Below are 56,763 nucleotides of genomic sequence, written 5' to 3'. Positions count from 1 at the left end.
CACCGAGCCGTTGCCGGGCGTCTGGGAGCTGAGCGACCGGCTAGAGCTGACGCTGCGCGAGATGGGCGAGCGCGGCGACATCGTGCGTACCATGCAGAAGGCGATGCGTGCCGAGGGGCATGATCGTGATCCGATGAGTTTCCAGATACACGCCACCGCGCCCACAACGCCAGTCGTCGGGCGCTTGGTGGACAAACATCTCTCTGATGAACTGGGCGAGAAGCTGACGCTGGTGATCGACGGTATCGACGGCCGTACGCACCACATCTCCGACGTCGATCAGGCGAGGGTCGCAGACGGCCGGATCGGCAGCATCATCGAGATCGGCGCGACCGACACCGGACTGCGCCCGGCCGACCGCGCCATATTCAGGACGGCCGAGGACGGCATCTACCGCCCGAGCCGACATCGGGAGCAGGCGCGTTTCGATGGCCGCGTACCCGGCGGCGACCTTGACGGTTTCGTCGATGCCCATGTGCGCCGGTTGGAGGCACTGCGCCGCGCCGGTATTGTCGAGCGGATCGACGCTGATCAATGGCGCATCCCGCGGGACTTCGAGGCACGTTCTGCAGCTTATGATGCGGGCCGTGGTCGCCAAGCCAGCATCCGTGTTCTTTCGATCTTTGCTCTGGAGAAGCAGATCGCTACGGACGGGGCGACCTGGCTCGACCGCAAGCTTGTTGGGGGAGGCTTTGCGGACATCGCGCCGGCGGGGTTCGGGCAGGAGGTAGGCAACGCGTTGGACCGCCGCCGCGAGCGGCTGATCGAACAGGGCGACGCCACACGTCAACAGAACGGGCGCATTCTCTATCGCCAAGGCCTTTTATCGACATTAGAAGCGCGCGAGGTCGCCCGCGTCGGGGCGGAACTGGCGGCAAGTAAGCCGATACCGTTCCGGGCGGTTGGCGACGGCGAGACCGTTAGCGGCACCTTCACTGGGACGGTCCAACTCACCAGTGGCAAGTTCGCGATCGTCGAGAAGAGCCACGAGTTCACGCTGCTGCCGTGGCGGCCCGTCATCGACGATCAGCTCGGCAAAGAGGTGAATGGGATCGTCCAGGGTAGATCGGTGTCGTGGCAGATGGGGCGACAGAGAGGCCTGGGCCTGTAACCTGTCTAGTCTTCAACATTGAGAATTGACCTTCCCAAAGCGAAATCATGCCTTGCGGTTCGATGTATCGGCGAAGACCCGCCACACGCGCGGGACAATAGGAGGTTTTGGCCCGTGGCTTGCGATCATGGCAAGGGAAAGAGTTGGCATCGTCGCACCCACAATTGAGTTGGAGGGCGACGAAACTGCGGCTAAACGCGAGCTTCCGAATTTCAGGTTTCCACCAGGACCGACCGCCGACACCATTGAAAATGGTGAATGGCCGCCAGATATTCGATGCCTCTTTCATCCGCGCCCATGTGTTAACCCTTCGCTCGGCGAATGATTTCTGATCGCGCCCAATCGACGGGCAAACCCTGCTGGCACACCTGACCAATGCGGCGTCGGTCGAATTCACGGAAATCCCGGGTGCCTCACACTACGAGCATCTTCAGTCCGCCCCCGATCGCCAGAAATTCCTCGACCCCGTCCTCGTATTCACGTCCTCGTCCGAGAAGGAACGCTGATCCTGGGCGGACGGATCGTAAATGCTGTGTGCGCTGTTACTGCCGCTCCTGTAGCGGAGCATAAGGCGCTGGCCACATTTCGACAGGAGCCAACCCTTTTACTTTGAGGGCGAATTGGCTTCTCGATCATGGCACAATCCACATCACCATGCGTGCGATATCGTTGATAGTGCCCACTTTGTTACATCGTGTACGGTGGATGATCCACTGTCAGCCGTGCATTTGTCAGACAGTGCTTGCAATGCTGCGGATCATTTCGCGAAGCCACATGTGCGCGGGGTCGTTTTCGTAACGCCCATGCCAGGTTTGCACAACACGGAATGACGGTATGGCAATCGGTGGGCGAACCAGACGTAGTGGTTCCGGTCCGCTCCAGCGTTCGAATAGGCGCCGAGGTTCGGTGGCGACGAGTTCAGAATCTTGAACGAGAAGCGGTGCTATCAGAAAGTGCCCAACCGTTAGTGCAACAGTGCGTCGACGGCCAAGATCGTCCAAGGCGTTGTCGACAATTCCATGAGGATCCCCTCGCATCGAGACGTGGAGATGCCGCAGTGAGAGATAGGTTTCGAGATCCAGGTCTTCCTTGAGCAAGGGATGGCCTGCACGACCGGCACACACAAAATCTTCCACATATAGCAACTCCTCGCGAAGAAATGCTGGAGGGCTAGGGAACACGCCAGCGATGAGCTCCACCTCTCCCTGCTCGAGCATGGACAGCCCAAGGTTGATGTTCGTGTGCTTGACGATAAGCGATGCATCCGGCGCCAGCGAATTCATCCGTTCCATTAATGGCGGCAGCAACACGAAGGCCGAATACCCCGACAGGCCGATTACAAAACGGCGAGTTGTCGTTGCGGGATCGAAAGCACGCTCCATTTGCAGCACGGCTTCCACCTGCTCGAGCACGGCGCGGACGGCAGGTTCAAGCTCCGTCGCCATGGAGGTCGGAACCAGCCCTTTGGGTGATCGCACGAAAAGTGGATCATTGAAGAGATGGCGAAGCCGGCTCAAGGCATGGCTGACGGCCGGTTGGGTCAATCCAAGGCGCCCGGCCGCCTTTGTTGCGTGCCGCTCGGCGGCGATCGCATCAAAAATCACCAGAAGGTTCAGATCGACGTTGCCAAGATGAATTCGCTTCATGACGGCTATATTGACAATTAATTGGACTGATCACAAGCGCCCCTGCATTTTTCAATTGCGGTGGCAAAAGACCGGGGGTGCCGGATAGCTGTCGATCACTACTAAAACCGAGCTGCGTTCCGACGAGAGTTTTGGGTGTTGGAACGCCGCCATGAGTGCTGCGCTGACTGTACGTCGTGGATGCCCGACTACTGCACTTAGCCCAGCAACAAGTGGCAAACATTAGGGAGGAACATCGGCGATCAACCAGGCAAGGAAAGGAAGAAACATGTCTGTATTCGTTGTCGTATCGGACCACTTTAGTGACTTCTCAAAACATTGCGGCGCGCTTTCGTTGTCGGAAGCCTGCGATAAAATGAGAGACGGTGATTTTGAGCTAGACGACCTGCTCGTCGCGGGGCAGGGCCTCTCCGAAGCCGAGAAAGCCGCTGTGGAGACCCTGGCCCATCGAAGTGGTGCCACCCAGTCGCTGGCATTATGGAATCGCCGCGACATGCCTTCTGTGGCATCGCTGGCGATCACCCATAAACATCGTTTGGAAAATATTCTGATCTCGACGCCTGTGCTGGTGGCAAGTGATTGCTATCGGTCCCAGTTGATCTTGTCCGCACAGAACGAACTCTTGCTCGATCATGCCACCGGACAGCACGTGCAGGGGATGGTGTTGATCGAGGCCTGCCGACAGATGTTCATCGCCGTTAGTGAACTCGGTCATATGGGCGACGTTGGCAATCGCAAGTCCTACGTGGTCTTTAACGACATCGCGGCACGGTTTCACGCCTTCACCTTTCCGCTCCCGGCAGAGATCGAATATCAGTTGACGACTCTGGATGAAACGCGGCCGGACCGGGTCGTCATCTCGGCAGCCCTCAGCGTCTGGCAAAACGGCGATAAAACTACGGAGATCATTGCTACCTATTCCCTCTTCGAGTCGGGTTTTCTCCAACCGAAGGAAATGAGCAAGGGAGCAGCAGCGGTCCGCGCCTTTGCCGGTGCCGCTCAAGAGAGCGTTCGACCACAAGCATTGGCTGGGTAAATGCCATGAGCAAAGCAACCATCATTGCGTTCTTCGACGTTGATGAAACTCTGATCCGCACGAAGAGCATGTTCGCCTTCATGCGGTTCCTTGATCAACACAACATGATTGCCGACGCTGACGAAGTCATCGAGGGTTTGCGCCGGTTGAGCGATAAAGGGATCGACCGCTCCGAAATCAACCGCATCTATTGGAGGTCTTATAAGGGACTCGAGGCTGAATCCGTCAGAGAGGCCGCCCGGAAATGGTTCGATGAAGCCCGGGAGAAGAGCGATGAGTTCTTCATCGCGTGCGCCATGGACAGGTTGCGAATACATAAGAGCGCCGGGCATCAGATTGTGCTCGTCTCAGGTTCATCAATCGATATCCTTCAACCTCTCGCAAAGTTGATCGATGCTGATTTCATCCTTGCAACACGTTTGCAGGAGAAGAATGGCTACTACACTGGCGAAATTATTCCCCCAGTGATGATAGGAGCCGGCAAGGCTCAGTCGGCCAAACAGTTGGCTTCTCGTCTCAAAGTCCAGACGCACGCTTGCTTCGCCTATGGCGACCATCTATCCGACCTGCCGCTTCTCGAACTCGTCGGCAATCCAACTGTTTTGGGAGATGAGGGGGCTCTTGTCGATCACGCGCATCAAGTCGGATGGCCGATCCTCTCACAGCGGTGCGTGTCAAAACCGGGAGTAGCGGCGTGAACTCCGTTCTCCTCTCAAAAAGCGCTTTGATGGTTGGGATTGCAAGTTGGATGACGGTTGCCGTCATCAACAACGCCACTGATCCGATCACCAATCGGTTTTTCCTTGGCGCGATGCTCCAAATGCGCCTTCTTGCAGGAGATCAGGACGCCCTCGGCGCTGGCCTGCTTTGGCGTGCATGGGCGATACCCGGTACGGCGGAGGTATTCCTTTGGGTCATCGTCGTGATCCAAGCGGCGATTGCTGGATATCTCTGGAAGGCAGCCGTTCAACTTACTTTCGCAAGCATCCGAAGAAACGTCTGCGATATCGAAATGGCACGAACCACCGCCATTAGAGCCCTTACCTGTTTCATGATGCTTTGGATCGCGTTCATGGTTGGGGGGTTCTGGTTCGGCTACTGGATCAAACAGGGTGCCATTCAACAGGTCCACATGACGTTGTTGATCATCAGCATAATTTCGACGGCGTACATCGCAAACAGGTCGCTTGAGCGGCATTCGGAAGAGAACAAGGACCGGATCGGCACCAACTAAAATAGGCAGAGATTGGAGATATTTCGACATTCATAAGAGGGCTTGGGGCCATCTCCTAAGGCTCTTGAGGCACTTGATCGGCAGAGCCTGCCAGGACTTAGCCAGACAAAGCAGACTGTAATGTAACCCGAAACATTCACCTGATGTCATAGCGATATGACGTCTGAGCAGTGGGAACCTCCACATGCCGCTTCGCCACCTATGGCTTATGACGTTCCTTATGACCAGCGCCTTTTTGGTCGTCGGGCAGCTCTATGTAACGATTCCGTTGGTCGGTGACATCGCTACACGCTTCGAGGTCGAACCGGGCCGCGCCGCGCTGGCCGGGTCTGCGTTCGGGATTGCCTATGCCACAGGTTTTTTGATTTTCGGGCCACTTTCTGACCGTTATGGCCGAAGGCCTGTTCTTGTCTTAGGCCTCGTTGCAACTGGACTGGCGACGGCTGTTCTTGGTCTGGTGTCAAGTTTCAGCCTTCTGCTGGCGGCCCGTGCGCTTCAAGGGTTGGCGGCCTCTTCGTTCCCTCCCGTGGCCCTCTCACTTGTCACCGAGAGCCTTCCGCCTTCGCAACGGTCGTTTGCAGTTTCTCTGATGAGTTTCGCGTTCCTCGGCGCGGCCCCGTTGGCGCAGTTTTTTGCGGCTTGGGTGGAGGGAGGTCTCCCGGCGATCATGCTTGCCATTGCGCCCCTCTATCTCCTTGGAGCTATCGGGCTCTTCTCCACTTCACGTTCCGGTGCCGCGGAAACGGGCACGCCTAGCAATGCCAGTGGCGGGAGACTCCAGGCGCTCTTGCGCGAACGCAGCATCCTTGGCGCCTGGGCTGCCGCCACGACAGTATTATTCGGTTTCGTTTCCTTCCATGCCGGCGTTCAGGCGCTCGACGCTGATCTCAAAATGGATGTCCAGATGCTGAGGCTGATCGGCCTGCCTCCTTTGCTACTGACCTTCGCGGCCGCGCCTTTAACGCGTCACTTTGGAGCGTTGGCAACTGCCCAGCTCGGCTTGCTTTTGGCCGCATTGTCTCTTGGCCTGGCGGTCGCCGGCACCCCAAAAGTCCTTATGCTGGCGGGCATGTTGCTGTCTGCCGGCGTCGCGGTTGCGATCCCAGGGCTAATTGCGACGATCGCGGGGCGCGCAACCAATACCAATAGGGGCCTCGCTTTGTCGGTTTATACATTCACGCTGTTCCTCGGCGCGAGCATTGCGCCCCCGATCGCGCAAGCGTTGGCGGCGATCGGAACCATTCCGCTCTTCATCTTACCAATCGCCTTGCTTTTGCTTGGCACCTTAAGCCTCGCCGTAGGTCGCTCAAAGCCGTCCGATACATAAGGAGAATGAAAATGACGAGCATCCGCGCATCAATCGCTTGGTTCACGAGTCTAGGGCTTTTGGCAGGGGCTGCCACTGCAGCGCTCGCCGACTCTAACGAAGGAAAAGCTATGACTAACGCAGATACTGCTATCCAACCTTCTGCGATCACCGCAGCGCGCTTTATGCCAACGGCCTATCGTGAAGCGGCTCGTCGCTTCATATCTGTCGATGGCGAGCACGCAGAACTGGTGCGCTACAAACGCAACGACGATCGAAACTCGGTGCTCGGAGGCGAACATTTCAGCACAGTCATTGCCACGGACGGTCGCCTCAAAGGGTTCGTTCGGATGGACCTCGATTTGGTCGGCGGCGAGCTACCGTCCCGCGAGGACAGTCGGGCCATCGCCATCGATTTCCTTCGAGAGTCGGCTCCTGATCTGTTGCCGGTTCTGAAGATCAGTTGGATCGAACCACATAACGAGCCGTTGCGCATTTCCCGCAACGGGCAAGTCGAGAATCTGACGCTCACCGGCATGAAGGTGAAGATGCGCAACAGCGCCGATGGCCGCTGGATGTGGGTCATCGTGGGCGCGGATCGCAAGGTGATGGTCTTCGAGCGGGACATCGTCTGGGTGACGTTTCCCGGGCACCGCAAGACCGAAAAATGGCTGCATGACTCATGGCTCGCTGAGAAGGGGCTGATGGCTCGGGCCTCATAGTCGCTTGCATCAACCGCAAAGGAGTGCATTTTCATGAACAGACGTGATCATCTCAAGCTCGCTGGCCTTGCGGCTTTCGCTACCATGTCGGGAACGTTGCTTCCCACCGGCGTCGCGGAGGCACAAACGGGATGTACAAAGTCGGCGCTCTCAAATCCCGGTATCTATCGCTATCGGGTCGGGGCCTTCACCGTAACCGCAATTCAGGACGGTGGTTTCGCGGGGCCGCCGCTCGAACGAGTTGTCACCAATGCCGAGCTGGCGACGGTACAGGCGGCACTCTCGGACGCTTTCCAACCAACCGACCGTTTCCCGATCAACTTCACGACCCTGATCGTTGAGACCGGACAGCACACGGTCGCCATTGATGCTGGCGCGGCTGATTTTTTCGGCCCGACAGCAGGGCGGATGTCAGAAGGGCTTGCAGCTGCGGGCATCGATCCGGGCACGATTGATGTTGTGCTTCTAACGCATCTTCATCCGGATCATATTTCCGGCCTGCGCTCGGCATCAGGTGATTTGTTGTTTGCAAACGCGACCATCCACGCGCCGCAAGCAGAGTTGGATTACTGGCTCGATGACGCGATCGCCAGCCGTGCGGTGGATGCCGCAAAACCCTTTTTCAGGAACGCGGTGCGCGTCCTCGGACCTGTCGCCAGCGACATCATTCGTATCTCTGGCGAGCGAGAGATCGTGCCGGGTATTACAGCAATTCCGGCTTACGGCCATGCCCCCGGCCATACGGTCTATCAAATCGCCTCGGGGTCCGACGGGCTGCTGGTGCTTGGCGACGTGGCAAACAATCCTGCACTTTTCGTGCGCTATCCTGACTGGCAGCCTGTGTTCGACATGGACCGGGCCTTGGCGGCGCAGACGAGGCGGCGGCTCCTTGACCGAGCTGCTGCTGACCGGCTGCACGTGGCCGGCTATCATTTCCCGTTCCCAGCGCATGGACATGTCCGAAAAGAGGGAGATGGCTTCGTCTATGTTCCGAGCCCCTGGTCGCCGCAGTATGGCTAGACGGTTGGCTCCTACTGAAAATGCGTCACGCCGACCGTCCGTAAGGTCTCTCCAAGCCGCAGAGAAGTCGGTCGAGCTTTTCCGATGACACCGTGACCGGCCCAGAGCTTACCCGAGCACGCAGTCGGCACTCATACGGCACGACACCAATCTCTTGTTCAGAGCATCCCGCAGGAATCCGAAAGGAACACGAATGCCCAACACTGCCCAACCTGGAAATGCCAAACACCCGCAGGTGATCGTTGACGTCACCCCCGCAGGCATCGAGCGCCGACGATTATTGACGATGTTCTCACTTGCGGCGGGCGCAGCATTGGTTGGCCCGGCGATCATGCAGCAAACTATTTCCGCGAAAGCGGCTGATGCAACAGCAAAACGGACGATCCTCATCACCGGATCAACGAGCGGCATGGGGCGCCGACTTGCCGAACGTCTTGCGGCACCGGGAACGACCATCCTTGTCCATGGCCGGAGCCGGGGACGGGGCGAGGAGGTCGTGGCCGCTGTCCGCAATGCCGGCGGCCAGGCTCGCTTCTACGCGGCCGACTTTTCGTCCCTCGCCGAAGTCAAAGCCTTTGCCGAAGCGGTGACGAAGGAAAACGACCGTCTGGATGTGCTAATTAACAACGCCGGCATTTTCAACGGCGAGCCCGGCGAAGGCCGCCAAGTGAGCGGGGATGGTCATGAGCTGCGGTTTGCGGTCAACTATCTTGCGCCTTTCGCTCTGACGAACCGGTTGCTGCCACTCATGAAGGCAAGCCAGCCGGCTCGGATCATCAATGTTGCGTCATCCGGGCAAAACGCCCTCGACTTTGACGATGTCATGTTGGCGCGGAACTACAATGCTCAGCGCGCTTACGGGCAAAGCAAGCTGGCGTTGATCATGTTTACGATCGATCTCGCTCAGGAGCTACAAGGTTCCGGCGTCACCGCGAACTCAGTCCACCCGGCAAACTATATGGACACGCCAATGGTGCGGGATGCCGGGATCCAGCCTTGGAGTACCGTCGACGAAGGTGCGGATGCGGTACTGCATCTCGTCAATTCACCTAAATTAGCAAGCAGCACGGGCCTGTACTTTAGCGGACAGGGAGAATCCCGGGCGAGCTCCCAAGCCTACGATCGGGAGGCGCGCGCACGCTTACGCGATCTGAGTGTCCAGCTTACCAACACCTAATTGCGATTGGCCCAGGCCGCGGATCGCGCTTGTGCAAGTTAAGGCACGAGCTGCTCGCTCCCCGCCGCCCAAAAGGAATCCTCATGTCAATTTTGCAGTCTACCAGCATGCGCCTATTGGGTATCGACAGAAAAGAAGCAGCACCGGTCGTCGCGGGCTTCCTGATGCTATTCTCGCTCTTTGTCTGCTATTTTTCGATGCGGCCAATTCGCGAAACCATGGGGGTCGTCGGCGGCGTCAACAATCTTCAGTGGTTGTTTACCGCAACATTTATTGCCACCCTGGTCGTTTCTCCGCTCTTCGGGTGGCTCGTCTCAAAGGTAAAACGAAGCAACATCACTCGATGGATCTTCGGCTTCCTCGGTCTGAACATATTGTGCTTCGCACTCGCAATTCACCTGTACGGAGAGACGGTCTGGCTGGCACGGCTGTTCTTCGTTTGGCTCTCGGTCTTCAATCTCATGGCAATTTCCCTCGCCTGGAGCGTGCTGGTTGATGTATTTAATTCTGAGCAGGCCAAGCGGCTCTTCGCGATCATGGCGGCGGGTGCCAGCCTTGGCGGGCTCGTCGGCCCTCTGATTGGTGTGCTGTTCGTCACCAGCATCGGCAATGCCGGGCTTCTTGTCGTCGCCGCGCTAATGCTTATCGGTACGGTCGTGTGTTCTGAATTCATTCAAACGGGGCAAACGTCGATCGGGGATAGGACCGCCACAATCTCCCAGGAACAGCCGGCCCGAACGCCGCTCGGAGGCAATCCTTTCGAGGGCGCGTTACATGTCTTAACCTCGCCCATTCTGCTCGGTATCGCAGCCTTCGTGGTCCTCCTCGCCAGCGTTAGCACGTTTCTTTATTTCGAGCAGGCCCGTTTTGTCGCCGAACATTTCACGGACAGAGCTGAGCAAACGCGCTTCTTCTCAGGTGTCGATGCGACCGTTCAATTCTTGACGCTGTTGATCCAGGTCTTTCTGACCGGGCGTATCGCCACTAGCATCGGCATTCGCGCTCTGCTGTTGACCGTCCCGATCGTAATGACCGCTGGCTTCCTGATGCTCAGTGCCTCTTCAGCACTCGGCATGTTCGTGGTGGTGATGGTAATCCGCCGTGTCGGCGAATACGCACTCGTTCGTCCTGGACGCGAGATGCTTTTCACCTCGGTGCCAACGGCCGACAAGTACAAGGCCAAGAACTTCATTGACACGGTCGTCTACCGCGGCGCCGACGCCGTCAGCGGCTGGCTGAAGACAGCAGCCGACTTATTGTTGAGTCCACAGATGGGCGCGCTCGCAGGAGCGGGAATCGCCTTTGCCTGGGTGTTTTCGGCTATGTACACAATTCGCCAGCATCGTCGTTTGGAGGGAGAAATGGTCGCCCGTTGATCGAGCAATAAAGGGGGAGGCCGCTACGACCGACCATCGCGTTCGCGGCTCGGATCGTCAGCAAGAGGAAATTCGATGCTCAAGGTCGCCGCGATTCCCACTGAGCGGCGGCGTCTGCGCTGAGATGCAAATTCCAGCAATAGGTAACGATGAGACTTACAGCGCCATATATGGCAAGCGACGATGAGAATGCGCTAAGCCGCCGTGCCGGGAGAATACCCCTTGTTGCTCTCAAGCAGGCGATCGTTGTCGCCGAATATCTCAATTTCCGGCACGCGGCCAATAGGCTTGGGGTCAGCCAATCCAGCGTAAGCACCCGGATCAAGGCATTGGAAGAAGATCTAGGTATCCTGCTCTTCGAAAGGCGCCATCGCGGCGTTCGGTTAACGGAGGCGGGACGCAGCTTCATTGATGAGGTCTCAGCAGGTATTGAGCATCTCGATCATGCTATCAAGACAGCCGGCGCGCTTTCAAAAAGTGTGGTTGGACGTCTCAACATCGGGCTGCATTCCTCCATTGCAGCCGGCTTCCTCGCTAATCTCCGCCGCCGGTATCGGGAAGAATTCCCGAATGTCGAGCTCGTGATAACCGAAGGACGATCGGCCGACACAATCCGAAAGGTCCGGGAAGGCTCACTCGACATCGCCATTGTTATCGGCGGCGCTATGGAGCCGGACTGCCATTCTCGCCTGATCTGGAGTGAGCCTTTCGTTGTCGCGGTACCAGTCCATCACCCTCTTGCGACGACCGAAAGCTTTGGTTGGCTTGATCTGGCCAAGGAAACTTTTCTTGTTCGGCAAGGTGGCGAAGGTCCGCAATTGCTGAACCACATCACCCGTCGTATCGCCGAGCTTGATCGAACGCCGACCATCCGGCGTTGTGATGTCGGCCGCGATACCTTGATGCACATGATCGCCGATGGCGAAGGAACGACCCTTATTCCCGAGGCAACGACGCATGTGCCGTTTCCCGGAGTGGCGTTTCGACTGATCGCAGACGAAACGGAACAAGCGCGTTTCAGCGCGGTATGGTCGCCACACAATCGGAGCCCGGCGCTGAAGAACCTGCTCGAACTCGCTATTGAGATGAGCAAGTCGGATCGATCGACTTGACTCTTTTAGACGAGCGAACCTTCGACGCGCGCATCCTTCCACGGCCAATGGGTCTAGTCGCTCCAAGACAATCCCGCCCGAATTAACTTCTCCCCAAACTGGAAATCGTATCAATTTGATCGAGAATATCGGTCGGCCGAATTTCGAGTGCGCCGGCGATATCGAGAAACTCGATGACATCGATCCGCCGCTCTCCGTTTTCATATTTGGCAACAAAGGATTGCGGTTTGTCCAACCGCTGGGCCAGCTCAGACTGGGTCAGGTTTCGGTCTTTGCGTGCCGTTGTCAGAAGTATCTGAAGTCGATGTTGGCGCGGCGAGCGCAAGGATTTCTGCATTCGAAGATGCTCTCCGTTGAAAATGGGGAGCAACTCCGGTAATCCTGATTTGGGATTATCCCATTTCAGGATTGCAATTTTGGGTCCCAGGAGGACCAGATGCGAGTTAGGCCGGACCTGGATCCCGACGTCGACGATTTGGCTCCGATTGAGCAGGAGGTGACCCTCTATGACGAGGCGCATTTCGTGACTTATCTGCGTCTGTTGGATGCCGAGGCAGACCGCGCCGACTGGGCAGACGTGGCCCGGATCGTGCTGCATCGCGATCCGCTCGCGGATAGAGACCTATCCAACGCATGCTGGAAAAGCCATTTGGCACGCGCACAGTGGATGGCCAAGATTGGTTATCGCACGCTCTTAGAACAGGCCGTTGAAAATGCACGCTCCCACGGCGCACTGTCCTTCATGATGGAAGCACCGGAGCAGACCGGTTCTGAATGATGTCCCATACCGAAGAGCCGAAGCTGTCGGCGGAGCGCTGCGCAAAGATGGTCGCTGTGTGCCTTTATTCTTCCCCCGCTGGCTGCAACGAAGCCGTTAAGAGCCGCAACAAAACATAATATGAAAAGACACGCCGCAATATTGGTTCGCTCATAATGTCACATATGAGCAGGGAACACGTGTAGCGATCGCCCTCTCTTTTCGCAAAACTAACGATGGGGCATCTTCATGCGTTTAAGACTCTTTACATTCGCCGCGCTGGCGCTTTCAGCTATTCCAGCACTTGCAGCCGATGTTGTTTATGAGCAGCCCGCTCCTCCCGTTGAGCAGCCAACCTCTTCGACTTACGACTGGTCTGGCTTTTACATCGGCGGTCAAGGTGGATATTCCTGGAATCAGGCGACCGTCGGAGAATCCGACCAAAACATCGATAGCGGAACGGCCGGCCTCCATGCCGGGTACAATTTCCAGAATGGAAATGTCGTTTATGGCATCGAAAACGACTTCAACTACAATTTCGAAAAGGGCAATGAAGCCAATCTTGAATGGGACGCGTCGGGCCGCGCCCGAGTAGGCTATGCTTGGGATCGGACCTTGTTTTTCGGAACTGCAGGTGTTGCCGCCGCTGGTGGCAAGGTTGACGTACCGGGTGCGGGCAAGAAGGACGATATCCTGATCGGCTGGACAGCCGGCGCTGGTGTCGAGCACGCCGTAACCGACAACATCCTGGTCCGTGGCGAATATCGATATTCCGATTTCGGCAACAAGGATTTCGGCTCCGACATTGGCGAGTTCGGCGCAACCCAGCAGAAGGTTTTGTTCGGGGCAAGCTACAAGTTCTAATGATTTAAGGTCGCTGCAAGATTTTGAAATCTTTGGCCCAAGTCGAATATCAAAAGAATCGGACATAACGAAGCTTACTCGACCTCACCAAGCGACTATTGGTGAGGTCAATGCGCTCGCGAGGGTGAAATCGTTCAGCCTTCAATCCCGATTGTCGGAGTAATGTTCATTGGTTATGGTGTAGTTCTAATCATAACCAGAGGTTATTGATGGACATCAACATGGCCCTAAGGGCATTCGTCAGAACGGTCGAAAAAGGGTCGGTTACCGGTGCCGCACGCGATCTGGCGATCTCCCAACCTGCCGTTACTAAGCACCTGCGTAATCTTGAACGTCATGTGAACGCGCGCCTTCTCGAAAGATCGTCGAAAAGTGTCCGACCAACAGCTCATGGAATGACGCTGTATGAGGCAAGCCGGAATGCCTTGGCGTCGATCGACGCTGCGATGGAAGGTGTTCGTCGCGATATGGGTGAAATCGAAGGAAGCCTGAGAGTGCATGCGCCATCATGCTTGGGTGCTCACCATCTTCATGGGATGATCATGCAGTTTCAGGATGAACATCCTGCTGTTACCGTCGATTTGGTTCTGAATAATCGCAATGTCGACCTCGTCTATGAGAACTTCGATCTTTCCGTGTGTTTCGGCAAAATCGAGCGTCAAGAAGTCATAGCGAGACGCATTGGATGGATACAAAGGATTCTTGTTGCGTCGTCAGAATATATCGAACGCCTAGGGCCTATTGAATCTCTGCAGCGACTTTCAGAGAGCGATATCGTGGCGACGACGACTATCCTTTCCGCGCGCAACAGCCTGACGATCTGCAAGGACGACAACGTGACCGAAGTCACTGTTAGACCGGTGCTGAAAACAAACAGCGCGCAGGTTTTGACAAATAGTTTGTTAGCAGGCCGTGGAGTCGGACCTGTACAAGTAAACCTAGTTTTCAGTGAGCTTTCCGAAGGATTGCTTGTCCGGGTGCTTCCCGAATATGTGGTAAAGCCAACGGAGGTTTTCCTGACTTACCCGTCCACGAGATTTATGAGACCTGTTGTTCGCGCTTTCACTGATTTTGTCGTTCCGAAACTACGTTCCGTGGAAGGAATTACGGACTGAGTTACGGAGTGTACGCTGTAATCTGCAATGCCTTGAAAGCCTATTTTGAAGCCTCGTCTATCTACGACTCAGAGGTGTCGGATATTGATCCCGAGGCACCGAAGTCTTTCCCGTCGCAACAAGCGCGCTTCGAGAGCAAGTGTTCGTTTGCAAACATGCGGTTTGCTTTGATATCGAGATGATCCCTATCGGGCCCAAGTTTTTTACGCACTAAGTGGAACCTGATGGACGACGATGCGCGCGTGATAAGGAACACGGCCGTATAGATCGATGACGTCTTGGTTAGTCAGTCGCACGCAGCCGGACGAAGTCGCCTTCCCAATGGACCACCACTCTGGCGAGCCGTGAAGGCGATACAGCGTGTCTTGCCGGTTCTGGAAGATGTATAGAGCGCGCGCGCCCAAAGGATTTCTGACCCCAGGATCCATTCCGCCATTGGCAACGGAATATTTTTCCAATTCAGGCTGCCGCGCAATCATTTCGCTTGGGGGCTTCCATCGTGGCCAAGGCTGTCGCCAATGAATCGTACCTTCACCCTCCCAGGCAAAGCCGTCACGACCTATGCCTACACCGTACCGCATTGCCATGCCGTCCGACTCCACCACATAGAGGAAGCGTCCAGGCGTATCGACAACCACGGTGCCGGCAGGCTCGCCGGTTGGGTCGACAACACGCTGCCGCAAATATTGGGGATCCATTTTTTGATAAGGCACCGCCGGGATCAAATGGCCGCCATCTTCAAGGGCGGCGTAACGCGCGTCAAGCTCCGACAATGGCGCAGCCCCGACGACATTTCCTATTGTGACTGGCTGGGGGGTAGGGTCACGGTTCGGCATTGTGGACGTGCATCCAGCGAGCGCTGCGCTTGCGGAAATGGACCCCAGCACAAAGGTTCGCCGAGATAATCGAAGGGTGTTGGTCATACTCAAGCACATTCCATAGCTGGTTATCTGACCAAAAGTAGATTTAAGGATGATGAAATGTCTATTGGTTATGGGTGATTGTAGTCATAACTAGAAGTTATAACGCCGTGCACCTTGTGGCACGCAATTCTCCGTGTCGATTCCGTCCCATTTCTTCTCCATGGCATCCGACATCACGCTGGAAACTCTTTTCGATTGCGTACCCCGAAACGGCATATGTTCTGATCGGCTCCGAGTCATTTGCCGATTGGAGCCTGTATGTCAGGAAGCCGTGTCCTTTGGGGCCAAATCATCATCGTCGTCGTTATCGTCCTGGCGACGATCTGGGGTGCGACGCAGTGGACCGCATGGCGGTTTGGCTTTCAGGCGCAACTCGGCACGCCCTGGTTCGAGTTGGCCGATTGGCCGGTCTACTATCCTCCAGCCTTCTTTGGGTGGTGGTATTCCTACGATGCCTACGCTCCCGCGATCTTCGTCGAGGGGGCGATTATCGCGGCGTCCGGCGGTCTTTTCTCTATTGTTGTTGCCGTTACCCTGTCGATCATCCGGGCACGTGAAGCCAAGAACGTCGCCACATACGGCTCGGCGCGCTGGGCAACCTCTGAGGAAGTGAAGGCTGCCGGACTGCTCAGCCCAGACGGCGTGGTCCTTGGAATGGTCAATCGCGACTATCTGCGCCATGACGGGCCGGAGCATGTCTTGTGTTTTGCGCCGACTCGTTCTGGCAAAGGCGTCGGCCTCGTCGTGCCAACACTGCTGACCTGGCCCGGCAGCGTCATCGTCCATGACATCAAGGGTGAGAACTGGGGCCTGACGGCGGGCTTTCGCGCGCGGCATGGCCGCGTGTTGCTGTTTGATCCGACGGACGCCAAATCCTCGGCTTACAATCCGCTTCTGGAAGTGCGCCGCGGCGACTGGGAAGTGCGCGATGTCCAGAACATCGCCGACATCTTGGTCGATCCCGAAGGCGCGCTTGATCGGCGAAACCATTGGGAGAAGACCAGCCATTCGCTGCTGGTTGGCGTGATCCTGCATGTCCTCTATGCCGAAGCAGACAAGACGCTGGCGGGTGTCGCCAATTTCCTGTCCGACCCGAAGAGGCCAGTGGAAGCGACGCTTCGCGCTATGATGTCGACGCAACATCTGGGCGAAGCAGGTGTCCATCCTGTCATCGCCTCCTCGGCGCGGGAGCTGTTGAACAAGTCCGACAACGAACGGTCGGGCGTTCTATCCACAGCCATGTCGTTCCTCGGCCTCTACCGCGATCCCGTCGTGGCAAAAGTGACGGCGCGCTGCGACTGGCGCATCGCTGATCTCGTCTCAGGAAAGCGACCCGTCAGCCTCTATCTCGTCGTGCCCCCTTCCGACATCGCCCGCACCAAGCCGCTCATCCGCCTGATCCTCAATCAGGTGGGGAGGCGATTGACCGAGGAACTGAACGGTTCTGCTGATCGCCACCGCCTGTTGCTAATGCTTGACGAGTTTCCGGCGCTGGGACGACTGGACTTCTTCGAGTCAGCACTCGCCTTCATGGCCGGCTACGGCATCAAAAGTTTTTTGATCGCGCAGAGCCTCAACCAAATTGAGAAGGCCTATGGTCCGAACAATTCCGTGCTCGACAATTGCCATGTGCGTGTCGCCTTCGCGACCAACGACGAACGGACCGCCAAGCGCGTGTCGGATTCGCTCGGTACCGCGACGGAGATGCGCGATTCCACCAACTATGCCGGCCACCGGCTGTCCCCTTGGCTCGGTCATCTCATGGTATCGCGACAGGAAACGGCTCGTCCGCTGCTCACCCCAGGCGAGGTAATGCAGCTTCCGCCCACCGACGAGTTGCTGTTGGTTGCGGGCGTCCCGCCGATCCGAGCGAGGAAAGCGCGATATTACGAAGACGAGCGCTTTAAGGAGCGATTGCTGCCGCCGCCAGATCTGTTTGGCAATCCCCAGCCGCCGAAAACCCCATCAGGTGACGACTGGTCGGGGATGACGGCACAGAAGCCTATCGCAACATCTGCGCAATCTTTGCCAGATGCCACCCCGACCGATCCCGCCAATGCCGGGATCCGCCGCGAGCCGGAACTGCCAGAGCATGAGGAGATTGTCCCCGACGAACGGCCAATGATTGGCGAGTTCGACGTCCTTGAGGACGAACCCGATGTGGATGCCGGCAAGGCGCGCGCCATGCGCCAGCAGGTCGCAGCCGTCGCCCGCCAGGCGACGATGGATCCAGCCGATGGCATTGAATTGTAAGGAGCTGCCATGCAAACCAAAGCCCGCATGAATGTCTATTTCGAGCCGGATCTTCTGAAGAAAGTGGAAGCGCTGGCGTTGCGCTGCAATGTCTCGAAGTCGGCCGTGATCGAAGCAGCTGTCGCGTCCTTCCTATCGGCTGATGCCTCCGAACGGCTGGAGGCCGTGTTTGCCCGGCGTATGGACAAGCTCAGTCGACAGGTGGACGGGCTGGACGAGGATCTCGCAATTCTTGGCGAGACGCTCTCACTGTTCATCCGTTTCTGGCTGACCGTGACCCCGCCGCTGCCCGAGAGCGCCCAGGCCGCAGCACGGGCGAAGGGCGCCGAGAGGTTCGACGGGTTTCTGCAATCGCTCGGGCGGCGCTTGGCGACCGGCGATCGCTTCCTGAAAGAGCTGTCCCGGGACGTTGATGCCGTACGAACCGGTGGTGAGCAGGATGAGGGCGACCGGTGATCGTCGCGCGGAATGATCTAGGAGCGGTCGATAGGGACATACGTCTTGGCAAACTCCGCTTCTAACGCTTGCAACTCTTCCCATGTCATCGGGTTCTTGTTCGCCTTGGCCCACGCACCGACCACCTTGTCGGCGTGCTTCATAGACCGACTGATCTCCGAAAAACCCGGATACAGTGCATCTGCCTCCGCGCGCGCTTTCCTGCCGACCTCACCGCGAGCGTCGCACCACTCGCGATAGGCTGGATGATGCGCCTGCTTATATGCGTCCAGCGCACGATCACGATCGTCGCGTTCTCGCTTGACCCACGGCGCAGGTTTCCCCTTCGTTCCCGGATTATTGCTCATCGTGTCCCCTTTGCTGATTTCCACTAGCTTACACATAGCTGATTGCGCAATCGTAGGGTTTGCCATTGCGCCGATCACCGCCATTTCTTCGCCATGGCCGCACGCCGCTAGATACTTGTTGAATCAGCCGAACTTCCGGCTCTTTTAATCATCCCCGTCGAGGGGGTGCGAGCCGCATCCCCCGAGAAATGGGGACCATATGGCGGTATCACACCAGAATTCGGAAAGTCTGACGCGCGGTGCGCGGATGCTGCGCACCGCGCTTGGCCCCGCCATCGTTCGGTTTCTGGAGGACCCGACCGTTGCCGAAGTGATGTTGAACCCCGATGGCCGGCTGTGGATCGACCGGCTGTCGGAGGGATTGTCAGACACGGGTGAGAGGCTGGCACCGACCGATGGCGAGCGTATCGTGCGTCTGGTCGCGCATCACGTTGGCGTGGAGGTCCATGCACGGGCTCCGCGCGTCTCCGCGGAACTGCCGGAGACCGGCGAGCGGTTCGAGGGCTTGCTGCCGCCCGTCGTGGCGGCTCCCACATTTGCGATCCGCAAGCCCGCCGTCTCGGTGTTCGTTCTTTCCGACTATGTTGCCGCCGGCATCATGACGGTCGATCAGGCTGACGTTCTGCGGTTGGCCGTCGAGAAGCGCAAGAACATCCTGGTCGCCGGTGGCACGTCCACCGGAAAGACGACGCTGACCAATGCGCTCCTGGCAGAAGTGGCCAAGACCTCTGATCGCGTCGTGCTGATCGAGGATACCAGGGAGCTGCAATGCGCGGCACCCAATCTAGTGGCGCTACGCACGAAAGATGGCGTCGCCTCGCTCTCCGATCTGGTGAAATCGTCGCTGCGCTTGCGGCCGGATCGCATTCCCATCGGCGAGGTGCGGGGCGCCGAAGCCCTCGATCTCCTCAAGGCTTGGGGCACGGGACATCCGGGAGGTATCGGCACCATCCACGCCAATACAGCAATTGGCGCGCTGCGGCGCCTGGAGCAACTCGTACAGGAAGCGGTCATCTCCGTTCCCCGCTCGCTGATCGCCGAAACCATCGACATCATTGCCGTTCTGTCCGGCCGCGGCTCCGTCCGCCGCCTTGCTGAAATTGCCCTTGTCGACGGACTCGATCCGGTCTCCGGCGACTACCGCACCCTCAACGCTCACCTTTCCCCCGATCGTCGTCCACTCCCGAAAGGAGACCAGGAATGAGTAAGTCTGTCTTTCACCTTCTACGCCGTGCCCGCCATCGCCTTGTTCATGCAACAGCGCTTGCCTCGATCGTGCTGTTGATGGCTACACCCTCCCGCGCCTCCGGTTCGTCCATGCCCTGGGAGGAGCCACTGCAGCAGATTCTTGAATCCATCGAAGGACCAGTCGCCAAGATCGTCGCGGTGATCATCATCATCGCCACCGGCCTGGCGCTCGCCTTCGGGGAGACGTCCGGCGGCTTCCGCAAGCTGATCCAGATCGTATTTGGATTAAGCATCGCTTTCGCTGCATCGAGCTTCTTCCTGTCGTTCTTCTCCTTCGGCGGCGGGGCGGTGGTCTGATGGCGGCCGGCTTTCAGCAGGACGACGAGGTGCGTGGGTTCTTTGCCACCGTCCATCGTTCGTTGGCCGAACCCATTCTGCTCGGCGGCGCTCCGCGTGCGGTGGCCATTGCCAACGGCACACTTGCCGCTGCCGTCAGTCTTGGGCTCCGCCTCTGGATCGCGGGACTGGTGATCTGGGCAATCGGTCATTTCGCAGCCGTCTGGGCGGCGAAGCGCGATGCGCAGTTCGTCGATGTCGGACGCAGGCACCTGCGCTATCCGGCACATATGGGCGTATGAGGATTTGCCGATGATGAACCTCTCAGAATACCGTAAACGCTCGTCTCATCTGGCCGACTTTCTGCCTTGGGCCGCTTTGGTCGCTTCAGGGGTTGTCTTGAACAAGGACGGTTCGTTCCAGCGCACAGCCCGGTTTCGCGGTCCGGATCTCGACAGTGCCACACCAGCGGAACTGGTCGGCACCACAGCGCGGCTCAACAATGCGCTGCGCCGCATGGGGTCCGGCTGGGCCATCTTCGTGGAAGCACAACGTAATGTCGCGACCGACTATCCGGAAAGCCTCTTTCCGGATTCGGCATCGGCGCTTCTGGAGATCGAGCGCCGCGAACAGTTCGAGGAATCCGGCCTTCTTTACGAGAGCAGTTATTTCCTGACCTTTGTCTGGTTGCCGCCGGCGGAAGAAGCCTCACGCATCGAAAACTGGCTATACGAGGGCCGCGAGAGAGGTGGCATTGACCCACGGGAACTGCTGAACGGTTTCATCGATCGAACGGATCGTGTTCTCAACCTCGTGGAAGGCTTCGTCCCGGAAGCCGAATGGCTCCCTGACGCCGAAACGCTGACCTTCCTGCACTCCACGATCTCCACGAAACGGCACCACGTCCGCGTTCCCGAGACGCCAATGCACCTCGATGTGCTGCTGGCGGATCAGCCTTTGGTGGGCGGGCTGGAGCCAAGGCTTGGCGACTTCCATCTGCGCACGCTGACAGTGATCGGCTTTCCGACCGCCACCTTTCCCGGCATTCTCGATGATCTCAACCGGCTGGCGTTTCCCTACCGGTGGAGCACCCGGGCAATTCTGCTCGACAAGACAGACGCTACGCGGTTGGTGACAAAGATCAGACGGCAGTGGTTCGCCAAGCGAAAGTCGATCGCTGCGATCCTCAAGGAAGTGCTCACCAACGAGCAATCGGTGCTGGTCGACAGCGACGCCGCCAACAAGGCGGCCGACGCCGACGCCGCACTTCAGGATCTCGGTTCCGATCAGGTTGGTGAGGCCTACGTCACGGCAACGCTGACGGTTTGGGATGCCGATCCGGCGATCGCCGACGAGAAACTGCGGTTGATCGAAAAAGTCATTCAGTCACGCGATTTCACGGCGATTATCGAGAGCGTCAACGCGATCGAGGCTTGGCTCGGCAGCATTCCCGGACAGACCTACGCCAACGTCCGCCAGCCGCCGATTTCGACGCTGAATCTCGCCCATATGATCCCGCTTTCCGCCGTCTGGGCGGGGCCAGCGAAAGACGAGCATCTTGACGCGCCACCGTTGTTTTTCGCCCGGACTGAAGGCTCGACGCCGTTCCGGTTCTCGCTGCACGTCGGCGATGTTGGCCACATGATGGTTGTCGGTCCGACGGGTGCCGGCAAGTCCGTGCTGCTGGCGCTGATAGCCCTGCAATTCCGCCGCTATCTCGATTCGCAGGTTTTTGCCTTCGACTTCGGTGGAAGCATCAGGGCTGCGACGCTCGCCATGAATGGCGACTGGCAGGATCTCGGTGGGTCGCTCTCCGACGGTGCTTCCGCATCGGCCATCTCGCTTCAACCGCTCGGGCAAATCCAAGATACGCCGGAACGGGCGTGGGCGGCGGACTGGCTGGTCGATATCCTCATCCGCGAAGGCGTCACCATCACGCCCGATGTGAAGGAACATCTTTGGACGGCACTGACCTCGCTTGCCAGCGCGCCGGTCGAGGAGCGCACCATCACCGGCCTGACCGTGCTGCTGCAATCCTCATCGTTGAAACAGGCTCTTCGTCCGTACTGCATCGGTGGCGCTTACGGCCGGCTGCTCGACGCGGAAAGCGAATGGCTTGGTGATGCATCGGTGCAGGCTTTTGAAACCGAAGGTCTGATTGGCACGGGCGCCGCACCCGCGGTTCTTGCCTATTTGTTTCACCGCATTGAATCCCGCTTCGACGGCCGGCCGAGCCTGCTGATCATCGACGAAGGCTGGCGCACTCTGGACGACGGCGGTTTCGCCCAGAAAATCAAGGAATGGCTGAAGACCCTGCGCAAGAAGAATGTGAGCGTCGTCTTTTCCTCTCAGTCGCTCGCCGACATCGAGGCCTCGCCGATCGCTCCCGTCATCGTAGAAAGCTGCCCGACGCGCATCTTCCTCGCCAACGAGCGGGCCATCGAACCCCAGATCACCTCCGTCTATGAACGCTTCGGGCTGAATGCTCGGCAGGTCGAAATCATCGCGAGGGCGACCCCGAAACGGGACTATTACTGCCAGAGCCGCAGAGGAAACCGCCTGTTCGAGCTCGGCCTTGGATCTGTTGCGCTGACGCTTTGCGCCGCATCGACCAAAGCAGACCATACCCTGATCGACGAACTGATCCGCGATGGCGCCCGGGCCTACTTCCTTGAAGCCTGGCTTCAGGCCAACGACCTGCACTGGGCTTCCGATCTCGTTCCCGACCTCACCAATGTCATCGACCAGTCGACTGGCAAGACGAGCGCCCCGGACTCCATCCCCACGCTACCCGAAGAGGAGATTGCCCCATGAAGAAGACCGTTGTCCGCATTTGCCTTATAGACCGCGCCCGCGCACTTGCCTGCGCCGCAGCCATTCTGGTCTTGCCATGCGCCGCTGTTCCATTCCTGGCGACGCCAGCTTTCGCATGGCGGATTGTCTACGACCCCACCAACTACAGCCAGAACCTGCTTTCGGCCGCCAGGGCACTGGAGCAGATCAAGAACCAGGTCACATCACTTCAGAACGAAGCGCAGATGCTGATCAATCAGGCGAAGAACCTGACCAGCCTGCCGACCTCGATGCTGTCGCAGATCGAGGGCAATTTTTCCGAGATGAAGAACTTGCTTGGGGAAGCGGACCAACTTGCTTACGACGTCCAGAATATTGATGAGCAGTTCAATGCCACCTATCGCGATTTTGCCGCTGGAGACCGGACAGCAACGCAGCTGGTCTCGGCGGCGCAACAGCGCTGGCAGCGATCGGTTTCCGCCTTCGAGCATTCGCTGAAGGCAGGTGCCGTCGCGGTCGACAATATCGAGGACACACAAGCGCAAACCAGTGAACGGTAACTGCCAGCCAATCCGCGGTCGGGGTGTTGCAGGCAACGCAGGCCGGTAACCAGCTCATGGCAGTTCAGGCCAAACAGATCGCCGACCTGACCGCAATGCTGGCGGCGCAGGGCAGGGCCAGTGCACTGGAACAGGCGAGGGCTGCGGCGGCACAGGAGCAGGCCCGTAAGCAATTCAGCCGCTTCATGACCGGCACGGCATACAGTCCGTCCAGCGTTCGCATGTTCCACGATTGAGGAGTGCGGACACAATGGACCTGAAGATCGCCGCCCGGATGATTGCCGTCTTCGCACTCGGCGCAGGACTGACCGCCGCAATCGCCACCCTGCGAGACGAAGATGCAACCGATGCCGAATCCCCCGGCATCGGGCGTCCGGGCGGCGAGCTAGCCAACCCAGGTCTTGCCCGCTGCCGCGACCTTGGTATCGCCGCTGCCAATGATGCCGCCTGCCGCAAGGCATGGGCGGAGAACCGTCGCCGCTTCTTCGCAACAGATCGTCCAGGTGTGCCGAAGACTGGCGAGGCGTCTTCGCCATGAACAACACGGGCATCATCGACCGTTTCCTCGAAACCTTCACCGCCTATATCGACAGTGGCTTCGGCCTGCTCGGCGGAGAGGTCGCGTTCCTGACCTCGACGCTGATTGTCATCGATATCGTGCTGGCCGGCCTGTTCTGGGCATGGGGCGCGGATGAGGACGTGCTGCAGCGGCTGGTGAAGAAGACCCTCTATATCGGTTTCTTCGCCTTCATTATCGGCAACTTCAACCGGCTCGCGGGCATCGTCTTCGAAAGCTTTTCCGGGCTTGGTCTCAAGGCTGGTGGCTCCGGCCTGTCAGCCTCGGAACTATTGCAGCCCGGCCGCGTCGCGCAGGTTGGTATCGACGCCGGCAATCCCATCCTTGAGGCCGCCGGCGAGTTGATGGGCTATATCTCCTTTTTCGAAAATTTCGTGCAGATCTTCGTATTGATGATTGCCTGGATCATCGTTCTCGTCGCCTTTTTCATCCTCGCCATCCAGATCTTTGTCACGCTGATCGAGTTCAAGCTGACGACGCTCGCAGGCTTCGTGCTGATCCCCTTTGCGCTGTTCAACAAGACATCCTTCCTCGCCGAAAAGGTGCTCGGAAACATCGTCGCGTCCGGCGTCAAGATTCTCGTGCTGGCCGTCATCGTCGGTATCGGCTCCGGCCTGTTCGATGAGTTCACGTCCGGTTTTTCCGAACAGCCGACCATCACCGAAGCACTATCGCTGGTGCTCGGCGCGCTATCTTTGATGGGCCTGTCGATTTTCGGCCCCGGCATCGCCACGGGCCTCGTCTCTGGTGCACCGCAACTCGGTGCTGGTGCCGCCGTCGGAACCGGCCTCGCGGCGGCTGGTCTTGGAGCTGCCGGATACATGGGTGCAAAGGCCGGACTGGGTGCCGCCGCAAGTGCTGCCGGGGGAGCGGCAAGGGGAGGGGCCGCTGTCGCCGGCGGTGCAGGGACGGCCTATGGCCTTGCTGACGCATCCGTGGGATCGACTGGGACCGGCGGCGGCGCGGCCGGTTTTGCCGGTGTCGTAAAGGCTGGTGCGGGATTTGTCATGAACAGGGGCAGGTCCATGGCGTCCGGTGCTTCCGAAACCATGCGTTCCAGCTATCGCTCCGGACAGGCAGGCGCATGGAAGGCAACCGGCGGCAAAAACGAGGTTGGTGCGGGCATGTCAGAAGCCGCCAACGATCCCCCCTTCAGCGGTGCGCAGTCCGGAAGTAGCGCAGCCGGGTCTTCCTCGGCCCCGCCAGAATGGGCGCAGCACATGAAGCGGAGCAGCACCGCCAATCATGGCGTCAGCACCGCCGCCCATACGGTGCGCTCCGGCGATCAAGGCGGCGGCTCCATGTCCGTCTCTCTCAACCAGGATGACCGCTAATGAACGTCTTCAGGCGACCCTCCGTGCGTTACGCACGCACCCCCGAACCGGAAACCCCTTACCAGAAGGCTGCGCAGCTCTGGGACGAACGTATCGGCTCGGCCCGTGTGCAGGCAAAGAACTGGCGGCTGATGGCGTTCGGCTCCCTCTTTCTCGCCAGCGGCTTCGCATCCGCGCTGATTTGGCAATCAACGCGCGGGACCGTGGTGCCTTGGGTGGTACAGATCGACAGATTCGGCGAGGCACAGACTGTTGCCGCTGCCGTTGCCGACTATCGGCCAACCGATCCACAGATCGCATGGCATCTCGCCCGTTTCATCGAACAGGTGCGCAGCATTCCAGCCGATCCGGTCATCGTGCGGCAGAACTGGCTTCGCGCTTACGAATTCACCACCGATCGCGGTGCGATTGCGCTCAATGACTATGCCCGGGCCAACGACCCGTTCACCAAAGTCGGCAGGAACCAGAGCGCCGTCGAGATATCCAGCGTCATTCGCGCCTCGCCCGACAGTTTCCGCATCGCCTGGACGGAACGGCAGTTCGAGAACGGCCAGCTTTCCGCCACCGAACGTTGGACCGCCATCCTGACCGTCGTGATCCAACCACCGCGCACCACTGAAAAGCTGCGCACCAATCCGCTCGGCGTCTACGTCAATGCAATCAACTGGTCTAAGGAGCTTTCGCAATGAAGGAGGCATACAGGAAAAATGCAATACTGCTGCTGACAACGCTATTGTCAGCATCGGCGCTTGCCGGCTGTGCGAAGAAATACATTCCACCCGAGATCGACTACGACGATGCGGCACCCGCCGTGCTGACCGCCGATCCAGTGGGTCCGGTGAAGGTGGTCGAACTACCCAAACCCTTGCCGCTGCCCGGCCAGTTGAAACCGATCGACCGAGAGAAGGCGAAGGCAGAACCTGCCGACCCGAAGGCAAGGATCACCCAGGCCAACGAGGCTGCCCGCATCCAGCCGGTCCGCGACGGGTTCATCAATGCCGTACAGGTCTATCCTTTCTCGGGCGGCGCTCTCTATCAGGTCTATGCCGCTCCCGGTCAGGTTACGGATATCGCCCTTCAGCCAGGCGAGCAGCTTGTCGGCTCAGGCCCTGTCGCAGCCGGCGATACCGTGCGCTGGATTATCGGAGATACCGAAAGCGGCACGGCGTCGTCAAAACAGGTGCATATTCTGGTGAAGCCAACGCGCGCCGATCTGCAGACCAATCTTGTGATCAATACCGATCGACGGACCTATCATCTGGAACTGCGCTCCACGCCCTCGACCTACATGGCGTCTGTCTCGTGGCAATATCCGCAGGACCAGCTGATCGCGCTGCGACGGCAGAATGCGAGAGCAGCAGAAACGCAGGCCGTCGCGACCGGCATCGACATCTCGAAGCTGAATTTCCGCTACCGCATCGAAGGTGATATTGCGCCCTGGAGGCCGCTGCGGGCCTTCGATGACGGCGCAAAGGTCTATATCGAGTTCCCGTCCGGGATCGGACAGGGAGAAATGCCCCCACTATTTGTCATCGGTCCGTCCGGCAATTCCGAGCTTGTCAATTTCCGTGCCCGCCAGAACTATTATGTTGTCGACCGGTTGTTTGCTGCGGCCGAACTTCGGCTCGGCGACAAGGACAGCGAGAGGCGCGTTCGGATCGTCCGCACGGATGGTCGGACTGCAGCGAAGCGTGCGACGCTGGTCTCCTCGGAGCGGGGGCGATGACAGGAACCCGGAAACCTTCGGACATTGGCCTCAAATCAGAAATGCGCCTTCGGCCGGAGCCCCCTCGTGTCACGCGACTTTCGCGCAAGATGCTCATCGGCCTTAGCGGCGTGGCGAGCATCGCCATTGCGGCCGCGCTGCTCTGGGCGCTCGACACCAATCGGCGCGGCGGCCAGTCCGTGACTGAACTTTATAATACCGACAACACAACACCGGCCGATGGCCTGGCAGGTCTACCGAGAGACTACATCAACAACAACATTCCAAAATTGGGGCCGGCCCTACCAGGCGACCTTGGTCGCGCCATCCTGCGTGCTCAGGAGGAGGGCAGGCCGGTTGTAGCACCGGGTGTTCAAACGCCGCGCGTCGATCCGGAAGAGCAACGACGGCTTGCCGAGATTGAAGCCGCCCGTCTGGCAGCACTCTTCACCGACAGCCGCGGTGAGCGGATGGCCGGGGACCGGACAATCGCATCGGCGACAGTCTCCGGAACAGATCCCGCCCCCGAGCTGTCGTTTCCATCCGAGACGTCGCCGCTGGACGCAGGCTCCGCTCAGAACATGCAGGACCGGAAGCTCGCCTTCGTCAATGATGAGGTCGATCGGCGCACGGTCAGCGCCGACCGCGTGCAGGAGAAGGCGACTCCCTACGTTGTGCAGGCGGGTACGGTCATTCCCGCCGCGCTCATTACCGGCATCAATTCCGATCTGCCCGGCCAGATCACTGCGCAGGTAACCGAGCATGTCTACGATAGCCCGACCGGTTCGCATCTCCTTATCCCACAAGGTACACGCCTGGTCGGTCAATACGACAGTCAGGTTGCCTTCGGGCAAAGCCGCGTGCTGCTCGCTTGGAACCGCATCATCATGCCGGACGGCTCCTCCATTGTCTTGGATCGCCTGCAGGGGGCCGATCCCCAAGGTTTCTCCGGACTAGAGGACGACGTCGATTATCACTGGGGGCTGTTGTTCAAGGCTGCGGCCTTATCGACGTTGCTCGGTGTCGGGACGGAACTCTCAGTCGATGACGAAAGCGACATCGCTCGCGCCATCCGCGAGAGCGCCCAGGACAGCGCCTCCGATATCGGTCAGCAGATCGTTCGTCGGCAACTCAACATCCAGCCAACACTGACGATCCGGCCCGGTCTCCCGGTCCGGATCATCGTTAACCGAGACCTGGCGATGAAACCTTATGGAGCGGCGAACCCCTGACGGGCTCAGCGTCCGGTACAAAAATACTTGCGGCCGTCGTAGCCAACGAAGGTACCGGTGCGCGGGTTAAACGAGCGGTAGCGGTTCTCGCAGTAGTTATACCAACGTGATGACCAGGGTTCAGGCGCGTAGCTCCGCACAGCGACCGGCTGCGCTCGGCGATAGACGGGGCGTGGAGCATAATAGTCGGGTGCCGGGTCGATGTAGACACGTTCCCCGTAGCGCGGTTGCGATGCGATAGCGCCACCGACAATCATCCCTGTTGCCAAACCGAAAGCGCCAAGTGCGACGGCGTCACCACGGTCGTAGTCGTAACCGCCGCGATAGTACCAGTCTCGCCGCCAATCATCTGCCTGGGCTGTTGCTGTCATCATGGGGGTAACCGTCGCAATGGCCACTAGGCCGAAAACGGTTACTTTTACGAGTTTGTTCATTGCTTCAATCCTCTGAACTGTCTGAAAATGGGGGCAATTTCAGATTCATAACCCGTAGGTTGAGGGAGTTGTGTTCCAATTTATTCAGTATTGTTGCACGACGAGAATGAACCCAGGCTCATCACCCTGCCTTCCGTGCATACCCACCGCCGTTGAGACACATTCGTCGGACCGGCAGCTGTTTCCAGCTGCCGGAGTGATATCGTAAGCCGGATTAAGCGGCGAACGAGCTGTCAAAGCTGAACGAGCCGGAGGCGTTGCTGAACGAGAACGTCCCAGCCTTCTGCACGACTTCTGCCGGCAGGGTTGCCGAGAAGGTGCCCGAGCGGCTGCCGAAGGTGTAGCTGCCGCTGACGGCGCCATCGGCGCCAATGGTGACCGTCGAAGCGACAGTCGTGGCGCCGCCGCTGACGAGATCGAGCATGTCGGCATTGATTTCAGTGATGTTGCTCATGTTAGTCTCCTATTGGGTTAGGTTTAAGGGATTGACCGGGATGGTTCTCCCCTCTTCTTTTCGTCACCGGCTGCCTATGGCCTTTAGGGGGTCCAATACCCAGTCGGTGAAGTGCCGGCGATCCGTTATGACATCGCCGATGAGGGTCATACCGGGGGTCAGTGGGCGCTCTTCGCCGTAGGCGGCGATGCTGGTGCGCTCCAGACTGACGGTTACGCGGTAGACGGGATCTTTGAATGCGATGGGAGCCAGAAGCTCACCCTCACGATAGGTGGCGCGGGACACCTGCACGACATGGCCCGACACCACACCGAAGCGCTGGTACGGGAAGGCGTCGACCCTGAGCCGCACTTCCTGCCCCGGCTGGATCAGGCCAGCCGCGCGCGGCGGCACCAGCAGGTTGGCCTCCAGATTGCTGCCGGCCGGTACGAGGGCCGCCAGCGGCGATTGCGCCACGGCCGTCTGCCCCGGCTGCGCCTGCAACGCAGCGACCCGGCCGGCCACCGGCGCGACCATGACGTAGGCACGGTTGACCTGCAGTTGCGCGAGGGATTGCTCCAGCTCGCTGCGAAGGCCTTGCAGCTGCGCCAGCTTGTCGTCCCGTTCGGCCGGCAGGCCCGCCAGTTGCGAGCGGGCGTCGTTGAGGTCGCCCTGCCGCTGCTCTTTCTGCCGCTCCAGCTCGTGGATGACGCTTTCCTGCGCGAAGATCTGCTGCTGTCGGCGCGACAGCTCGAAGCGCGTGCCGCTGCCCTTGATCTGGAGCTGTGCGTAGCGTCCGGCGTCGTCGGTTTGCAGCGCTTGCAGGCGGCGTTCCGATTCCAGACGCTGTTCCTGGCTCGCCAGCTCTCCGCCAAGTCCCTCGACGCGAGCCGACAAGCGCCGCCCCTCCTCGTCGAAGCGAGCTTTTGCCGCCGTGATCTGTGTGTCGATCGACTGGATACGGGCTTGGGTCTCGGAGCGCAGCTTTTCGCCGACCTGACCGTCGGCCCCGGTCGTTTCCAGCGACAGTTCCACCATTGGCTGGCCCTGGGTGACAACGTCTCCTTCATGGACGAGCACCTTGGTCACGATACCGCCCTTGGTGGCGTAGAGCTGCGCCAGACCACCGGTCGGGGCGATGTAGCCCTGCACGGTCTCCTTGCGGGCATAGGTGCCGGTCATGAGATAGGTCGCACCGACGACCACGAAGACACCGAGGATCGCCGTCATGACACCGTGGCTCACCGGCTGTGCGATCATCACCTCGCCGCGGAGCCGGCGGCGATGTTCGATGGCTTCGGTGCGGAACAATGCCTCGCTCATGGCACCACCTGCAGAGGCTGCGACGGCACATCGCGCACCAGCTCACGCACATGGCCGTTCTCCACGGCAAAGACGCGCGCCGCGCCGTCGATGGCTCCAGGACGATGGGCGACCATCACCTGGGTAATGCCGAGCCTGCTCAGCGCCTGCATGACGCGACGCTCTGCAAGGACGTCAAGATTGGCCGTCCCCTCGTCCAGGAACAATATGGAGGGGTTTCGGTAGAGCGCCCGCGCCAGCAGCGCACGCTGTTGCTGGCCACCCGACAGGGTCGATCCGAGATCGCCCACCAGGGTCATGTAGCCCATCGGCATGCGCAGGATTTCGTCGTGAAGACCGACAAGCCCGGCAACCGCTTCGACGCGCGCCAGATCCATGTCGGGATCGAAGAAGGCGATATTGTCGGCGATCGTGCCGGCGAAAAGCTGGTCGTCCTGCATCACCACGCCGATCTGCGCGCGGTAAGCCCGCATCCCCAGAGCGCTGAGCGGCAGACCGTCGACCAGCACCTCGCCCTCGCCCGGCGGATAGAGGCCCATCAGCAGTTTCAGGAGCGTGGATTTGCCACCACCCGAAGGGCCGACGAACACCACGGACTCACCCGGCTTAATCGCCAGCGACACATCCTTCAGCACCCAGGCTTCGCGCTCGGCGTAGCGGAAGGAAAGATTGCGCACATCGAGCGCTCCGGCAAGCGGACGATCCTTGCGTGCCTCGGCGTCCAGATCCGGCTCGGGATCCTGGTGCACGGCATCCGCCAGGCGCTCCAGATGCAGGCCCGTCATCCGGAACTTGAAATATTGATCGACGAGCGACAGGGCGGCCGTGCTGAACTGGCCGCGATAGGACAGGAACGCCAGCAGCATGCCGAGCGTCATCTCTCCGCGGATGATAGCGCCGGCGCCCAGATAGAATACCAGCAGCATCTCCGCTCCCGTCAGGAAGGAGAGGCCGGCCGAACCCTTGAGGCTGACTTTCTGGAGCCGCACATTGTTGTTGATGCTATCGGCATAGGCGTTCTGCCAGACACCGTGGCGCTCAAGCTCTCGGCCGAACAGTTTGAAGGCGCGGGCGCCGCGAATGGTTTCGAGGAAGACGCCGTCCACCTTGGCCTGGTACTGGATGCCCTCATTGGTCAGGCTTCGCAGCCAGGGGAAAGTGCCGAGCCGGATGCAGATGATGAGCGTCAGCGAGACCAGTACCACGCTTGCCAGATATGGCGCATAGATCAGCATCACCGCCAGGGTGACGATGGCCATAAGCCCGTCCAGGGCGCCGGAGACAAGGCCGCCTGTCAGAAGGTCCTGCACCGGCTGCAGGGAGTTGAAGCGGGACAGAATATCGCCGAGACGCCGCTTTTCGAACCACGGCACCGGCAGGCGCAGCGCATGGCGCAACAGGTTGCCGCGCATTTGGAAGGTCAAAAGGGTGCTGAAATGCATCTGCACGTAACCGCGCAACAGCGTCGTGGCGCTCTGGATCAGCAGCAGCAATCCGGCACCGATGACGATCACGTTCAGAAGACTGAGATCGCCCTTGGAGATGGCTTCGTCGACGATCATCTGGTTGACGAGCGGGGACAGCAGGGCGAAGAACTGCAACAGGGCGGAGAGCGTCAGGATCTGCAACAGGCTCGGAATGAAGCCGGCGCTCCTCGACCACAGATCGGCCAGACGCACCCGCTCGACCACCTTGCGTTTGCGGAAGGTGGCAGCCGGCGTCAGCTCCAGCGCCACGCCGGTAAAGTGCCTCGATGCTTCGGCATGAGACAAGCGCCGCTGGCCGCTGGCCGGATCATGCACCTCGATCCGGCTTGGCGTTACCCGGCTTAAGACGACATAGTGCGACATGTCCCAGTGCAGGATGCAGGGCATCTTCAGCTTGCCGATGTCCTCCATCTCCAGCTTCAAGGGCCGGCTGGTAAAGCCGAGATCGTCGGCAACCGAGATGAGGCTCTTCAGCGTCGTGCCCTTCGAGGACACGGCATGGCGTCGCCTGAGTTCGGACAGCGTCACGCGATGGCCGTGATAGCCCGCCACCATCGCCAGGCAGGTAAGCCCGCATTCGGCAGCTTCAGACTGCAGAATTGGCTCGATCCGGGAGCGATTGTGAAGAGCTGTCAGAAGCAACGGACGATCCTATCACGCGCTTGAACGAAGCCGTGCGCGCCTTGGAGTTCAGAACCTGTTTGCTATGAGTAGCACCGGCCGCGCGGCGGCGTGCCGGTACTCACCTCGTTGGTCAACGTCAGAAGCGATCAGTCGTCATGCGGCGTGTCTCAAGGATCTCGCCCCGGCGGGAGACAATTACGAGGAGGCGTTCACCACGGCGGGAGGCTCTCACAAGATACTGCCCGCGTTCCGATCTCACTTCACGGACGCGATAGCCGCGGCTCTCAAGCAAGCTGATGACATCGCGCTGGCCGAATTGCTCGCGGCGTTCCTGCCGTCTTTCCTGCCGGTCACGAGCATGCCGATCCCGATCTTGCCCTCGATAACCAGTATCCTCGTCGTCCAGGTAGCGGGCGGGCGGGTTATCTCTGCGATATCCGTCCTGGGCCAGCACAGGAGAAATTCCTGTCAACAACAATGCGGCCGAAGCCAGCACAAGCAGGTTCTTCTTCATTCTTATCTCCTATCGAGCCGGATTTCTGTGAACTTGGGTGGCCACGAGTGGCCACCTTTTGAAGACGCAAATCCGAGATCATGTTTCATTGGGGCCAATGCCGATATTTGCCTCTCCCACTTATCCCGCCAGCCAAACTGGCGGCCTGTTGGTAAAGACCCAGCGAGCCCGCCAGACAAAACTAGCCGCGCCGATATTGCTGTGTATGTTGTTTTGTTACGAAAGTTTCGCGAGTGTGGCCGTTTAGCGGCAAGGTGACCGGACTGGCTAAGCCTGCCGTCTACCCTGCTTTCTTAGGTAGGCGACATCACTTTTGATTGGGTCCACCAATCACATGCCGCTGGTGACGATCAGTATCCGCCCTAGTGTGTCGACGTCGAAGTCAAACTGGCGCAGGCTTGTTACGTCGCCGTCATGACACCGGCGCCAGCTGGACTGGAACAATCCCGAGAGGACGAGAATGACGATCCCTATTGAACAAATTTCAATCGCCTTTCATTGAGGTGAATGGCGCATCTGCCCTGGCGTCGTTCCATAGGTCGTCCTAAATGCCCTGTTGAAATAGCTGATGTCATTGAACCCCCAGCTCAAGGCAATCTCCGTGACGGACCGCTTCTTGTTGACATCGAGCGCAAAGCTGTCTCTTACGCCCTGCAATCTCGTTCTCAGAATGAGGCCGCCGGGTGAAATGCCGTTTTCCGCGCAGAGCCGCCTGAGGGACCGCGGGGACATTCCGGCCAGGGCCGCCATATCGACCTGACTGAACGAAGGATCCCGCACTTTCTCGATGAGACGATCACGCAACCGCTCAAAAAGGACACGCCTTGGTGAAAGGTCTCCGGTCGACGACAGGACGCCGGTGGCAATAAGATCGAAGGCGGTGCGTTCCATCGGCGAAAGGCTGCCTTCGTCGATCTGGCTTCCACGCGCCGCAAGACTCTGGAGGAAATCCAGCGCGACGGCACCAGCACCCTGGCTTGCGTCGAACGTCCTGGCTGTCAGATTGCCGATGCATGGCATCGTCGAGATCATCCGCTCTCGATCGATCCTCAGCACCAACTGCTTGAATGGCCCGTCGAACCCCAGGGAATAGGGGCGGATGCTTTCGTAAAAGACGAATTCGCCTGGGGCTGTCCACGCCTCTCGCTCATCCTGGGTTACACGTCCGCACCCCGATAGCTGAAAGGCAACCAATACCACCTCCTGCTGGTCGGTCCGAATGTGTCGTAGCGTTCTCTCTGTAAGCTGAGCCGTGGAATCCACCAGGCTCAGGCTATGACTGTGCGGAAAAAACTCCTGGACCGAGCCATAAAAGCCGGCCGCCTCGGATTTGCTTTCGAGGCGTACATAGGTTGACCACAACTGTTCTTTCCAAAGCGAAAGAGCTTCGGATTTCGCAGACATCATTTGGCTTGCTTTCGATTACCCCGTTTAACCTGGGCGTTTTCTCCCAGATTATAACGCAAGAATCGTGCCGCGCACGTCGAATGGCCGTTTCTGACAATAATGGAGGCCAGCCTGTCCAAGTGCGAAGACGTACACTGTGGCACGACTGTTCCCTAAGTTAGAACAGAGGGAACCGACATGCTCACCAAATACAAAGTTGCGGCTGTGCAGGCCGCACCGGAATTTCTCGATATCGAAAAGGGCATCGAGAAGGCGATCGGCCTCATTGAACAGGCCGCTTCAGAGGGGGCGTCGCTCATTGCTTTCCCGGAGGTCTGGCTGCCGGGCTATCCCTGGTGGATCTGGCTCGATTCACCGGCCTGGGGAATGCAGTTTGTCGGCAAATATTTTGCCAATGCCATGGAGATCGGCGATGTCCACTACGAACGGCTGAGGGCTGCGGCGGCAAGACATTCGATCCATGTCGTCATGGGCTTTACGGAGCGGGCAGGTGGCAGTCTTTATCTTGCGCAGGCGCTTTTCAGCGACAGCGGCGAGGTCATCGCCAATCGCCGCAAGCTCAAACCAACCCACGCCGAGCGTACGGTCTTCGGCGAAGGTGATGGCTCGCATATCGCTGTGCATTCGACAAAGCTGGGCCGGCTGGGGGCGCTGTGCTGCGCCGAACACATTCAGCCGCTGTCAAAATATGCAATGTACTCACAAAACGAGCAGATCCATGTGGCAAGCTGGCCAAGCTTCTCCGTCTACCGCGGCGCAGCGTTTCAACTGAGCGCCGAGGCCAACCTCGCCGCCAGCCAGGTCTATGCGCTCGAGGGCCAGTGCTATGTGCTTGCGCCCTGTGCCTTGGTTTCAAAGCCGATGATTGAGATGTTGGTGGACACGCCGGCAAAACAGAACTTGCTGCTTGAAGGTGGTGGCTTCACGATGATTTTCGGGCCGGACGGCTCACCTTTGGCAGACGCTATCCCGGAAACCGATGAGGGGATAATGTATGCGGACATTGACCTCGGCTTCATTGGCGTCGCCAAGGCGGCCTATGATCCCACCGGCCACTATTCCCGTCCCGATGTCCTGCGTCTTCTGTTCAACAAGCGCGAGCAGCCGCGGGTCCAGCCGTTTGATCCGGATCTTGCTGAAATCGAATGACGGTGCCGGTCGGAGCTGGTTCGGAGACGACACTGGCGTTCACGCCTCAAAAGGAGAAAACCATGACGGACAAACCAACTATCATTCTGGTGCACGGCTTCTGGGGCGGGGCCGCGCATTGGGGGAAGGTCATACTCGATCTATCGCGCAAGGGCTATCAATCCATTCACGCCGTCGAGCTGCCATTGACGTCTCTGGCGGAGGATACTGAGCGTACACGCAAGATGGTGACCCAACAGAAAGGCCCCGTCTTGCTGGTGGGCCATTCATACGGCGGTGCGGTCATAACGGAAGTCGGGGATCAGCAAAATGTGGTGGGGCTCGTCTATATCGCTGCCTTCGCGCCCGACGCCGGCGAAAGTCCGGGCGGCATCACCCGGCAGCATCCCCCAGCGGCGATGGCCAATATCGAGCCCGACAGCGACGGCTACCTCTGGCTCAAGGCCGATAAACTCCATGAAAGCTTCTGCCAGGATATGACGCCCGAAGAGGGCCTCGTCATGACGGCCACCCAGAAGGCGCCGCTGGCCGGTACCTTTGGAGACATCGTCACCGCCCCGGCCTGGAAGAAGAAGCCGTCCTGGTATCAAATATCCAGCGATGACCGGATGATTGCGCCCGAAAATCAGGCGGCGATGTCGGCGCGCCTGAATGCCCGGAAGGTCATTACCTTAAAGGCAAGTCACGCGTCGCTTATGTCGAAGTCTGTCGAGGTCGCGGGCCTTATCGATGAGGCGGCGGTTGAGTTGGCTCAATAAGAGCAACGAGTTTTCGCGAGAACCATGACCCTACGTCGAAGCCAATTGCTTACACCGTCGTCGTGCGGGGTATGTCAGGACTGGCCATTATTTTCGCTCGGATGTTGTCCGTGTGCCGTTCAACCGGCGTGAACAACAAGACGTCCGTCCCTTCGAGCCGGGCAACTTAGAAATCGAACAATGCGATGGCTCCGGATTGGTTGACACAAAGCCTTTAATCCGAGTTCGCTTCCCCAGAACGGAGAAAGCAGATGGATATTTCAAGACGACAAATACTTGGGGCATCTGCTGCCGCCCTTTATCTTTCTCGTCTAGCACAGGATGTGCACGCCGCGGACGCAGCGCAATCCGCATCCCGACATGCTTTGCCGGGAAGTCGCCTGACGGAGGAGTTCAAGGTTGCCGCAGTGCAGGCAGAAGCCGTCTACCTTGATCTCAAAGGCGGCATCGACAAGACGATCCGCTTGATTGGAGAAGCTGCGAGTGCCGGAGCCAAACTTGTTGCCTTCCCGGAGCTATGGCTGCCCGGGTACCCGTTCGGTCATGAATCCGAGAAATGGAAGAAGGCCTATTTGAAGCAATACGTTGCCAACTCGCTTCAGATAGGCAGCGACGAATGGCAATTACTTTTGGAGGCTGCCGCACGCGAGAAAATTTTCGTGTCGCTTGGGTATAGCGAATTGGACGGCGATTACCTCTATATGGGGCAGGCATTGATCGGGCCAGATGGCAAGCCAGTACAACTCCGTCGCAAGCTTCGTCCATCTGGCAGCGAAAGAACTGTATGGAGCGATAGCGATGCATCTGGCCTGAAGGTCTACGAGACGGAAATCGGTCGCGTCGGCTCGCTGAGTTGCTGGGAGCATATGCACCCGCAAATGACTTATATCCTTCAGTCACAGATGGAACACATTCATATCGGTGCTTGGCCCATATTACCGGAAGCTGACGGGTTCAATTGGGCAGGTCCTGCAGTCAATCTTGCCGCAGCGCGCTATTATGCAACAATAACCGGTGCCATCACAATCGTGCCCTGCGGTGTCGTTGGCGATGAAGCATATTCGAAATTTCAAGAAATCCCTGCTAGCAGATGGGTCCCCAAGGGAGGAGGGCACGCCAGAATATTTGGAGGCAACGGGGCCGAAATTGGAAACATCTTGCCTCCAGATAAGGAAGGGCTCGTAATTGCCACCGTCGATCCCAAAACGTTTTCGCTGAAGACAGAGGATCCCGATGGCGAATTTTCCTTCGGAGTTCTGCAGTTCATCCTTGATAATTATCCTGGGCAGCGTGTTCCCGACAAGGAGCATGGCAACAGAAACCTGGTGCTGATAGACACGTTCTGAAGACGATGTCCAACCTTGCTCAGTAGCATTGACCCTGTCACTGAACTTTCATCCAGCGGCGACGAGAGTCCCGGCGATTACTCGCGCTGTAGTCTAACTTCGGATAAAGTGCTGTGCCAGGCAAACGCTTTGGCCGGTGGGAACGCGTTGCACTTTGACCAACCAACACCGGGACCTCCGCGAAACAATGTCTTCCAACCGACCGGGAAACCCACGCACTCCTGTTTATGAGCCGATCATACCGCATCCGAGCGAATTTTTCGTTTGGCGCAACGATGATTATCCCATGTCGTGGAGTGTCTGGAACGCCCATCCAGAATGTGAAATTCATCTGATCTGTCGTGGCGAGGGAACCTGCCATATCGGCGATCACATCGGCGGTTTTCGCGAGAGTGATCTGTTTCTTGTAGGCCGTGACCTGCCGCACAACTGGGTGACGCCGTTGGATGGGGGCGACGTGGTGAAGGGTCGCGATACAGTCATTCAGTTTGACGAAGATCGGCTTGCCAAGGCCGAGGCTTTCATTCCTGAGCTGGCCAGGCTCTCAGTGCTTTTACGAGATGCTCGCAGAGGGATCATGTTTCAAGGGGAAACTCGGCACAAGGGTGGCGAACTCGTCAGAGAGATTGGAGGGGCCACCGGAGTTAAGCGGTTTGCCAAGTTTTTGGAACTCCTGCACATGCTCTCGTCAAGTAGTGAGCGCGTGCTCCTGTCGTCGGAGGGGTTTTCTCCGAGTGCCAATGCCGTTGCCAATCGAATAGTCAGTGGGGTCCTTCAGCATATCAATGCGAACGTCAACAACGACATCCGCCTGGCGGACTGCGCCGCACTTGCGGGTATGACCGAAAGCTCGTTTTCCCGCTTCTTCAAGAAGCACACCGGCAATACCTTCATCCGGTATCTGAGCGAGCTTCGGATGGCGAAAGCATGTGAACTTCTCGCACATACCGACCTGCCGGTGACCCAAGTCTGCGACCGGGTCGGATATGACAACTTGTCGAATTTTAATAGAACGTTCCGGCTTTTGCGCGGAATGCCGCCACGAAACTATCGTCAATTAGAAAAGCAGAGAAGGTAACTTATTGTCCCTATATTCTCAAAATCAGGGATTATGAGCGCAAAATCTGATAAAATTTCATCGGTTTTGCGCATGTTGAACGCTAGTTGATTTTCCCCATTTCCTTATCTTTCCACTAGGAAATGAGGGAGGATGTGAGATGGTTTACAATGTAGCGGTCGATAGCAACGCTCTCTACGGGCGCGCACAGACCTCTGAAATCGCCGGTCACCTTAAGAGCGCCACCATCTTTCCAACGAATGTCTTCGGGTGTCATGATACCGCGGGATTCGATGTGGTGTTGCGACGGCAATCCCAGCTGATAGTCATTGATCTCCCCAGCTCGGATCCAGACGGTACCCCTTCACAACGCTGGACGGATCTTGCTGAACATTTCAACTCAATCTGCCTGGGCCTGATCCTTGAGGCGGATGCAGGTACTGATGTCGCAGCAGGCATCATCGCTGATGGGATCACAGGTGGTGCATTACCCGCTGCGATCGCTGTCATGGGATATGATCCATCATTCGCAATATTGTTCGAATGCGCGGCACGACGCGTAGGCGATCCGGCCAATCGGTCGGTCACATCATCGGCATTTGGCTGCATTCCGTTCGAATGGCCAGTCGTTGCCTTCTTTCTGATGCCGGACGATCCGCAGTTACTGGATTGCGCAAGAGCATGCCGTTCGTTGGAGAACATCGGCGTCCCGGCGCAGGTGCAGATTGTAGCGGCGGGCAGCGAAGCCGGGGGACGAAACATAGTTTTCGCCGGTGAGCGCGACCGCTTCTTTCGAGAGCATCTGGTCTCCCATTTCCCGAAAATGTTCTAGCGGCTGACCGCATCTGACTTTGCAATTCATCATGACACACAGGGAGGAAAAAATGTCATCACAACGACTAGCCGGTAAATGTGCGATGATCACCGGGGCTGCCCGCGGTATCGGTTTGGCCTTTGCCAAGGCATATGTCGCCCAAGGGGCCAGGGTCGCCATCTGCGATATCGATATGGCACGCGCCGAAGAGGCCGCGAGGGACGTCGGCCGTGAAGCAATAGCGATCAAGCTCGATGTCACACAGAAAGATAGCATTGAGGCTGCGGTCAACGGCGTTGTCGAAACGCTCGGGCGCATCGATATTCTCATCAATAACGCCGCGTTGTTTACGGCCGCACCGTTGGTGGAGATATCGGAGGCCGATTATCGTCGCGTGTTCGATGTCAATGTCTACGGGCCGCTGTTCACAATGCAGGCTGTCGCAAAGCATATGATCAGTCGGGGCAAAGGCGGCAAGATCATCAACATGGCCTCTCAGGCCGGTCGCCGTGGCGAGCCGCTGGTCGCCGTCTATTGTGCGACAAAGGCTGCTGTGATCAGTTTGACTCAATCTGCCGGTCTCAATCTGATCGAGCATGGCATCAACGTGAATGCGATTGCTCCCGGTGTCGTCGACGGCGAGCACTGGGACGGCGTCGATGCTTTCTTTGCCAAGTACGAAGGCAAGGCACCAGGACAGAAGAAAAAAGAGGTCGGGGAAGCCGTTCCCTACGGTCGAATGGGCACGGCCGACGATCTTGTCGGCATGGCGGTCTTTCTCGCTTCGAATGAATCCGACTACGTGGTGTCGCAATGCTACAATGTCGACGGCGGACAGTGGATGAGCTGATGGATCTCTATCTCAAAGACAAAGTCGCGGTCATTACCGGCGGCTCGAAGGGTATTGGCCTTGGGCTGGCGCGAGCCTTTGCTCGGGAAGGCTGCCACGTCGTTATCACCGCGCGCACGGCGGCGGAGGTCGAAAATGCGGCTGAAGCAATCGCCAGCGAGTTTGGCGTGATTGCTCACGCCGTTGCATCGGACGTCTCGTCGGCCGATGGTTGCCAGGCGATCATTGAGGCTGCGGCCGCACTTGGCGGCGCGGACATCTTCGTCTCCAATGCCGGCACGGGATCCAACGAAACCGTGGCTGAAGCGCCTGACGAGAAGTGGTATTCCTACTGGGATCTCCACGTCATGGCGGCGGTGCGCCTCAGCCGGGGTCTGGCCGACCAGATGGAAGCCAAGGGCGGCGGCGTTATGCTGATGAACGCATCTATCTGCGCGGTGCAGCCGCTCTGGTATGAACCGATCTATAACGTCACGAAGGCGGCTTTGCTGATGTTCGGTAAATGCCTGTCGGTGGAGATGATCAAACGCAATATCCGCGTTAACACCGTCAATCCCGGATTGATCCGCACACCGGACTGGGAAAAAACAGCCCGGGAATTGGCAGGAGATGGCTGGGAGGATTATCTGCAGAAGGTTGCGGATGACAATGCGGATATCCGCCGCTTCGGGTCGATTGAGGAGCTTGCGGATTTCTGCGTCTTCCTCTGCTCGCCTCGCGCGTCTTACAGTGTTGGTTCCGCCTATCATGTTGATGGCGGGATGCTAAAAACTGTTTGAATACTCCCTGAGCGGGATTTCGACTTGGTGCGCGTCCCGTTCGTATCTGTGGCAGCCAGAGAGACATACCAAATGTCTGATGCAGATCAAGTGTATGGCTTTTGAAGCCATACACTCACTTCGAAAACTACATGTTTGACGCAGGTGGTTCTTGCCAGCCGATAGAGCGGCCGAGATCGGTGGTGTGGCATCCGGCAAGGGACAGCGAGGCGACAAATAGCAACGCGAAGCGGATCATAGTCATTCCTTTTTTGATGGCGGTATCTCTGCCCGAAGGCGATGAAGAACAATTCATGCCGGCGATGAAAACTGCCACGGTAAAACCATTGAAGATATCGAGTTTGTTTTGAAGAACACGTTCAGCTAATTTGATAGGCATGGATTCGCTGACGATCGATCAATTGCTGGTTTTCACGACGGCCGTCGACGCCGGCAGTTTCTCCGGTGCTGCTCGTAGGCTCAATCGTGCACAGTCTGCGATCACCTATTCGATACAAAAGCTGGAGGACCAGATTGGCACGCCGCTGTTTGATCGAAACGATTATCGTCCAACGTTGACCGCATCCGGCAAGGCGCTTTTACCGAGAGCGCGGCGGATATTGGCGGACGTCAACGAGTTTCGCGGCCAAGCCAAGGCCATGGTTCGTGGGTTGGAGGCTGAGGTGCGCCTTGGACTTTCTGAACTGCTGCCCGTTGCCCAGCTTGCTCCATATTTGAAGACATTCCGTGCGCGGTTTCCCACAGTCGCGCTGCGGATTGTCCGGGAATCCTTTGGACTGTCCGAGATGCTGATCGAAGGAACGCTGGATATTGCGTTGCTTGTTGATCTCGAATTGCCAAATGTCCTTGATAGAACACATCATTCGACCGTCGATCTTGTTGCCGTTGCAACTCCCGATCATCCGCTTGCTCAGACGTCGAGACCGGTCACAAGTGACATGCTTCGCGAGGAATTGCAGATCGTATTGACGGATCCGCGCCAACACTCGATGTCCCCAGAATACGGGGTTGCGGCGCTCGACAGTTGGCGGGTCACCGACCTGACGACCAAGCACACTCTCCTGCGTGAGGGGCTGGGGTGGGGCAGCATGCCCGAGCCACTGGTATCTGCGGATATTGCAGCGGGACGACTGGTCTTGCTGCAGGTCGAGCGCTGGGACGGGAGCGATCATTTGCCTCGCTTCGACATTGTCGCCGCCCATTATCGACAACGCCCGCCGGGTCCCGCCGGTGCCGAACTGCTTGCAGCGTTAGGTGAGGGCGCTTCGGGGCCAGCTTAATCGGCGTCTCACCTGTAGGTCAGACGCGGCAGGTCAGGCTTTGAGAAACAGACTGAAGGGTTCATCTCCATCGAATTATCCGATGGTCATCATCAATACTATGCCGATTTTTTTGTTTGGTATCTCTTTGTAGTCTTCCGACACCGTTCCTCACCCGCGGAGACCACAATGTCGACCCTTCAAATGAAAGATCATTCACAACCGGTCCTTTCCCCTGCGGGCAAGCCGCTACGCATCGGTATCTGGCTGGCCCAGATCGTTGCGGCCGGACTGTTCTGCATGTCCGGTGTGATGAAGCTGACCACGCCCATTCCCGAACTCTCGGCCATGATGCCCTGGACCGGTGAACTGTCACCGGTCTTCGTGCGAGCGATCGGCCTCATCGATCTCGCGGGCGGCTTCGGTCTGATCTTGCCGTCCCTGACGCGCATCCTGCCGCGTCTGACCGTGATCGCCGCCCTGTGCTGCATTGTGCTTCAGATTCTTGCCGCCGGCTTTCACAGCTATCGCGGAGAGTTCGCGGTTCTTCCGTTGAATGCACTGCTGCTTGGCCTTGTGATCTTCATCTACTGGGGACGTTCGAAGAAAGCGCCGATCGCGTCTCGGAGCTGAGGGCCACCGACCGCCGTTATCACATCTCAGGAGCGTTCCATGATTTCGACAGAGAACTCGCAAATGGCCGAGGCAATACGCGACGATATTGCTGCATGTGCGCCAATCAGCATAGGTGGCGTCACCCTCGTGGTCCGGGATCTGGATCGCATGACCCGCTTCTATCGCGAGGTCGTGGGCTTGGAGTCGATCGTTCAGGAGAGAGCCACGCTCCACCTCGGTGTCGATGGTCGCATCCTCATCTCGCTGCGACAGGATCCCGACGCGTTGCCCAATTCACCGCGCAGCGCCGGGCTCTACCACATCGCATTCCTGCTTCCCTCGCGCGACGATCTCGGTGCCTGGACGCGTCATGTGCTCCGGTTGCGGATCCGCTTGACCGGGGCATCGGATCATCTTGTCAGTGAAGCCATCTATCTGACAGATCCTGAAGGCAACGGCGTTGAGATCTACGCCGACCGGCCAAGCTCGACATGGACACGGATCCAGCAAGTCATCCAGATGGGTGCAGGTCCCCTCGATCTGGGCGAATTGTCACGATCGACGACATCCGTCTGGAATGGCATGCCGGCGGGCTCCACGGTTGGCCATGTTCATCTGCAAGTCGGCGATGTCGATTCTGCTGATGCCTTCTATGGGAAGCTTCTTGGCTTCAAGATCAACGCCGCAGCACCGACCGTCAGCTTCTACAGTACCGGTGGTTATCATCACCAGCTTGCGGGCAACATCTGGCAGAGCGCCGGAGCCGGCATACGCCGTGAGGGTACGACGGGGCTTGCCGAGGTGGAGCTCCTCCTGCGCGATTCCGAAACGCTGGCATTGGTCATCTCGCACCTGACGGATGCCGGCAGACCGCCGCAGGACGAGGAGGGGCGCCTGGTCATCTTCGATCCCTGGAATGTCCGGTTCCGCCTGACCTCCGTCGCTGCGCCTCCGGTGACGCGATGAAACTGATCTTCCCGGTGGCGATTTCGCCCCTTCTGCCGCTGGCGCGCTCGCCTGGCGAGGTCTGATCCATGTGGACCCTCCTCGAAACGGCCCGCCGCAGACTTCTCTCCCTGTTTCACCCTCCCGAAAGGATAAAACCCATGAACATCCTCCACCTCGATTCCAGCATTTTGGGCGCCTACTCGGCCAGCCGTGACCTGTCGGCTGCCATCGTAGAGCGTCTCGTCGTTTTGAACCCCGGTGCCGAAGTCACCTATCATGATCTCGACGCGCAATCGCCGTTGCACCTCTCGAGCGCCCATATGGCCGTGTTTCAGGGCGGGCCTGTTGAGGACGCCGATCTTGGAGCCGACCTGGGCAAAGGCGGAGCCTATATCGAGGAGTTGTTTGCCGCCGACATCATCGTGATCGGTGCGCCAATGTACAATTTTACGATCTCGACCCAACTCAAATCCTGGATCGACCGCGTCGTTGTTGCCGGAAAGACGTTCCAGTACGGCGCCAACGGTCCTGAAGGCTTGCTTCCCCCCGGCAAGAAGGTCTTTCTGGCGTCCACCCGCGGCGGAGCCTATGGCGAAGGTAGCCCTGCGGCTCCGCTGGAGCATCACGAATCCTACCTGCTTGGCGTCCTCGGCTTCATCGGACTGACCGATGTCACGATTGTGCGGGCTGAAGGCCTCGCGATGGGCGATGATGCCAAAGCGGCAGAGATCATCAAGGCGAAGGGGCAGATCGCAGCCTTTGCCTGACCTCGCTATCGGCCGGAGGTCGTCGCGATGCGACCTCCGGCCAGCTTTATTATTCCGTCGATCTCATCCTCTGTGGCTCTACCGCCGCCTCGTTATCTCTCCCGCACTAACCGTCTTAATCAGGGCGACGATACGTTTTCGGACTTTCGGGTCCGCAATTTTCACGAAAGCACGGTTCAACTGCTGCCCTTCCACCGAAGATACGAACTGAACGAATTCGGGAAGGTCGAATGCGGTGGTTTGGGTTGCCTCTGAGGTCATTTGCTCACTGGGCATATCCTCGAAAAAATACCGCACAGGGACACCAAGGGCGGAGGCAATATTCTGCAGCCGGCTTGCGCTCACCCTGTTGGCACCTCGTTCATACTTCTGGATCTGCTGGAAGGTAATTCCGAGCTGTTGGCCCAGAGTTTCCAGGCTGATGCCAAGCGCTCTGCGGCGCGAACGGATTTTGCTTCCGACATGAACGTCAACAGGGTTTGGTATGGCTTTGCTTTTCATCACGCGGTCCCGATAATGAAGTAGGTGATGTCAAATTGATTTCCGAGCTAAAATGGTCCGAACGATAGGCGAAGCGTTCAGCGTTGGCCGTTCCCCTTTGCAGAGGCTTGGAGAACGGCAGTACGAACCGAACTGCCGTCCAGCCATTACGGTCCAGTCCTTGCGGAGGGCGCAGCATTCTCGCTGGAAATCGCCTGCGCAGTTTTGCCTCTCTGCGTGAGGCCGAGCACGAATACGAAGAACACCGGCACAAAGAAGATCGCGAGGACCGTGGCCGAGATCATGCCACCCATGACGCCGGTCCCGATTGCCGTCTGGCTTCCTGAGCCGGCGCCGCTTGCGATCACCAACGGAACGACGCCGAGCGTAAAGGCAAGCGAGGTCATGAGGATCGGGCGGAAGCGGAGATGAGCTGCCTCCACCGCGGCGTCGAAGAGCGACTTGCCTTCGGCCCTCAGATCTTTCGCGAACTCGATGATCAGGATGGCATTCTTGGCGGACAATCCGATGATCGTGATCAAGCCGACCTTGAAGTAGACGTCATTTGGCATGTCACGCAGCATGACCGCGGCAAGAGAGCCGATGATCCCGAGCGGAATGACGAGCATCACCGAAAGTGGGATGGCCCAGCTTTCGTAGAGTGCGGCAAGGCACAGGAACACCAGCAGGCAGGACAGGCCCAGCAACATCGGAACCTGTGATCCGGACTGGATTTCCTGCAGAGATTGACCGCTCCATTCATATCCGAATCCTGCCGGCAGCAATCCGGCGATGCGCTCCACTTCCGCAATCGCGTCACCGGAGGAATAGCCTTCCGCAGCCTGGCCGCTGAGACGGATTGCCGGGAAACCATTGTAGCCTACCAGCTGGGTGGCACCCTTTGACCAGCTATAGGTGGCGAATGCCGAAATCGGGACCATGCCACCATCGGTGTTGCGCACATTCATGGTCATGATGTCGAAGATATCACCACGCTTGTCGGGCTCGGCCTGCACTGTCACCCTTTGCATGCGTCCTGAGTTGGGGAAGTCATTGGCATAAGAGGAACCGATATTGGTGCTGATCGTCTGGTTTATTTCGGCAAAGGTAACACCAAAGGCGTTGGCCTTCTCCCGATCTATGGTCAGCACCATCTGAGGAGCATCCGCCAGACCTTCTTCGCGCACGCCTGAAAGAACAGGGCTCTTGCGTGCTTCAGAGAGAAATTGATCGCGAGCCGCGGTGAGCGCGGCGGTCCCTCTTTGACCACGGTCCTGGAGACGAAAGGCGAAGCCGTTGGTGGTCCCGAGGCCTGAAATGGCCGGTGGCGAGGTTGCAAACGCCATCGCGTCCTTGATGGATTGGAACGCACCGTTGAACTTCTGCGCAAGGGCAGGGGCGGCCTGTTCGGCGGTGCGTTCGCTCCAGTCCTTGAGCGTCATGAAGACAAGGGCCGCATTTTCGCCGGCGCCTGCAAAGCTGAAGCCATTGATGGCAACGACGCGGGTGACAGCCTCGTCATCCATGACGATCTTCTCCATCGTCGCGACAGATTCGGCCGTGCGTGCTGCTGTAGCGTCCGCTGGCGCCTGGACCTGTGCGAGCAACGTGCCTTGATCCTCCACCGGCAGGAAGTCGGTCGGAAGCCGCAGGAACATATATGCCGTGGCGCCCACCACGACGAGATAGACGAGCATCACCCGCCCGCTCTTGCGCAGCAGGCTTCCAACCCAGTTGCTGTAGCCGCGGGACGATGCATCGAATTTGCGGTTGAACCAGCCGAAGAAGCCTTTTTTCGCGTGCCCATGACCTTTCTCGACGGGTTTGAGGAACGTGGCGCAAAGGGCGGGTGTGAGTGACAGTGCCAGAAACGCCGAGAACAGGATCGACGCGACCATGGTTAGCGCGAATTGCTTGTAGATGACGCCGACCGCACCGGGGAAAAACGCCATGGGGATGAAGACCGATGTCAGCACCAGCGTAATGCCAATAACCGCACCGGTGATTTGCGTCATGGCTTTCTTTGTCGCGTCCTTGGGAGAAAGACCTTCCTCCATCATGATGCGCTCGACGTTTTCCACCACGACGATCGCGTCATCGACGAGAATACCGATCGCCAGGACCATGCCGAACATGGTCAGCACATTGATGGAAAAGCCGAGAACCAGCATGACGGCGCAGGCGCCAAGAAGCGCGATCGGGACGACGATCGTCGGGATGATGGTGTAGCGGACGTTCTGCAGGAAAAGAAACATCACCGCGAATACGAGAACGACGGCCTCAAGCAGAGTATACAAGACCTTCTCGATGGAGATCGAGACAAATGGCGTCGTATCGTAAGGAATGGAGTATTCGATGTCCTGGGGGAATGACGGCGCTAACTCATCCATCCGCTCGCGGATGGCGGTCGCCGCCGAGAGCGCGTTGCCGCCCGGGGCGAGTTCGATCGACGCGCCGGAGGCCGGCTTGCCGTTGATTCTGACCGAGGTGTTATAGCTCTCGGCGCCCACCTCGATGCGGGCAACGTCGCGCAATCGGACCGTAGAACCGTCCGGCTGAGCGCGAAGGACGATCATTCCAAATTCGTCAGGGGAGGTGAGCTGGCCCTTGATAAGCAGCGAACCCGTGGTCCGGCGCTCGGCGCCAACCGGAGCGGCGCCGATTCGGCCGGCGGCAACCTGCGCATTCTGTGCTCTGATCGCCGTCGTCACATCGTTCGGTGACAGGTTGAACCCGAGCAACTTGTCGGGATCGACCCAGACACGCATCGCGCGCTCGCTGCCGAATTGCTGGACATTGCCGACACCGGGAATACGACGCAGCTCGCTGGCGATGTTGCGGCTCATATAGTCGCCGAGCGCGATGCCGTCGGTCGCCCCGGACTTCGAGGTCAGGGCAACAAGCAGGAGTGTACCGGAGCTTGCTGCATCGACGCTGATGCCCTGCTGCACGATGGACGCAGGTAGCCTCGCCTCGACGCGGCGAACGCGGTTCTGGACTTCGACTGCCGCCGTGTCGACGTTGGTTCCGGCCTCGAACGTCACATTGATGGTGATTGTCCCGGAGGCATCCGAAGTCGACTCGTAATAGAGCAAGCCCGGTATGCCGTTGAGCTCGTCCTCGATAAGACGGGTGACGCCTTCATAGGTGTCTTCCGGAGAGGCGCCGGGATAGGTGGCGGCGATCCTGATCTGCGGTGGCGCAACGTTCGGATATTGCGAGATCGGCAGCATTGTGACGGAGATAGCGCCGGCCAGCATGATGGCGATGGCGAGAACCCAGGCAAAGACCGGGCGGTCGATGAAAAAAGCAGCCATAGGAGATCAGCCCCCGTTTGCAGTTTGAGGGGCAAGGGCAGGATTGCTCCAGGGTTCAGGCTGCACCTGCGCACCCGGCGCTATCCGCTGGAAACCTTCGACAATGACACGATCGCCAGCGCTGATACCTTGAAGAACGACCCACCTGCCGTCGAGAATCCAGCCGAGCGAGACCGGGCGGATCTCGACCTTGTTATCCGCTCCAACGATGTAGACCTGGGCAATCCCGGCGGTATCGCGCTGGATAGCTTGCTCGGGTACCGCAAGGGCGCCGTCAAGGGCGGCCTGCTCGATCCGCCCGCGCACATACATGCCGGGAAGCAGGTTCGTTTCCGGGTTGGGGAACTCGCCCCGAAGGATCACCTGGCCGGTAGCCGCGTTCGCCGTCGCTTCCGAAAACAGGAGTTTCCCGTCGTGCGGATAGGGTCGTCCTTCGGCAGAGACCAGCTTGAGGAGCGCGCTGCCGGAGGCATCGGCCTCCAGCTTACCCTCGGCGACGGCATTTTTCAGCCTGATCATATTGTCGGCGGGCTGGGTAAAATCGGCGTATACAGGATCGATCTGCTGGATCGTGGCCATGACGTCCGATGTCGGACTGACCAGCGAGCCTTCGGTCACCAGCGCCCGGCCAATGCTGCCGCTGATTGGCGCGCGAATCTCCGTATATTGCAGTTCGAGCTGGCCTGTTCTCAGATCAGCGCGGGCACGTTCGACATCAGCGTTGCTCTGCGCCAGTTCGGCGACGGCAGTATCTCTGTTCTCGAGACTTGCGACACCGTTCTGGGAGAGCTGTATCTGGCGATCGGCCTTCTGTTGCGCCAGTTTTTGCCCGGCGATAGCGGAGTCGAGTGCGGCCTGCGCCGATGCAACCTTCGCCTTGAACGGTTCCGGATCGATAATGTAGAGGACATCCCCCTCACGGACCGACGTGCCCTGCTGGAACACCCGCTTCAGCACCATTCCGGTTACACGGGGGCGAACGTCGGCGGTGACCATGGGCGCCACCCGCCCCGGAAGCTCCGTCACCACAGGTAGTTTCTCTGCCTTGACGTCGACGACGGAAACCTTGGCCGGCGGCGCGGCTGCCTGTTTTTTCGGCTCATCCGAGCAGCTTGTTAGCACCATACACACGCTGGCAATAAGAAGAGATGTAACGGGTCTCAAACGGCGGGACATCAAGCGTTCCTTACTGGTTTCAAGCTCGGAGCCAGGAAATGACGTTCCGAGTATTTTGTCAGGCAAACTCACGGCAAAGAGGTGTGACTCTCGCCCGGCGGGCGCTGCTTCATCGCTCCATGCGTGGGGCTGTAGGGCATGAATTCGAGACTATTCGTTGCCACTCGCCTGGCATCGAATTGCCGGTTGGGCAGTTGCATCATGCCGATCCAGGCAAGAGGATATCTGAACAAGAAAGGCAGCCCTGTCGAACCTGAGTTGCTGATCCTCTCCGGAACCCCGGCGGACATATTCCTGCAGATTGATGATTGGCAGCGTGGTCAATTGACCGATCGCCGCAACCCATTCACCCGCGGTGACGACGGCATAATGGTCGCGGATCGCGAGTTCAGCTACCAGCTCACGCAGATCCCCTGTGGTGACCACCGCGAATCCGGCTGCGGTTAGAATTTCGTTGACCAGAACCAGTCCTCGCTGGTTCTCGAGGCAAACAATAATATGTCGTCGTGCCGATTGCACAGTGTGAAGAATCATCGTGCCTCCTGCGTGAGTGGAGCGGTCATTCCAAGGTGGTTGAGGGTGCAAGAACTCGCGCCACGGCCTATCGTCGTACGGCGATGAAACAGCTTCCTTGAAGGAAGGTCATCGCCTCGAATGCAGATGGTTTGAGCGTTGTGCTCTTCTGTCGCCAGTCGTCCAGGAGAGACTGAATGTCGATGATGGGAAGCTCCGACAATTTTCGGATTTCCGGTATGCAAGACGATACTGTGACGATCGCGGTATAGTGACGATGCCGGATCATGTCCTCGAATTCGGCCAAGCTTGTTGTGCTTTCCGAGGAAAGACCCTCCGCGACTACGGCACGTTCCAGCAATTTGACGGTGTGCGTGTCCGGCAGATAAATGCAAATTCGTCTCAGCGCCGAGAAGGCAATCAGGTTGAACATCGATAACCTCCTGGGTTGCAATCATAATAGATCCAACCCGTGTGGAGTATTATTTGGTTTTGTTGTGTTTTGTTGCGAGGCCGTTGGCGACACGCCTAACAGCAGCGCATTGGAGCGCGGTCGGTTGGCTGCAACAAAAACGCATAAAACCAAACACACCGCTGCACCGGGCAGTTTTAGACTTTCTCATCGACGTTATGAGGAAAGTCTCGTGTCCGCTGAAACGACTCCCGCAAAGAAAATTCTTGTCTTCCTTTCTCGGCCGGCCGCCGATGTGATCGTTACCAAACTCGCCGAGCGGGGCTATGCCTCCGATGCAGTATCGACGGTGCCGGAGGCCTTCGACGCTCTTCGTTCGGACGGCTACTCCGTTGCCATCACCACGCGGCCGGAGATCGACATTCTACGCACAATCCGTTCCATACCCGTGGTCAATCTTGAGATTTTCTTTCATTCGGTACCGTCGGGTGAACGTCGGCCGTTGACGTCAAGACGTTTTGACGGAAGGGCATTTATGGAAAGGATCGATTTTCTTGTTCAAGCCGCCTCCACAAAAGGTGACCACTTACCCGTTGAGGCAGTAAAACCGCCTGACACAACAAGCCATGCGCTCTGGCGATGGTGGACCAGAGCCAAAAGACTATTGGGCCTGCCTCGCCATAGCGAAGGATTGGGAGATGCACGGTCCTGAAGGCTTGCAGGAGTCGCCCGTGCCAGTCGCGCCCATTCTCCCAGCGCTGAGCGCTCCTCAGCTGTCGGATACAAAGTCGGAGAGGCAACGCAATGGTCTTCGGCCCGGCAATCTCTTTCAAATAGCAGTCCCTAAACAGGAACGGCTCTTCTTAGGAGGATGTCTTTTGTTTTTCTGGCTGATTAACGCCGCATCGCTGAGCGGCTATGTCATTCTGGCAGTGTTTCTACTTGTCGCACTAGCGCGATTTGTGCGGCATGTCGCAACCGCATTCATAGCAAGTCTGCCCAAGCGATCGCAGCTCAGGCATTATCTCGTCCTGAGCACGTCGCTCGCGTTTTTTTCTCTGCTTGTCGTTCGTGCCTGTTACATTGCAACAGTGATTGTTGACGCCGAGTTCCGCTCTGACCCGTTCATAGACCATAGCAGGCTCATCGAACATTAAAAGAAGATGCCCTTGGCCGCGCGGTCTGTCACCGTCTGACGTGGGATAAACTGCAGCTCGAAGGGCTCTGCAACATTTTGCAACATTTTTGAATAAAGTTTTGCGTGAGATCAGATAAGGCTACAATCACCTGTGCTTGAATGGCAGCTCCCAAGCCCGCCGCTTACCCAACTATAGTCCAGTGAGATGGTAGATCGACATGGCAACGCTCCACCCGCAGCCGAGGAACACCGCGACAAACGACCTGGCCGTACCTGCGCAAGCCCGTATTCTGATCGTTGAGGACGATGGCGATATTGCGGGCATGCTGGTCGACCTCGTTAACGCCTATGGTTTCCACGCATCGGCGGTGGCAAATGGGATAGAAATGGACAGGATGCTCGCTCGCCGTGAGTTCGATTTGATCCTGTTGGACGGGATGTTGCCGGGAGAGGATGGTTTCAGTATTTGCAGGCGGCTGCGTTCGTCGGGCAAAACCCCCATCCTCATGTTGACGGCATTGCGAGAGGATATCGACCGCATCCTCGGCCTGGAACTTGGGGCGGATGATTATGTGACAAAGCCCTTCAACTCCCGCGAGCTGATGGCGCGTATCAAGAATATCCTTCGCAGAAGCGCCGTTCACAGCGAACCAGAGCCGGAACTTTTTCCTGTGACCTTCTCGGGATGGAGGATCGACCCACGAAGCCGTCAGCTGTTTGACGCCGACGGTGCCCAGGTCTCCATGACGACAGCGGAATTCGATCTCCTATGGGCGTTCTGCTGTCACCCAAACAAAGTTCTGACGCGTGAGCAGCTACTGGCTATGACGCATGCAGGATCGGCTGGACCTGTTGAGCGCAGCATTGATGCACATATCAGCCGCGTAAGGCAGAAAATTGAACCAAACCTGAAGGATCCGACCTTCATCAAGACCGTTCGTCTCGGTGGATATCTGTTCGCATCCAAAGTCGAGCCTCTACCGTGAAGGGGCTCAGAACGGCTTCTATTCGCCAGCAACTCTTCTTCCTTGCACTCCTGCTGGTCGTTCTGGTGTCAGCAGTCGCAGCCGTGTCGGAACCATTTATTTATGGCAGACATGACAAGGGGATCGAGATCGGGCTGTATTCCGGCCGGATGGAAATGGTGCTTGAGCAGTTCAGCCGCAGTCGTACCGTCGAGCAGGAGAATGAGGCTCTCCGGTTTTCCGAGCGCCTTGGCGTGTCGGCGCGGCGAGCTCCTTTGTCCGAGGCGTCAATGTCCTACCAGTCGGAAACACCGACGAACGAAGTCGTTCTGCGGGTGAAAGAGCTGATCAATGATGGAATCTTGACCTCGCTCAGAAACGCGATGAGTCTACAGAGCAAGCCCGCTCACTTGGTCGTCAAGGTCGATGACAATCGTGCATTGTCCTTTGAGATGCCGCAGTTTCCGAGCAGCGTCTGGTTAGCGCCGGCAGTGGCAAGCGGTTTTCTGAAGATTGTCATTCCGCTCATATTGCTCGCCTATGTCGGTAGTTGGCTGATCACTGATCCGTTGGTCCGATTTGCGGCGGCGGCACAAAGGGTGAGTATGGACGATCACTCCGGGGAGCCGTTCAAAGCGGAAGGGGCCTCGGAGATCCGGAGCCTGGCCACATCGCTTAATATCATGCAAAGCCGGATACAGACGATGTTGCGTGATCGGACAAGGGTCCTTCGCGCCATCAGTCACGATCTGAGGACACCTCTGACGCGACTACGAATGCGTATCGATCGTTCCAACGAGCCGGAACTGAAGGAACTGATGCTGGCCGATGTTAGCGCACTGTCGTCGCTGATCGACGCGAGCCTCGTGTTCCTCGATAATAAGTTCGAACCTTTCCGCAATGTGGATCTCTCCAGCCTCCTCCAAACGATAACGAGTGACTTTGCTGACACCGGGATCAATGTTCATTTTTCCGGTCCACGCAGGCTCACATATATCTGCATGCCTCAAGGTTTGACCCGTGCGATTTCCAATCTCGTCGACAATGCCTCCAGATATGCCGGGCAAATCGAAATCGAGCTGGTGCGTGACGATAACGGTGGTGTAACGATCACGGTATCCGACGATGGGCCTGGCCTGCCAAATGATCTTAAGTTGAAAGTCATCGAGCCCTTTTTCAAAGGCGATGAGGCACGACAATCCGGCGGCAAGGGTGGAGGCTTTGGGCTCGGGCTAACCATTGCCCAGGGTATCGTGACAACAGGACACAAAGGCGAGTTCCGGTTGCTTGACCGCGAACCGAGCGGGCTTGTTGTGGAAATGCGGTTGCCGCCTGTAAACTCCACGGAACTTGCCGCAAACCAGGGCGGCGCTCCCAGTTTCTAGCTGCGCCCGTGAACATTTCCCAACATTATCGAAAACACGATAATATCGCCGTCAGCTATCGTTCATTTCAGCCACATTCGCCACTCGGCGGTATCACCGGCTGGAGCAAGAACATTGAAGTCCATTTCCAAGATCAGCATTCCCCTTCTCCTCGCCGGTCTATCCCTTGCTGGATGCACCACTGCCGACCCGACTGTTTATTCAGGTCTGGCCTCGGCACAGTACCTGCGGCCGGATCCCGGCGATCAGAGCGGGCGCATTCCCTATCGCTACCATAGCAACGTTGACTGGAAACAATATGATAAGGTTATTGTTGACCCGGTCGCCGTTTACCATGGTCCAGACAGCCAGTTCGTCCAGATCAGCGAGTTGGATAAGGCGGTTCTGGCAAACTACATGCAATCTCAGTTTACGCAAAAACTCAGAACCCGTTTTTCGGTGGTCACTGCCCCCGCACCAGGCACCGTGCGGGTGCATCTGACGCTGACCGGCGCAAAGACGACAACCCCGGTCCTGGGGCCGTTCTCACGCATTGATGTGGGCGGAGGCGTCTATAATGCAGTGCAGGCCGCACGCGACAAGGAAGGCTCCATGACCGGTTCGGTGGCCTACGCGGTAGAAATTTATGATGCACCGAGCAATCGTCTTCTATCGGCATACGTCACCAAGCAATATCCGAATGCGATGAATATCGGCGCCAGCTTCGGGGCTTTGAAGGCTTCCAAGGTCGCAATAGACAAGGGCGCGGATGCGCTTCTAGCCCAGATGCAATAGGGCGATGCAGGTGAGTATTAGCGCAATATATCTCAACATCAAACGACACACAGCAACAGCGAAGCAGGGCATAAGGGGGTGTTCGCATCGGGAGCCCATGTCGGATTCCGTATGGAGATAGGTGCTAGGTGATCCGAGATGGGCTGCGATCGTTCACGCCCCGGACAGCCTCCCCGCTCAGGCAATCAAAGGAGAAGCCAATGAAATGCAAAATCGTCGTTCTGGCTGTGGCCGCCATTGTTGCCGTAGGTGTTGTCCCTCCCGCCTCTGCTCAAGTGGTCATTTACAACGATCAGGATCCGGCACCGTACTCCGGAGAAGCACAAACCGAGGGAAGGTTCCTTCATGCGTGGAACCGCCATCACGATTCGCAGAACAGATGGGGAGGTTCTCGCGACAATTATGGACCCAACGATGTCATCAATCTGCTTGAGGATCGTGGCTACAGGGTTCGAAACGTTGATGACGTCGGAGAGCGGTATCTGGTCCAGGCATCCCGCGGTGGCGATGATCTCTTGGTAAGTGTTTCCCGCTCGGGGGAGATCATGGGGGTGGTGCACGACAGGCGTTGAGGCTGCCGATACATACGGCCTGAGCTTCGAGTGCATGCACGTCTTCCAAGGGGAAAACTATGTTAAATCAATATAATGGGGACTTGTTGCGCGCTTTGGACGCTTCGGATGGTGGTATCATCCGCGCAGAGAGGGTCTGGCAACATCGTCACGACATCGACCTTGCTGATTTTGAACCTCGAACCTTTCCGAAGCGAGCGCTCGTAATCGGAACCAGCGCCATCGTGCTCGGATTAGGTTGTGTCTTTTTCGTTGCTGACCAGTTTTCTCACAACGTTCCCTCCGTGGAGTCAATAGCCGGTGCGCCGGCGGCGGTTGGCAAACTGGATGGTGAGCCAGCCAAACTCCAGAATCTCGTGACTGCCGCTCCGGCCTCGGGGAACGAAGTGGACGTCGATTTGCCCGATCCCCTTGTTGTTCCGGTTCCCATCAATCGTCCAGTTCTTAAGGAAAGTGTCCCATCCGTAAAAGGTCGGGCTGGAGATGCAAAAGAAAACAGACCCGCAAATGTTGCCCGGTTTGACGAGTGTAGCCCTCGATGTGAAAGCCGCGATCCACTGGTCACCGGCTCTTCGCCAAAGATGCTGCGCACGGAAGACGCTCCATTTATTCCATCCGCCGAGGAGCGGGGAATGGATCCAGCCGGTGCCCTTGAGGGCGTTCGCTCCGTTTTCAACGAGACCGCCGCTGCACCGTTTACGGCGCTGAAAGTGGGGAGGGATGTTTTGAATAGAGCTGCCGGATTGGATTGAAGAGCCAAGCCGGCGGATTGAACATTGCGTCGAGAAATGCCTGTCTATCCTCGCCACTCAAGAAGGGCGGCTCGTGTTCATCGAGCACACGACGCGCCCTAAAAAGCGAGGTCACCCGCGGTCAGGCCGGACCCGGCCAGCGCACGCAGGATAAGGTGCTTGGCAGTCGGCGAAACCCGCAGTTCGATACGGTCCGTTTTGAGTTTTTGCTTGCTTTTGGGTGCGGCTGGCGTGGGCTTTTTCGTTTCTCGCAGATAGTACAGGAAGATACCGCGCAATTGTGCTCAGGGATTTCCGCACCTCGCTAACTGGTTGGAATTTCAGAGAGTGTTGCATGCGATGATCTGAACGGATGCATCCCTTGTCTGAAATCTGCGACCAGATGCATTGTCTGCCCAGCGCTTCGGGGTGCTGGTTAGAGGTGGCTCGGTTTGTCTGAACAGTTTCGGGCTTTTTGTTAAGTGGATTTCCGCCTCGATTATGCTGCCACCATCATTGGTGCCAGCGCGTTGAAGTAAGCCTGATCCGGCGTCTG

The 56,763-nt window shown here is 58.2% G+C and carries 58 protein-coding genes and 1 pseudogene (1 of these 59 only partly in view); 42 read left to right on the top strand and 17 right to left on the bottom strand.

Annotated elements, in window-relative coordinates; all coding sequences use genetic code 11:
* A protein-coding gene (locus tag OK142_RS22795; RefSeq protein WP_498685377.1) for a relaxase/mobilization nuclease domain-containing protein crosses the window boundary here: on the top strand, nt 1-1,111 show its 3' portion. 1,097 nt of this gene lie to the left of the window's left edge; only the last 1,111 of its 2,208 coding nucleotides appear in the window; its start codon lies beyond the left edge, outside the window; it ends in the stop codon at nt 1,109-1,111.
* 731 nt (nt 1,112-1,842) lie between these two features.
* Here OK142_RS22795 and OK142_RS22790 read toward each other — a convergent pair.
* Nucleotides 1,843-2,757: a LysR family transcriptional regulator gene (locus OK142_RS22790; protein WP_498685375.1), complete on the bottom strand. Its 915-nt coding sequence runs from the start codon at nt 2,755-2,757 to the stop codon at nt 1,843-1,845.
* A 268-nt stretch (nt 2,758-3,025) separates the two neighbouring features.
* Between OK142_RS22790 and OK142_RS22785 the strand changes: the two genes are divergently transcribed.
* From OK142_RS22785 to OK142_RS22745, 9 genes are all read left to right on the top strand, one after another.
* Nucleotides 3,026-3,793: an AfsA-related hotdog domain-containing protein gene (locus OK142_RS22785; protein ID WP_498685372.1), complete on the top strand. Its 768-nt coding sequence runs from the start codon at nt 3,026-3,028 to the stop codon at nt 3,791-3,793.
* Between the two features lie 5 nt (nt 3,794-3,798).
* On the top strand, nt 3,799-4,491 hold the full coding sequence (locus OK142_RS22780; protein WP_498685368.1) for an HAD family hydrolase: 693 nt from the start codon (nt 3,799-3,801) through the stop codon (nt 4,489-4,491).
* Nucleotides 4,488-5,027, top strand: coding sequence for a DUF2165 family protein (locus OK142_RS22775; RefSeq protein WP_498685365.1), 540 nt, complete (start codon nt 4,488-4,490; stop codon nt 5,025-5,027). Before OK142_RS22780 ends, OK142_RS22775 begins: the two co-directional genes overlap by 4 nt.
* Before the next feature lie 220 nt (nt 5,028-5,247).
* Complete coding sequence (locus OK142_RS22770; protein ID WP_498685364.1) at nt 5,248-6,354, top strand: MFS transporter; 1,107 nt, start codon at nt 5,248-5,250, stop codon at nt 6,352-6,354.
* Between the two features lie 11 nt (nt 6,355-6,365).
* A complete protein-coding gene (locus OK142_RS22765) occupies nt 6,366-7,055 on the top strand; it encodes a hypothetical protein (RefSeq protein WP_498685363.1) in 690 nt (229 codons plus the stop codon).
* Between the two features lie 33 nt (nt 7,056-7,088).
* A complete protein-coding gene (locus tag OK142_RS22760; protein WP_498685361.1) occupies nt 7,089-8,075 on the top strand; it encodes an MBL fold metallo-hydrolase in 987 nt (328 codons plus the stop codon).
* A 331-nt stretch (nt 8,076-8,406) separates the two neighbouring features.
* Nucleotides 8,407-9,252 (top strand): SDR family oxidoreductase, encoded by an 846-nt coding sequence (locus tag OK142_RS22755; RefSeq protein ID WP_498685448.1) that lies wholly within the window; start codon nt 8,407-8,409, stop codon nt 9,250-9,252.
* 83 nt (nt 9,253-9,335) lie between these two features.
* Complete coding sequence (locus OK142_RS22750; RefSeq protein WP_498685360.1) at nt 9,336-10,628, top strand: NTP/NDP exchange transporter; 1,293 nt, start codon at nt 9,336-9,338, stop codon at nt 10,626-10,628.
* A gap of 170 nt (nt 10,629-10,798) precedes the next feature.
* On the top strand, nt 10,799-11,740 hold the full coding sequence (locus OK142_RS22745; protein WP_498685359.1) for a LysR family transcriptional regulator: 942 nt from the start codon (nt 10,799-10,801) through the stop codon (nt 11,738-11,740).
* An 82-nt stretch (nt 11,741-11,822) separates the two neighbouring features.
* Here OK142_RS22745 and OK142_RS22740 read toward each other — a convergent pair whose 3' ends face one another.
* Nucleotides 11,823-12,077 carry a helix-turn-helix domain-containing protein gene (locus tag OK142_RS22740; protein ID WP_498685358.1) on the bottom strand — a complete coding sequence of 85 codons (255 nt, stop codon included), beginning with the start codon at nt 12,075-12,077 and terminating at the stop codon, nt 11,823-11,825.
* Nucleotides 12,078-12,176: 99 nt separating this feature from the next.
* Here OK142_RS22740 and OK142_RS22735 point away from each other — a divergent pair, with 99 nt between their 5' ends.
* From OK142_RS22735 to OK142_RS22725, 3 genes are all read left to right on the top strand, one after another.
* The gene (locus tag OK142_RS22735; protein ID WP_498685356.1) at nt 12,177-12,518 is read left to right on the top strand and encodes a DUF2285 domain-containing protein; all 342 of its coding nucleotides are present in this window, start codon (nt 12,177-12,179) and stop codon (nt 12,516-12,518) included.
* Nucleotides 12,519-12,746: 228 nt separating this feature from the next.
* Nucleotides 12,747-13,361 carry an outer membrane protein gene (locus OK142_RS22730; RefSeq protein WP_498685354.1) on the top strand — a complete coding sequence of 205 codons (615 nt, stop codon included), beginning with the start codon at nt 12,747-12,749 and terminating at the stop codon, nt 13,359-13,361.
* A 209-nt stretch (nt 13,362-13,570) separates the two neighbouring features.
* A complete protein-coding gene (locus OK142_RS22725; RefSeq protein ID WP_498685352.1) occupies nt 13,571-14,476 on the top strand; it encodes a LysR family transcriptional regulator in 906 nt (301 codons plus the stop codon).
* A 203-nt stretch (nt 14,477-14,679) separates the two neighbouring features.
* Here OK142_RS22725 and OK142_RS22720 read toward each other — a convergent pair whose 3' ends face one another.
* The gene (locus OK142_RS22720) at nt 14,680-15,399 is read right to left on the bottom strand and encodes a L,D-transpeptidase (protein ID WP_498685351.1); all 720 of its coding nucleotides are present in this window, start codon (nt 15,397-15,399) and stop codon (nt 14,680-14,682) included.
* Nucleotides 15,400-15,657: 258 nt separating this feature from the next.
* Here OK142_RS22720 and OK142_RS22715 point away from each other — a divergent pair, with 258 nt between their 5' ends.
* On the top strand, nt 15,658-17,652 hold the full coding sequence (locus tag OK142_RS22715) for a conjugal transfer protein TraG (protein WP_498685349.1): 1,995 nt from the start codon (nt 15,658-15,660) through the stop codon (nt 17,650-17,652).
* Nucleotides 17,653-17,661: 9 nt separating this feature from the next.
* Nucleotides 17,662-18,108, top strand: a complete 447-nt coding sequence (locus OK142_RS22710; protein WP_498685347.1) for a CopG family transcriptional regulator — start codon at nt 17,662-17,664, stop codon at nt 18,106-18,108.
* A gap of 17 nt (nt 18,109-18,125) precedes the next feature.
* Here the strand turns inward: OK142_RS22710 and OK142_RS22705 are convergent, their stop codons facing one another.
* Nucleotides 18,126-18,539, bottom strand: coding sequence for a hypothetical protein (locus OK142_RS22705; protein WP_498685346.1), 414 nt, complete (start codon nt 18,537-18,539; stop codon nt 18,126-18,128).
* A 115-nt stretch (nt 18,540-18,654) separates the two neighbouring features.
* On the opposite strand from OK142_RS22705, the gene trbB reads away from it, so the two are divergent.
* The 10 genes and pseudogenes from trbB (at nt 18,655) to OK142_RS22655 (ending at nt 28,180) form a co-directional block, all read left to right on the top strand.
* The gene (gene trbB / locus OK142_RS22700; RefSeq protein ID WP_498685345.1) at nt 18,655-19,659 is read left to right on the top strand and encodes a P-type conjugative transfer ATPase TrbB; all 1,005 of its coding nucleotides are present in this window, start codon (nt 18,655-18,657) and stop codon (nt 19,657-19,659) included.
* The gene (locus tag OK142_RS22695; RefSeq protein WP_498685344.1) at nt 19,656-20,000 is read left to right on the top strand and encodes a TrbC/VirB2 family type IV secretion system protein; all 345 of its coding nucleotides are present in this window, start codon (nt 19,656-19,658) and stop codon (nt 19,998-20,000) included. The genes trbB and OK142_RS22695 overlap by 4 nt, the downstream gene beginning before the upstream one ends.
* Complete coding sequence (locus OK142_RS22690; protein WP_498685343.1) at nt 20,000-20,281, top strand: VirB3 family type IV secretion system protein; 282 nt, start codon at nt 20,000-20,002, stop codon at nt 20,279-20,281. The genes OK142_RS22695 and OK142_RS22690 overlap by 1 nt, the downstream gene beginning before the upstream one ends.
* A 10-nt stretch (nt 20,282-20,291) precedes the next feature.
* Nucleotides 20,292-22,793, top strand: coding sequence for a conjugal transfer protein TrbE (gene trbE / locus OK142_RS22685; protein ID WP_498685341.1), 2,502 nt, complete (start codon nt 20,292-20,294; stop codon nt 22,791-22,793).
* Nucleotides 22,790-23,568, top strand: a pseudogene (gene trbJ / locus OK142_RS22680) (P-type conjugative transfer protein TrbJ). The gene trbE and the pseudogene trbJ overlap by 4 nt, the downstream one beginning before the upstream one ends.
* Before the next feature lie 14 nt (nt 23,569-23,582).
* Nucleotides 23,583-23,870 (top strand): putative entry exclusion protein TrbK-alt, encoded by a 288-nt coding sequence (trbK-alt, locus tag OK142_RS22675; RefSeq protein ID WP_498685339.1) that lies wholly within the window; start codon nt 23,583-23,585, stop codon nt 23,868-23,870.
* Nucleotides 23,867-25,243 (top strand): P-type conjugative transfer protein TrbL, encoded by a 1,377-nt coding sequence (gene trbL, locus OK142_RS22670; protein WP_498685337.1) that lies wholly within the window; start codon nt 23,867-23,869, stop codon nt 25,241-25,243. The genes trbK-alt and trbL overlap by 4 nt, the downstream gene beginning before the upstream one ends.
* Nucleotides 25,243-25,932: a conjugal transfer protein TrbF gene (trbF, locus tag OK142_RS22665; protein WP_498685335.1), complete on the top strand. Its 690-nt coding sequence runs from the start codon at nt 25,243-25,245 to the stop codon at nt 25,930-25,932. The genes trbL and trbF overlap by 1 nt, the downstream gene beginning before the upstream one ends.
* Complete coding sequence (gene trbG / locus OK142_RS22660; RefSeq protein WP_498685333.1) at nt 25,929-26,969, top strand: P-type conjugative transfer protein TrbG; 1,041 nt, start codon at nt 25,929-25,931, stop codon at nt 26,967-26,969. Before trbF ends, trbG begins: the two co-directional genes overlap by 4 nt.
* Nucleotides 26,966-28,180, top strand: coding sequence for a TraB/TrbI/VirB10 family type IV secretion system protein (locus tag OK142_RS22655; RefSeq protein WP_498685330.1), 1,215 nt, complete (start codon nt 26,966-26,968; stop codon nt 28,178-28,180). The genes trbG and OK142_RS22655 overlap by 4 nt, the downstream gene beginning before the upstream one ends.
* Nucleotides 28,181-28,185: 5 nt before the next feature.
* Here OK142_RS22655 and OK142_RS22650 read toward each other — a convergent pair whose 3' ends face one another.
* The 6 genes from OK142_RS22650 to OK142_RS22625 form a co-directional block, all read right to left on the bottom strand.
* On the bottom strand, nt 28,186-28,614 hold the full coding sequence (locus OK142_RS22650) for a BA14K family protein (RefSeq protein WP_498685327.1): 429 nt from the start codon (nt 28,612-28,614) through the stop codon (nt 28,186-28,188).
* A gap of 214 nt (nt 28,615-28,828) precedes the next feature.
* Nucleotides 28,829-29,068 carry a flagellar hook protein gene (locus OK142_RS22645; protein WP_498685326.1) on the bottom strand — a complete coding sequence of 80 codons (240 nt, stop codon included), beginning with the start codon at nt 29,066-29,068 and terminating at the stop codon, nt 28,829-28,831.
* A 63-nt stretch (nt 29,069-29,131) separates the two neighbouring features.
* Nucleotides 29,132-30,370, bottom strand: coding sequence for an HlyD family secretion protein (locus OK142_RS22640; RefSeq protein WP_498685325.1), 1,239 nt, complete (start codon nt 30,368-30,370; stop codon nt 29,132-29,134).
* Nucleotides 30,367-32,499: a peptidase domain-containing ABC transporter gene (locus tag OK142_RS22635; protein ID WP_498685322.1), complete on the bottom strand. Its 2,133-nt coding sequence runs from the start codon at nt 32,497-32,499 to the stop codon at nt 30,367-30,369. Before OK142_RS22635 ends, OK142_RS22640 begins: the two co-directional genes overlap by 4 nt.
* Nucleotides 32,500-32,617: 118 nt before the next feature.
* Complete coding sequence (locus tag OK142_RS22630; protein ID WP_498685320.1) at nt 32,618-32,995, bottom strand: hypothetical protein; 378 nt, start codon at nt 32,993-32,995, stop codon at nt 32,618-32,620.
* Nucleotides 32,996-33,490: 495 nt separating this feature from the next.
* Nucleotides 33,491-34,402 (bottom strand): AraC-like ligand-binding domain-containing protein, encoded by a 912-nt coding sequence (locus OK142_RS22625; RefSeq protein ID WP_498685319.1) that lies wholly within the window; start codon nt 34,400-34,402, stop codon nt 33,491-33,493.
* Between the two features lie 177 nt (nt 34,403-34,579).
* Here OK142_RS22625 and OK142_RS22620 point away from each other — a divergent pair, with 177 nt between their 5' ends.
* The 7 genes from OK142_RS22620 to OK142_RS22590 all read left to right on the top strand — a co-directional run bounded on the left by OK142_RS22620 (nt 34,580) and on the right by OK142_RS22590 (nt 41,155).
* A complete protein-coding gene (locus OK142_RS22620; protein WP_498685317.1) occupies nt 34,580-35,551 on the top strand; it encodes a carbon-nitrogen hydrolase family protein in 972 nt (323 codons plus the stop codon).
* Nucleotides 35,552-35,613: 62 nt separating this feature from the next.
* Nucleotides 35,614-36,309: an alpha/beta hydrolase gene (locus OK142_RS22615; RefSeq protein ID WP_498685315.1), complete on the top strand. Its 696-nt coding sequence runs from the start codon at nt 35,614-35,616 to the stop codon at nt 36,307-36,309.
* A 251-nt stretch (nt 36,310-36,560) separates the two neighbouring features.
* Nucleotides 36,561-37,655, top strand: a complete 1,095-nt coding sequence (locus tag OK142_RS22610; RefSeq protein WP_498685314.1) for a nitrilase-related carbon-nitrogen hydrolase — start codon at nt 36,561-36,563, stop codon at nt 37,653-37,655.
* A 187-nt stretch (nt 37,656-37,842) separates the two neighbouring features.
* Entirely contained in the window at nt 37,843-38,733 is an 891-nt protein-coding gene (locus OK142_RS22605) for an AraC family transcriptional regulator (RefSeq protein WP_498685313.1), read from the top strand.
* A 139-nt stretch (nt 38,734-38,872) separates the two neighbouring features.
* On the top strand, nt 38,873-39,544 hold the full coding sequence (locus tag OK142_RS22600; RefSeq protein WP_498685312.1) for a hypothetical protein: 672 nt from the start codon (nt 38,873-38,875) through the stop codon (nt 39,542-39,544).
* Between the two features lie 52 nt (nt 39,545-39,596).
* Nucleotides 39,597-40,376 (top strand): L-iditol 2-dehydrogenase, encoded by a 780-nt coding sequence (locus OK142_RS22595; protein WP_498685446.1) that lies wholly within the window; start codon nt 39,597-39,599, stop codon nt 40,374-40,376.
* A complete protein-coding gene (locus OK142_RS22590; protein WP_498685310.1) occupies nt 40,376-41,155 on the top strand; it encodes an SDR family NAD(P)-dependent oxidoreductase in 780 nt (259 codons plus the stop codon). The genes OK142_RS22595 and OK142_RS22590 overlap by 1 nt, the downstream gene beginning before the upstream one ends.
* Before the next feature lie 127 nt (nt 41,156-41,282).
* On the opposite strand, the gene OK142_RS22585 is transcribed toward OK142_RS22590, so the two are convergent.
* Complete coding sequence (locus tag OK142_RS22585; protein ID WP_498685309.1) at nt 41,283-41,534, bottom strand: hypothetical protein; 252 nt, start codon at nt 41,532-41,534, stop codon at nt 41,283-41,285.
* Here OK142_RS22585 and OK142_RS22580 point away from each other — a divergent pair.
* The 4 genes from OK142_RS22580 (at nt 41,533) to OK142_RS22565 (ending at nt 44,744) form a co-directional block, all read left to right on the top strand.
* Entirely contained in the window at nt 41,533-42,435 is a 903-nt protein-coding gene (locus tag OK142_RS22580) for a LysR family transcriptional regulator (protein WP_498685307.1), read from the top strand. The two genes, OK142_RS22585 and OK142_RS22580, sit on opposite strands and share 2 nt — an antisense overlap.
* 168 nt (nt 42,436-42,603) lie before the next feature.
* Complete coding sequence (locus OK142_RS22575) at nt 42,604-43,047, top strand: DoxX family protein (RefSeq protein WP_498685305.1); 444 nt, start codon at nt 42,604-42,606, stop codon at nt 43,045-43,047.
* Between the two features lie 39 nt (nt 43,048-43,086).
* On the top strand, nt 43,087-43,995 hold the full coding sequence (locus tag OK142_RS22570) for a VOC family protein (protein ID WP_498685302.1): 909 nt from the start codon (nt 43,087-43,089) through the stop codon (nt 43,993-43,995).
* Between the two features lie 140 nt (nt 43,996-44,135).
* On the top strand, nt 44,136-44,744 hold the full coding sequence (locus OK142_RS22565; protein ID WP_498685300.1) for an FMN-dependent NADH-azoreductase: 609 nt from the start codon (nt 44,136-44,138) through the stop codon (nt 44,742-44,744).
* A gap of 78 nt (nt 44,745-44,822) precedes the next feature.
* Here the strand turns inward: OK142_RS22565 and OK142_RS22560 are convergent, their stop codons facing one another.
* The 5 genes from OK142_RS22560 to OK142_RS22540 form a co-directional block, all read right to left on the bottom strand.
* Nucleotides 44,823-45,248 carry a helix-turn-helix domain-containing protein gene (locus OK142_RS22560; protein ID WP_498685299.1) on the bottom strand — a complete coding sequence of 142 codons (426 nt, stop codon included), beginning with the start codon at nt 45,246-45,248 and terminating at the stop codon, nt 44,823-44,825.
* Nucleotides 45,249-45,391: 143 nt separating this feature from the next.
* Nucleotides 45,392-48,541, bottom strand: coding sequence for a multidrug efflux RND transporter permease subunit (locus tag OK142_RS22555; RefSeq protein ID WP_498685298.1), 3,150 nt, complete (start codon nt 48,539-48,541; stop codon nt 45,392-45,394).
* Nucleotides 48,542-48,547: 6 nt separating this feature from the next.
* Nucleotides 48,548-49,717, bottom strand: a complete 1,170-nt coding sequence (locus OK142_RS22550; protein ID WP_498685297.1) for an efflux RND transporter periplasmic adaptor subunit — start codon at nt 49,715-49,717, stop codon at nt 48,548-48,550.
* A gap of 150 nt (nt 49,718-49,867) precedes the next feature.
* Complete coding sequence (locus OK142_RS22545) at nt 49,868-50,251, bottom strand: hypothetical protein (RefSeq protein WP_498685295.1); 384 nt, start codon at nt 50,249-50,251, stop codon at nt 49,868-49,870.
* 67 nt (nt 50,252-50,318) lie between these two features.
* On the bottom strand, nt 50,319-50,663 hold the full coding sequence (locus tag OK142_RS22540) for a hypothetical protein (protein WP_498685294.1): 345 nt from the start codon (nt 50,661-50,663) through the stop codon (nt 50,319-50,321).
* Nucleotides 50,664-50,787: 124 nt separating this feature from the next.
* On the opposite strand from OK142_RS22540, the gene OK142_RS22535 reads away from it, so the two are divergent.
* The 6 genes from OK142_RS22535 (at nt 50,788) to OK142_RS22510 (ending at nt 56,228) form a co-directional block, all read left to right on the top strand.
* On the top strand, nt 50,788-51,354 hold the full coding sequence (locus OK142_RS22535; RefSeq protein ID WP_498685292.1) for a hypothetical protein: 567 nt from the start codon (nt 50,788-50,790) through the stop codon (nt 51,352-51,354).
* A gap of 644 nt (nt 51,355-51,998) precedes the next feature.
* A complete protein-coding gene (locus tag OK142_RS22530; RefSeq protein ID WP_498685290.1) occupies nt 51,999-52,766 on the top strand; it encodes a response regulator in 768 nt (255 codons plus the stop codon).
* Nucleotides 52,763-54,130 (top strand): ATP-binding protein, encoded by a 1,368-nt coding sequence (locus OK142_RS22525; RefSeq protein WP_498685288.1) that lies wholly within the window; start codon nt 52,763-52,765, stop codon nt 54,128-54,130. Before OK142_RS22530 ends, OK142_RS22525 begins: the two co-directional genes overlap by 4 nt.
* Nucleotides 54,131-54,244: 114 nt before the next feature.
* Nucleotides 54,245-54,904, top strand: a complete 660-nt coding sequence (locus OK142_RS22520; protein WP_498685286.1) for a DUF3313 domain-containing protein — start codon at nt 54,245-54,247, stop codon at nt 54,902-54,904.
* A 200-nt stretch (nt 54,905-55,104) separates the two neighbouring features.
* Nucleotides 55,105-55,476, top strand: coding sequence for a hypothetical protein (locus OK142_RS22515; protein ID WP_498685284.1), 372 nt, complete (start codon nt 55,105-55,107; stop codon nt 55,474-55,476).
* Nucleotides 55,477-55,535: 59 nt separating this feature from the next.
* Nucleotides 55,536-56,228, top strand: a complete 693-nt coding sequence (locus OK142_RS22510) for a hypothetical protein (RefSeq protein WP_498685282.1) — start codon at nt 55,536-55,538, stop codon at nt 56,226-56,228.
* 320 nt (nt 56,229-56,548) lie between these two features.
* Here OK142_RS22510 and OK142_RS22505 read toward each other — a convergent pair.
* On the bottom strand, nt 56,549-56,763 hold a 215-nt coding region (locus OK142_RS22505), incomplete at its 5' end, for a hypothetical protein (protein ID WP_498685281.1).

The sequence above is a fragment of the Agrobacterium sp. BT-220-3 genome, from assembly GCF_025910175.1.
Lineage (GTDB): Bacteria > Pseudomonadota > Alphaproteobacteria > Rhizobiales > Rhizobiaceae > Agrobacterium > Agrobacterium oryzihabitans.
Note: the sequence above shows the minus strand (reverse complement) of the source record. Positions and strands in the feature narration are given on the sequence as shown.

Bases quoted from the DNA above. Each gene is read 5' to 3' on its own strand.
- OK142_RS22515 (WP_498685284.1), top strand. From the start codon at position 55,105: ATGAAATGCAAAATCGTCGTTCTGGCTGTGGCCGCCATTGTTGCCGTA.
- OK142_RS22555 (WP_498685298.1), bottom strand. From the start codon at position 48,541: ATGGCTGCTTTTTTCATCGACCGCCCGGTCTTTGCCTGGGTTCTCGCC.
- trbG (WP_498685333.1), top strand. From the start codon at position 25,929: ATGAAGGAGGCATACAGGAAAAATGCAATACTGCTGCTGACAACGCTA.
- OK142_RS22540 (WP_498685294.1), bottom strand. From the start codon at position 50,663: ATGTTCAACCTGATTGCCTTCTCGGCGCTGAGACGAATTTGCATTTAT.
- OK142_RS22780 (WP_498685368.1), top strand. From the start codon at position 3,799: ATGAGCAAAGCAACCATCATTGCGTTCTTCGACGTTGATGAAACTCTG.
- OK142_RS22550 (WP_498685297.1), bottom strand. From the start codon at position 49,717: ATGTCCCGCCGTTTGAGACCCGTTACATCTCTTCTTATTGCCAGCGTG.
- OK142_RS22530 (WP_498685290.1), top strand. From the start codon at position 51,999: ATGGCAACGCTCCACCCGCAGCCGAGGAACACCGCGACAAACGACCTG.
- OK142_RS22510 (WP_498685282.1), top strand. From the start codon at position 55,536: ATGTTAAATCAATATAATGGGGACTTGTTGCGCGCTTTGGACGCTTCG.
- OK142_RS22580 (WP_498685307.1), top strand. From the start codon at position 41,533: ATGGATTCGCTGACGATCGATCAATTGCTGGTTTTCACGACGGCCGTC.
- OK142_RS22620 (WP_498685317.1), top strand. From the start codon at position 34,580: ATGCTCACCAAATACAAAGTTGCGGCTGTGCAGGCCGCACCGGAATTT.
- OK142_RS22730 (WP_498685354.1), top strand. From the start codon at position 12,747: ATGCGTTTAAGACTCTTTACATTCGCCGCGCTGGCGCTTTCAGCTATT.
- OK142_RS22765 (WP_498685363.1), top strand. From the start codon at position 6,366: ATGACGAGCATCCGCGCATCAATCGCTTGGTTCACGAGTCTAGGGCTT.
- OK142_RS22630 (WP_498685320.1), bottom strand. From the start codon at position 32,995: ATGAAGAAGAACCTGCTTGTGCTGGCTTCGGCCGCATTGTTGTTGACA.
- OK142_RS22575 (WP_498685305.1), top strand. From the start codon at position 42,604: ATGTCGACCCTTCAAATGAAAGATCATTCACAACCGGTCCTTTCCCCT.
- OK142_RS22615 (WP_498685315.1), top strand. From the start codon at position 35,614: ATGACGGACAAACCAACTATCATTCTGGTGCACGGCTTCTGGGGCGGG.
- trbE (WP_498685341.1), top strand. From the start codon at position 20,292: ATGATGAACCTCTCAGAATACCGTAAACGCTCGTCTCATCTGGCCGAC.
- OK142_RS22650 (WP_498685327.1), bottom strand. From the start codon at position 28,614: ATGAACAAACTCGTAAAAGTAACCGTTTTCGGCCTAGTGGCCATTGCG.
- OK142_RS22600 (WP_498685312.1), top strand. From the start codon at position 38,873: ATGGTTTACAATGTAGCGGTCGATAGCAACGCTCTCTACGGGCGCGCA.
- OK142_RS22545 (WP_498685295.1), bottom strand. From the start codon at position 50,251: ATGATTCTTCACACTGTGCAATCGGCACGACGACATATTATTGTTTGC.
- OK142_RS22790 (WP_498685375.1), bottom strand. From the start codon at position 2,757: ATGAAGCGAATTCATCTTGGCAACGTCGATCTGAACCTTCTGGTGATT.
- trbF (WP_498685335.1), top strand. From the start codon at position 25,243: ATGAACGTCTTCAGGCGACCCTCCGTGCGTTACGCACGCACCCCCGAA.
- OK142_RS22725 (WP_498685352.1), top strand. From the start codon at position 13,571: ATGGACATCAACATGGCCCTAAGGGCATTCGTCAGAACGGTCGAAAAA.
- OK142_RS22640 (WP_498685325.1), bottom strand. From the start codon at position 30,370: ATGAGCGAGGCATTGTTCCGCACCGAAGCCATCGAACATCGCCGCCGG.
- OK142_RS22720 (WP_498685351.1), bottom strand. From the start codon at position 15,399: ATGACCAACACCCTTCGATTATCTCGGCGAACCTTTGTGCTGGGGTCC.
- OK142_RS22750 (WP_498685360.1), top strand. From the start codon at position 9,336: ATGTCAATTTTGCAGTCTACCAGCATGCGCCTATTGGGTATCGACAGA.
- OK142_RS22610 (WP_498685314.1), top strand. From the start codon at position 36,561: ATGGATATTTCAAGACGACAAATACTTGGGGCATCTGCTGCCGCCCTT.
- OK142_RS22770 (WP_498685364.1), top strand. From the start codon at position 5,248: ATGACCAGCGCCTTTTTGGTCGTCGGGCAGCTCTATGTAACGATTCCG.
- OK142_RS22745 (WP_498685359.1), top strand. From the start codon at position 10,799: ATGGCAAGCGACGATGAGAATGCGCTAAGCCGCCGTGCCGGGAGAATA.
- OK142_RS22585 (WP_498685309.1), bottom strand. From the start codon at position 41,534: ATGCCTATCAAATTAGCTGAACGTGTTCTTCAAAACAAACTCGATATC.
- OK142_RS22695 (WP_498685344.1), top strand. From the start codon at position 19,656: ATGAGTAAGTCTGTCTTTCACCTTCTACGCCGTGCCCGCCATCGCCTT.
- OK142_RS22565 (WP_498685300.1), top strand. From the start codon at position 44,136: ATGAACATCCTCCACCTCGATTCCAGCATTTTGGGCGCCTACTCGGCC.
- OK142_RS22705 (WP_498685346.1), bottom strand. From the start codon at position 18,539: ATGGCGGTGATCGGCGCAATGGCAAACCCTACGATTGCGCAATCAGCT.
- OK142_RS22760 (WP_498685361.1), top strand. From the start codon at position 7,089: ATGAACAGACGTGATCATCTCAAGCTCGCTGGCCTTGCGGCTTTCGCT.
- OK142_RS22740 (WP_498685358.1), bottom strand. From the start codon at position 12,077: ATGCAGAAATCCTTGCGCTCGCCGCGCCAACATCGACTTCAGATACTT.
- OK142_RS22755 (WP_498685448.1), top strand. From the start codon at position 8,407: ATGCAGCAAACTATTTCCGCGAAAGCGGCTGATGCAACAGCAAAACGG.
- trbK-alt (WP_498685339.1), top strand. From the start codon at position 23,583: ATGGACCTGAAGATCGCCGCCCGGATGATTGCCGTCTTCGCACTCGGC.
- OK142_RS22590 (WP_498685310.1), top strand. From the start codon at position 40,376: ATGGATCTCTATCTCAAAGACAAAGTCGCGGTCATTACCGGCGGCTCG.
- OK142_RS22605 (WP_498685313.1), top strand. From the start codon at position 37,843: ATGTCTTCCAACCGACCGGGAAACCCACGCACTCCTGTTTATGAGCCG.
- OK142_RS22735 (WP_498685356.1), top strand. From the start codon at position 12,177: ATGCGAGTTAGGCCGGACCTGGATCCCGACGTCGACGATTTGGCTCCG.
- trbL (WP_498685337.1), top strand. From the start codon at position 23,867: ATGAACAACACGGGCATCATCGACCGTTTCCTCGAAACCTTCACCGCC.
- OK142_RS22570 (WP_498685302.1), top strand. From the start codon at position 43,087: ATGATTTCGACAGAGAACTCGCAAATGGCCGAGGCAATACGCGACGAT.
- OK142_RS22655 (WP_498685330.1), top strand. From the start codon at position 26,966: ATGACAGGAACCCGGAAACCTTCGGACATTGGCCTCAAATCAGAAATG.
- OK142_RS22645 (WP_498685326.1), bottom strand. From the start codon at position 29,068: ATGAGCAACATCACTGAAATCAATGCCGACATGCTCGATCTCGTCAGC.
- OK142_RS22710 (WP_498685347.1), top strand. From the start codon at position 17,662: ATGCAAACCAAAGCCCGCATGAATGTCTATTTCGAGCCGGATCTTCTG.
- trbB (WP_498685345.1), top strand. From the start codon at position 18,655: ATGGCGGTATCACACCAGAATTCGGAAAGTCTGACGCGCGGTGCGCGG.
- OK142_RS22595 (WP_498685446.1), top strand. From the start codon at position 39,597: ATGTCATCACAACGACTAGCCGGTAAATGTGCGATGATCACCGGGGCT.
- OK142_RS22785 (WP_498685372.1), top strand. From the start codon at position 3,026: ATGTCTGTATTCGTTGTCGTATCGGACCACTTTAGTGACTTCTCAAAA.
- OK142_RS22690 (WP_498685343.1), top strand. From the start codon at position 20,000: ATGGCGGCCGGCTTTCAGCAGGACGACGAGGTGCGTGGGTTCTTTGCC.
- OK142_RS22715 (WP_498685349.1), top strand. From the start codon at position 15,658: ATGTCAGGAAGCCGTGTCCTTTGGGGCCAAATCATCATCGTCGTCGTT.
- OK142_RS22625 (WP_498685319.1), bottom strand. From the start codon at position 34,402: ATGATGTCTGCGAAATCCGAAGCTCTTTCGCTTTGGAAAGAACAGTTG.